The sequence below is a fragment of the Paracoccus ravus genome (assembly GCF_004522175.1).
Classification (GTDB): Bacteria; Pseudomonadota; Alphaproteobacteria; order Rhodobacterales; family Rhodobacteraceae; genus Paracoccus; species Paracoccus ravus.
Map to the genome: position 1 here is coordinate 1 of NZ_SDEB01000014.1, position 57,671 is coordinate 57,671.

Annotated in this window: 47 protein-coding genes, 2 pseudogenes and 1 other annotated feature (1 of these 50 running past the window's edge); of the genes and pseudogenes, 17 read left to right on the plus strand and 32 right to left on the minus strand. The window is 63.0% G+C overall.

From position 1 onward, the window contains the following. Positions 1-248: 248 nt before the first annotated feature. Positions 249-965 (plus strand): annotated as a pseudogene (locus ESZ60_RS12360) (OB-fold nucleic acid binding domain-containing protein); the annotation flags it as partial. A gap of 657 nt (positions 966-1,622) precedes the next feature. On the opposite strand, the gene ESZ60_RS12365 reads toward ESZ60_RS12360, so the two are convergent. After that, entirely contained in the window at positions 1,623-2,717 is a 1,095-nt protein-coding gene (locus ESZ60_RS12365; protein WP_134681023.1) for a ParB/RepB/Spo0J family partition protein, read from the minus strand. Next, entirely contained in the window at positions 2,710-4,110 is a 1,401-nt protein-coding gene (locus tag ESZ60_RS12370) for an AAA family ATPase (RefSeq protein ID WP_134681025.1), read from the minus strand. The genes ESZ60_RS12365 and ESZ60_RS12370 overlap by 8 nt, the downstream gene beginning before the upstream one ends. A 521-nt stretch (positions 4,111-4,631) precedes the next feature. Between ESZ60_RS12370 and ESZ60_RS12375 the strand changes: the two genes are divergently transcribed. Together ESZ60_RS12375 and ESZ60_RS12380 are read left to right on the plus strand one after the other, a co-directional pair. Then, on the plus strand, positions 4,632-5,816 hold the full coding sequence (locus ESZ60_RS12375; protein ID WP_134681027.1) for a replication initiation protein: 1,185 nt from the start codon (positions 4,632-4,634) through the stop codon (positions 5,814-5,816). Positions 5,817-6,067: 251 nt separating this feature from the next. Then, positions 6,068-9,331 carry a hypothetical protein gene (locus tag ESZ60_RS12380; protein ID WP_134681029.1) on the plus strand — a complete coding sequence of 1,088 codons (3,264 nt, stop codon included), beginning with the start codon at positions 6,068-6,070 and terminating at the stop codon, positions 9,329-9,331. 12 nt (positions 9,332-9,343) lie between these two features. Here the strand turns inward: ESZ60_RS12380 and ESZ60_RS12385 are convergent, their stop codons facing one another. Then, positions 9,344-11,302 carry a BTAD domain-containing putative transcriptional regulator gene (locus ESZ60_RS12385; RefSeq protein ID WP_134681031.1) on the minus strand — a complete coding sequence of 653 codons (1,959 nt, stop codon included), beginning with the start codon at positions 11,300-11,302 and terminating at the stop codon, positions 9,344-9,346. Between the two features lie 334 nt (positions 11,303-11,636). On the opposite strand from ESZ60_RS12385, the gene ESZ60_RS12390 reads away from it, so the two are divergent. Beyond that, a complete protein-coding gene (locus tag ESZ60_RS12390) occupies positions 11,637-12,956 on the plus strand; it encodes a tetratricopeptide repeat protein (protein WP_134681033.1) in 1,320 nt (439 codons plus the stop codon). Positions 12,957-13,437: 481 nt separating this feature from the next. Here the strand turns inward: ESZ60_RS12390 and ESZ60_RS12395 are convergent, their stop codons facing one another. Then, complete coding sequence (locus ESZ60_RS12395) at positions 13,438-13,797, minus strand: hypothetical protein (RefSeq protein WP_134681035.1); 360 nt, start codon at positions 13,795-13,797, stop codon at positions 13,438-13,440. Next, positions 13,470-13,525: a sequence feature (sul1 is cis-regulatory element that is thought to sense ions involved in sulfur or methionine metabolism; They are found in Alphaproteobacteria), on the plus strand. Its footprint overlaps the gene before it by 56 nt. Before the next feature lie 139 nt (positions 13,798-13,936). On the opposite strand from ESZ60_RS12395, the gene ESZ60_RS12400 reads away from it, so the two are divergent. After that, a complete protein-coding gene (locus ESZ60_RS12400; protein ID WP_134681037.1) occupies positions 13,937-15,349 on the plus strand; it encodes a SulP family inorganic anion transporter in 1,413 nt (470 codons plus the stop codon). Between the two features lie 43 nt (positions 15,350-15,392). Here the strand turns inward: ESZ60_RS12400 and ESZ60_RS12405 are convergent, their stop codons facing one another. The 7 genes from ESZ60_RS12405 to ESZ60_RS12435 all read right to left on the minus strand — a co-directional run bounded on the left by ESZ60_RS12405 (position 15,393) and on the right by ESZ60_RS12435 (position 23,597). Further along, entirely contained in the window at positions 15,393-16,430 is a 1,038-nt protein-coding gene (locus tag ESZ60_RS12405) for a quaternary amine ABC transporter ATP-binding protein (RefSeq protein WP_134681039.1), read from the minus strand. Further along, positions 16,427-17,308: an ABC transporter permease gene (locus tag ESZ60_RS12410; RefSeq protein ID WP_134681041.1), complete on the minus strand. Its 882-nt coding sequence runs from the start codon at positions 17,306-17,308 to the stop codon at positions 16,427-16,429. The genes ESZ60_RS12405 and ESZ60_RS12410 overlap by 4 nt, the downstream gene beginning before the upstream one ends. A 74-nt stretch (positions 17,309-17,382) precedes the next feature. Beyond that, positions 17,383-18,375 carry a glycine betaine ABC transporter substrate-binding protein gene (locus ESZ60_RS12415; protein ID WP_134681042.1) on the minus strand — a complete coding sequence of 331 codons (993 nt, stop codon included), beginning with the start codon at positions 18,373-18,375 and terminating at the stop codon, positions 17,383-17,385. Between the two features lie 444 nt (positions 18,376-18,819). Next, positions 18,820-20,622: a gamma-glutamyltransferase gene (gene ggt, locus ESZ60_RS12420; protein WP_134681044.1), complete on the minus strand. Its 1,803-nt coding sequence runs from the start codon at positions 20,620-20,622 to the stop codon at positions 18,820-18,822. Positions 20,623-20,691: 69 nt separating this feature from the next. Continuing rightward, a complete protein-coding gene (locus ESZ60_RS12425; RefSeq protein ID WP_209021295.1) occupies positions 20,692-21,600 on the minus strand; it encodes a dihydrodipicolinate synthase family protein in 909 nt (302 codons plus the stop codon). Next, complete coding sequence (locus ESZ60_RS12430) at positions 21,597-22,295, minus strand: GntR family transcriptional regulator (protein ID WP_134681046.1); 699 nt, start codon at positions 22,293-22,295, stop codon at positions 21,597-21,599. Before ESZ60_RS12430 ends, ESZ60_RS12425 begins: the two co-directional genes overlap by 4 nt. 42 nt (positions 22,296-22,337) lie before the next feature. Further along, a complete protein-coding gene (locus ESZ60_RS12435) occupies positions 22,338-23,597 on the minus strand; it encodes an amidohydrolase family protein (protein WP_134681048.1) in 1,260 nt (419 codons plus the stop codon). Positions 23,598-23,676: 79 nt separating this feature from the next. Here ESZ60_RS12435 and ESZ60_RS12440 point away from each other — a divergent pair, with 79 nt between their 5' ends. Further along, the gene (locus tag ESZ60_RS12440; RefSeq protein ID WP_134681049.1) at positions 23,677-24,078 is read left to right on the plus strand and encodes a nuclear transport factor 2-like protein; all 402 of its coding nucleotides are present in this window, start codon (positions 23,677-23,679) and stop codon (positions 24,076-24,078) included. Here the strand turns inward: ESZ60_RS12440 and ESZ60_RS12445 are convergent, their stop codons facing one another. Further along, a complete protein-coding gene (locus tag ESZ60_RS12445) occupies positions 24,079-24,783 on the minus strand; it encodes a GntR family transcriptional regulator (protein ID WP_134681051.1) in 705 nt (234 codons plus the stop codon). It lies immediately after the preceding gene. A 162-nt stretch (positions 24,784-24,945) separates the two neighbouring features. Between ESZ60_RS12445 and ESZ60_RS12450 the strand changes: the two genes are divergently transcribed. The 5 genes from ESZ60_RS12450 to ESZ60_RS12470 are packed head-to-tail and all read left to right on the plus strand — an operon-like array spanning position 24,946 to position 29,844. Further along, positions 24,946-25,782, plus strand: a complete 837-nt coding sequence (locus ESZ60_RS12450; RefSeq protein WP_134681053.1) for an ABC transporter ATP-binding protein — start codon at positions 24,946-24,948, stop codon at positions 25,780-25,782. Further along, on the plus strand, positions 25,779-26,552 hold the full coding sequence (locus ESZ60_RS12455) for an ABC transporter permease (RefSeq protein WP_134681055.1): 774 nt from the start codon (positions 25,779-25,781) through the stop codon (positions 26,550-26,552). Before ESZ60_RS12450 ends, ESZ60_RS12455 begins: the two co-directional genes overlap by 4 nt. Positions 26,553-26,569: 17 nt before the next feature. Further along, positions 26,570-27,598 carry an ABC transporter substrate-binding protein gene (locus ESZ60_RS12460; protein ID WP_134681057.1) on the plus strand — a complete coding sequence of 343 codons (1,029 nt, stop codon included), beginning with the start codon at positions 26,570-26,572 and terminating at the stop codon, positions 27,596-27,598. A 49-nt stretch (positions 27,599-27,647) separates the two neighbouring features. Continuing rightward, positions 27,648-29,192, plus strand: coding sequence for a gamma-glutamyltransferase family protein (locus ESZ60_RS12465; RefSeq protein ID WP_245155685.1), 1,545 nt, complete (start codon positions 27,648-27,650; stop codon positions 29,190-29,192). Positions 29,193-29,205: 13 nt separating this feature from the next. Further along, entirely contained in the window at positions 29,206-29,844 is a 639-nt protein-coding gene (locus ESZ60_RS12470) for an aspartate/glutamate racemase family protein (protein WP_134681059.1), read from the plus strand. A 5-nt stretch (positions 29,845-29,849) separates the two neighbouring features. On the opposite strand, the gene ESZ60_RS12475 is transcribed toward ESZ60_RS12470, so the two are convergent. From ESZ60_RS12475 to ESZ60_RS12505, 7 genes are all read right to left on the minus strand, one after another. Continuing rightward, positions 29,850-30,827, minus strand: coding sequence for an ABC transporter ATP-binding protein (locus ESZ60_RS12475; protein WP_134681061.1), 978 nt, complete (start codon positions 30,825-30,827; stop codon positions 29,850-29,852). Further along, positions 30,824-31,888 carry an ABC transporter ATP-binding protein gene (locus tag ESZ60_RS12480; protein ID WP_134681063.1) on the minus strand — a complete coding sequence of 355 codons (1,065 nt, stop codon included), beginning with the start codon at positions 31,886-31,888 and terminating at the stop codon, positions 30,824-30,826. Before ESZ60_RS12480 ends, ESZ60_RS12475 begins: the two co-directional genes overlap by 4 nt. 3 nt (positions 31,889-31,891) lie before the next feature. Beyond that, the gene (locus ESZ60_RS12485; RefSeq protein ID WP_134681065.1) at positions 31,892-32,770 is read right to left on the minus strand and encodes an ABC transporter permease; all 879 of its coding nucleotides are present in this window, start codon (positions 32,768-32,770) and stop codon (positions 31,892-31,894) included. 3 nt (positions 32,771-32,773) lie between these two features. Then, positions 32,774-33,727 carry an ABC transporter permease gene (locus ESZ60_RS12490; protein WP_134681067.1) on the minus strand — a complete coding sequence of 318 codons (954 nt, stop codon included), beginning with the start codon at positions 33,725-33,727 and terminating at the stop codon, positions 32,774-32,776. Between the two features lie 111 nt (positions 33,728-33,838). Beyond that, positions 33,839-35,440 carry an ABC transporter substrate-binding protein gene (locus ESZ60_RS12495; RefSeq protein ID WP_245155686.1) on the minus strand — a complete coding sequence of 534 codons (1,602 nt, stop codon included), beginning with the start codon at positions 35,438-35,440 and terminating at the stop codon, positions 33,839-33,841. Positions 35,441-35,750: 310 nt separating this feature from the next. Then, on the minus strand, positions 35,751-36,881 hold the full coding sequence (locus tag ESZ60_RS12500; protein ID WP_134681069.1) for a zinc-dependent alcohol dehydrogenase family protein: 1,131 nt from the start codon (positions 36,879-36,881) through the stop codon (positions 35,751-35,753). A gap of 73 nt (positions 36,882-36,954) precedes the next feature. Beyond that, on the minus strand, positions 36,955-37,872 hold the full coding sequence (locus ESZ60_RS12505) for a LysR family transcriptional regulator (protein WP_134681071.1): 918 nt from the start codon (positions 37,870-37,872) through the stop codon (positions 36,955-36,957). Positions 37,873-38,050: 178 nt separating this feature from the next. Between ESZ60_RS12505 and ESZ60_RS12510 the strand changes: the two genes are divergently transcribed. Genes ESZ60_RS12510 through ESZ60_RS12535 form a run of 6 tightly spaced genes read left to right on the plus strand, consistent with a single transcriptional unit; the run spans position 38,051 to position 44,240 of the window. Next, positions 38,051-39,250 (plus strand): ABC transporter substrate-binding protein, encoded by a 1,200-nt coding sequence (locus ESZ60_RS12510; protein WP_134681073.1) that lies wholly within the window; start codon positions 38,051-38,053, stop codon positions 39,248-39,250. Position 39,251: 1 nt separating this feature from the next. After that, entirely contained in the window at positions 39,252-40,031 is a 780-nt protein-coding gene (locus ESZ60_RS12515; protein WP_134681075.1) for an ABC transporter ATP-binding protein, read from the plus strand. After that, the gene (locus ESZ60_RS12520) at positions 40,028-40,732 is read left to right on the plus strand and encodes an ABC transporter ATP-binding protein (RefSeq protein WP_134681077.1); all 705 of its coding nucleotides are present in this window, start codon (positions 40,028-40,030) and stop codon (positions 40,730-40,732) included. The genes ESZ60_RS12515 and ESZ60_RS12520 overlap by 4 nt, the downstream gene beginning before the upstream one ends. A 1-nt stretch (position 40,733) precedes the next feature. Beyond that, positions 40,734-41,621 carry a branched-chain amino acid ABC transporter permease gene (locus ESZ60_RS12525; RefSeq protein ID WP_134681078.1) on the plus strand — a complete coding sequence of 296 codons (888 nt, stop codon included), beginning with the start codon at positions 40,734-40,736 and terminating at the stop codon, positions 41,619-41,621. 3 nt (positions 41,622-41,624) lie between these two features. Further along, complete coding sequence (locus tag ESZ60_RS12530; protein ID WP_134681079.1) at positions 41,625-42,623, plus strand: branched-chain amino acid ABC transporter permease; 999 nt, start codon at positions 41,625-41,627, stop codon at positions 42,621-42,623. A gap of 24 nt (positions 42,624-42,647) precedes the next feature. After that, positions 42,648-44,240 (plus strand): GMC family oxidoreductase, encoded by a 1,593-nt coding sequence (locus tag ESZ60_RS12535; protein ID WP_134681080.1) that lies wholly within the window; start codon positions 42,648-42,650, stop codon positions 44,238-44,240. 71 nt (positions 44,241-44,311) lie between these two features. Here the strand turns inward: ESZ60_RS12535 and xylA are convergent, their stop codons facing one another. From xylA to ESZ60_RS12595, 13 genes and pseudogenes are all read right to left on the minus strand, one after another. Beyond that, positions 44,312-45,622, minus strand: a complete 1,311-nt coding sequence (gene xylA / locus ESZ60_RS12540) for a xylose isomerase (protein ID WP_134681134.1) — start codon at positions 45,620-45,622, stop codon at positions 44,312-44,314. A 36-nt stretch (positions 45,623-45,658) separates the two neighbouring features. Further along, entirely contained in the window at positions 45,659-47,104 is a 1,446-nt protein-coding gene (gene xylB / locus ESZ60_RS12545) for a xylulokinase (RefSeq protein WP_134681081.1), read from the minus strand. Positions 47,105-47,195: 91 nt separating this feature from the next. After that, positions 47,196-47,849 carry a ThuA domain-containing protein gene (locus tag ESZ60_RS12550; RefSeq protein WP_134681082.1) on the minus strand — a complete coding sequence of 218 codons (654 nt, stop codon included), beginning with the start codon at positions 47,847-47,849 and terminating at the stop codon, positions 47,196-47,198. Further along, the gene (locus ESZ60_RS12555; RefSeq protein WP_134681083.1) at positions 47,846-48,958 is read right to left on the minus strand and encodes a Gfo/Idh/MocA family protein; all 1,113 of its coding nucleotides are present in this window, start codon (positions 48,956-48,958) and stop codon (positions 47,846-47,848) included. Before ESZ60_RS12555 ends, ESZ60_RS12550 begins: the two co-directional genes overlap by 4 nt. Beyond that, positions 48,955-49,452: an ABC transporter ATP-binding protein gene (locus tag ESZ60_RS21850; RefSeq protein ID WP_425331322.1), complete on the minus strand. Its 498-nt coding sequence runs from the start codon at positions 49,450-49,452 to the stop codon at positions 48,955-48,957. Before ESZ60_RS21850 ends, ESZ60_RS12555 begins: the two co-directional genes overlap by 4 nt. A 90-nt stretch (positions 49,453-49,542) precedes the next feature. Then, positions 49,543-49,881 (minus strand): annotated as a pseudogene (locus ESZ60_RS21855) (ABC transporter ATP-binding protein); the annotation flags it as partial. A gap of 96 nt (positions 49,882-49,977) precedes the next feature. Then, positions 49,978-51,588, minus strand: a complete 1,611-nt coding sequence (locus tag ESZ60_RS12565) for a glycoside hydrolase family 43 protein (protein ID WP_134681085.1) — start codon at positions 51,586-51,588, stop codon at positions 49,978-49,980. A gap of 6 nt (positions 51,589-51,594) precedes the next feature. Then, the gene (locus ESZ60_RS12570; RefSeq protein WP_134681086.1) at positions 51,595-52,425 is read right to left on the minus strand and encodes a carbohydrate ABC transporter permease; all 831 of its coding nucleotides are present in this window, start codon (positions 52,423-52,425) and stop codon (positions 51,595-51,597) included. After that, complete coding sequence (locus tag ESZ60_RS12575) at positions 52,422-53,348, minus strand: carbohydrate ABC transporter permease (protein ID WP_134681087.1); 927 nt, start codon at positions 53,346-53,348, stop codon at positions 52,422-52,424. The genes ESZ60_RS12570 and ESZ60_RS12575 overlap by 4 nt, the downstream gene beginning before the upstream one ends. 85 nt (positions 53,349-53,433) lie before the next feature. After that, positions 53,434-54,681 carry an ABC transporter substrate-binding protein gene (locus ESZ60_RS12580; protein WP_167620138.1) on the minus strand — a complete coding sequence of 416 codons (1,248 nt, stop codon included), beginning with the start codon at positions 54,679-54,681 and terminating at the stop codon, positions 53,434-53,436. A gap of 101 nt (positions 54,682-54,782) precedes the next feature. Further along, positions 54,783-55,808 (minus strand): LacI family DNA-binding transcriptional regulator, encoded by a 1,026-nt coding sequence (locus tag ESZ60_RS12585; protein WP_134681089.1) that lies wholly within the window; start codon positions 55,806-55,808, stop codon positions 54,783-54,785. Between the two features lie 210 nt (positions 55,809-56,018). Continuing rightward, positions 56,019-57,257, minus strand: a complete 1,239-nt coding sequence (locus ESZ60_RS12590; protein ID WP_134681090.1) for an RNA polymerase sigma factor — start codon at positions 57,255-57,257, stop codon at positions 56,019-56,021. 4 nt (positions 57,258-57,261) lie between these two features. After that, positions 57,262-57,671, minus strand: partial view of a YciI family protein gene (locus ESZ60_RS12595; RefSeq protein ID WP_134681091.1) — the 3' portion only. The gene runs 13 nt beyond the window's last position; the window shows 410 of its 423 coding nt (coding positions 14-423); its start codon lies beyond the right edge, outside the window; it ends in the stop codon at positions 57,262-57,264.

Genomic DNA, 57,671 nt, shown 5'->3' on the forward strand with positions numbered 1-57,671 from the left:
GCCTTCTCGGCCTTGAAGGAATTGCAGCGGCTGCGCGATGAGGCGGGGCAGGGGGCGCAGGTGCCTCTGCCCCGGCTGATCCCCGGTGCCCGTCTGGTGCTGAGTGACAGCCGCGTTGAATGGATCGCTTTGCCGACCGATCTGGCCGCCTGGTCGCGGCTGACCCGGCTTCTGTCTTTGGGCAAGCGGCGGGCCGGGAAGGGCAGCTGCCACATCGGCCTGACTGATCTTGAGGCATGGGGTAGGGGGATGTCGAGAGCGTCTGGCGCCGGGCGGGCCTGCGTCCCGATGCGCTGGACCGGCTGGCCGAGGCCGATGGCTTTGCAAGCCTTGGCTTGTCCCGCCGCGATGCGCTCTGGCAGGCCAAGGCGCTGAAGGCGCCAAAGCCGCTGCCGCTTTTCGGGATGGACGGGGAGGGAGAGCGCGAGCCGATGGTCGACCTGCCCCGGATGACCTTGGGCCAGGAGGTGATCGAGGATTACCTCGCTTTGCGCCTGTCCCTGCGCGCCCATCCGCTGGAGATCCTGCGGCCCAATCTGCCCGAAAGCCTGCCGCATGCCAAATTGGCCGAGGCCCGGGGTAGGGTGGTCATCACCGGCCTCGTCATCACCCGCCAGCGCCCCGGCACTGCTTCGGGCGTGATCTTCCTCACCCTCGAGGACGAGACCGGCACCGCCAATGTCGTGGTCTGGACGAAGGTCTACGAGACCTATCGCGCAGCCGTGGTCGCCGGCCGCTTGCTGCGCGTCACCGGCCGGATCGAACGCGACGGGCAGGTGACCCATGTGATCGCCGAGCATGTCGCGGATCTCTCGCATCGCCTCTCGGTCCTCGGGCATCCGTTGCGGATCGCAGCCGAGACCGAGCGGGCAGGCGAGACCCTCAGGCCGATCCGCACCGCCAGCCGCGCACGCCATCCCCGCGAGCAGGCCAGAAAGCTTTTCCCGAGCCGGGATTTCCACTGAGCGGCATATCATCGCTAAAAGGTCGCCTGCCGGCTTCCGTACATGGGCGCTCTGACCCAAGTGCCGAGAACGCAAACTCGGCTACGAAGTGGATTCAACGACGGCGGTATAAATCTGTGCTGGTTCCGACAGGTGGGTGCGACTGACAGACGAACTTCCCTTTGTCATGTTTGCTTGCTGACCCCTTTACGACTCCACTTCACAGATTGACGCCGTTGCTCGGCGTAACTTCTTGAGCGAAGCGTTCGGCAAGCCGGCAAGCCTGCATCACCCAGCTTGGGCCGGTTCCGGCCAGGATCGCCCCCCAGATCGGCGGCGCGTGGTTCAGCAGCTTCCGCACCAGCGGGTCGAAGTCGCGGCTGAACTTCCTGTCGCTTTTGCGAGCCGGCCACGAGGATCAAGTCATCCACCATGAAGCGCTGGATGACATGCGCCAGAGCAAGACGACGCCAGCGATCATCGCGAGGCAAGGAGGACCAACTTTTAATGCATCGCTCCTAACTTATCCGCTTTAAAATAACAATCTGCGGACTTCCTCGCATGGTGTCATCCGCGGTTCCGACAATCCTGTCGCAGCCGAGCGATCATAGCGAAGGGTGACGCGACGACCGTGAACGGCTGCGACGCGAAGAGGCGCAGGTTTCGCTACGAAACCCGCTAGAACTGAACCAATTCGGCCAACATTCTCTGTATCACATCCGCATTAAGACCTTCCCCGTCAAGACGAATGACATAGGATCCTCGATCCTCCGTCACGCGCAGCAAAATCCCACTCGTGGTATGCGCCGTCAGATCTGGCAACAGGCGCGCGGGTTTGGACTTGGGACGGCCGACCCGTCGCTCAGGTGACGGCCCCTCCTCGATGAGATGCAAGACCGGCTCGATAAGCGCCCATTCCTCTTCGGCATCCGCGCAAGCGCGAGTTGATAGCGCGTCGCGGATCTGGGATTCGCCTCCATTGCGCAGCGCGGCCGAGATGCGCAGTCCGCGCCTTTCGGTCAGCGCCTCGGGATAGGAAAGCATGTCGCCCAATTCCTCAAAGATCAGGGCAAAGGAACGCACCTTGGAGCGCTTGGCCTTTGAGGCGGTCGCAAACAGCTTGGCAACCGCGTCATCCGTATTGGCGAATGCACCCTGATTTGCCGCAATGACGGCGATCCTGCCCCGCTCGAAATGGCTGAGTTCCTGACGAACCTCGTTTTCCTCGACCATCGCGACGAAGGCTTCGTCGCTATCGGATCGCGGACGGATCAGTGCGGGAATGGTATTGTATTTCTCGGACTGCGAGAGGTCGCGAAGGGCCCGCATCGCCTCGAGGCGGCGAAATCCCGACAAAAGGCCGAAACGCGCTTTCTGGCCGTCCAAGCTGTCGATCTCGAAAACCTCGATCGGAAGGCGCAGACCGTGAGCCGCGATCGACAAACGCAACTCCTGCATCTCTTCTTCGCCCACGACCATGCGGTCGCGAACCATGGCCGCCTCATCGATCTGATCGAGGGGAATCTCGGAAATCAAAAGCCCCCGCTCTTCCGCCAGTTTCAATCGCGCTGCATCCGCATCGGCTTTTGCGCGGGCAGTGCGGGTTTCGGCGCTTTCGGCGGTCATTAGGGACGCGCTTTCGGCTACGACCTGCGCAATGGGGGCAATCCCTCGACCGATAGCTGGCCGCTCAAAGGTTTCGCTGCGAAACTCTTGCTCGATCCGGTTGATATCTGCGGTGCTGGGCGTTTCCAGCCGCCGACGCTTAGCCATGTTCCTGCCCCCTCATCCGGCTTTCCTTTTCAAGTTGAAGATCGCGCCACCACGTCCCCAGGATCAGCTCCTTGACCTCGGCCCAGGTGCGATCGAAAGTTTCGCGGCCGCGAACATAGGTTTCGCGATTGAACTCGCGGTAGTCGGCTTCATAGATGCCGTTCACCTGCTCACCGGCCTGGCCGACCATCGCCGTCATTTCCTGACGATAGGTTGTCATGAAATCCCCGAAATAGGCTTGGATGACATTCGCCAGATCGGTTTGCTGCGCGGCATCGAAACGCGTGACGATGGCACGAACCGCGTCCCATTCAAAGCACATCTCGGGCAGGCCGTCGCGACGTCGCGCCGCGTTTTCGCCCTCTTCGATACTGGCGAAGGTCGAATAGAGCATGTCGAAAAATCGGCCTGTCGAGTCGAATTCAAGAAAGGACGCGCCCAAGGGCACCAGAAGAATATCTGCGGCCGCCAGCGCATTGATCGTCAGGTACCCAAGTGCAGGAGGCGTATCCAGAATCACGAGATCGTATTTTTCAAGAATGCCGTCATTCACCAGAGCGTTTCCAAGCGCATCCCAAAGCGGCCAGCTGCGCAGGCCCATGCGCCAGACCGGCACCTGGAACTCGGCCCAATAGAGGTTCAGCTGGGCGCCGAGAAGGTCGATATTCGGCCAATGCGTCTCTTGGATCAGATCCGAGGCGGATAGCTTCAAAGCCTCGGTCAGAGTTTCGTCGAAGGGCAGGGGAGGCTGTCCCGCCGCCTGACGGACCTGATTTTCCTCTTGCAGCGCCAGAGCGTAGTCCCTCGCCAGCAAGGGGAATGCCGTCGACCATTCATCGGCGACATTCCCCCCCATGATCGACGTCATGCTGCCTTGGCTGTCGAGATCCACGACCAGAACACGATACCCGTCAAGCGCCGCGGACATTGCCAGATGCGCAGCGGTCGAGGTCTTGCCCACCCCGCCCTTGAAATTCGCGACGGCGATGGTCTTCGCGGGCAGCCCTTCGGGACGCCAGGGGCGATATTCGCGGCTCGCCGCCCCTTCGGCTGCGAAATGATCTCGCAGACGGAGCACGTCTTCCAGGCTGAACCATTTGGAATTCCCTTCGCCGGTCCCTTGCGGCAGGTCGGGGTTTTTCAAGAGCACGCGTCTGAAATGCGCCGGGGCGACCGGAATAAGATAGCGGCAGACCTCCCAGGTCGAGAACCGCCGCAGGCGCTTGCGCCCATCCGGCGCGTAGCCCCGTTCCGCAAGATCTTGCCGACCACGGGCCGCGAAGGCCGCCGCTTTTGCGAATCGGGCAGTATCGATCGGGTCGGACAGACGCTGAGCCGCTCTCGCGGGGTCTATGTTGAAATAAGGAGGGACGGGGTCCTTGCCAGAAGACATCTCATGTCCTTTGCGATGTGCTGCTCAATAAATGGTTTTGGGCAAACTATTACACGTCACTCTGCCAATCGGAAAGAGTCCGTGAGGTTTCGCAGCGAAATCCTTGGAAAAATTGAAAGACTGACCCACAACATAGTTTGATTGCTTTACATGAATTTAGAATCTTTGGGGTAAGGTTTTTTGTGAACCTACAAGAGGTTGCAGCATGTCGGGCACCTCTCTGCGGGATGTCGGGAACCCAAAAACGGGATGAAGGGTGCCCGGATGCGGGACAATACGGACCGATTCGCGGGAAGAGGGGGATCCACCTGCAGGAGATGGCGTCCAAGTGCCGAACATGGACGAATTGGGCCAATTTGTCGGCCTTGGCGTCCCGGAAAAGGGTTCCTTTGCGACGCTGATTTGGTTTGGGAACCCATTCACGGGACGGCGCGCGCCAATCTTGCGGGACCCAATGAATCATTGTTCCAAGGTGCCTTTTCCTGCATACTCATCTGAAAAAATACAATGAGGGCAGGGCGATGGATGATATTCCGCGCGATCAATTGACAGGGGCGCTGCGGCGCGGGGCCGTCAAGAAGCATGTCGCTGCGATTCACGTGTCGGGAAAGCTGACGCTGTTGCAGCGCAAGCTTTCGAATGTCTTGTTGCTGAACGCATATGACACGCTGACGAGCCGGCCCCGCCACCAGATCGACGCCCGCACGCTCTGTCTGATGATCGGCTATAATTCCAACGACATGGACACGCTGAAGCAATCCCTGCGCGGTCTGGCCGAGACGATCGCCGAATGGGACATGCTGGACGAAAAGGGACAGCAGGAATGGGGCGTGTCGAGCCTGCTCAGCTATGCCAAGCTCAAGGGAGGTGTTTGCGAATACGCATATTCTCCGGCATTGGCCGAGAAGCTGCACGACCCCAAGGTCTTTGCGTTGATCAATCTCAACATTCAGCGCCGCTTTACCTCGGGGCACGCGTTGGCGCTCTACGAGAACTGCTACCGCTTCGTCCGGACCGGATCGACCGGTTGGTGGCCGCTTGATCTCTTTCGTCGGCTCATGGGAGTTGAGGGCTCGGCCTATTACGAGATCTTCAAACATCTCAACGCCAAGATCATCAAGCCTGCCGTTGCCGAGGTGAACCGAAGCAGCAATATCCTCGTGACCCCGGAAACCCGCAAGCAGGGCAGAGTCGTCACGGAAATTCGATTCCGTATCAAGGAAAATCCGCAACTCGCCATTCTCGATATAGACGATGGCGAGGGCGCGCGTCACGGCCCGGTCTATGGCAGGCTGCGTGCTTTGGGTGTCAGCGACAGGCTGGCGCGGCAATGGCTCGCCTCGCATGGCGAAGAGCAGGTCGAGGCAAAGCTGGACTATGTCGAAAGCCGCAAGAACGTCAAAAGCAAGCTTGGCTATCTCACGGCTGCTCTGGACGGGAATTTCGGAACGGTCGAGGTTGAACCGGCCGGACAGCCCCAACCGAATGCCCGCGCAGAGCGCCTGCGTCGCGTCCTTGAGGCCGTCAAGGCCCGCACCCCGACCCAGCGCGATGCCGACAAGCGTCTTTTCCAGAGCCAACTCACCGATCCGACCATGCGCGATGATTTCGACAAGCACGGCTGGATGTCGCCGCTTTGCATGGCGCGCATCGCTGTCTTCTGGGAAACTCTGTCGCCCGGCTTGCTCGACGGGACCGAGGATTGACCCTCAGACCTTGCCGCATGGTTAACACGTCGGCGTTTTTGTGATATGGTGATTCCTTATTTACGGAGGCTCACCATGAGAATCCTTGTCATCTGTATTGCGCTTATTCTTGCGACGGGCAACGCCACGATTTCGCCGGTCCATGCTGGACCTTGCGATCCAAATCTGCAGCGCTGCTGAATAACGGCAGGACGGACGAGGCCGCAAAGGCCGGAGCTGTTCTGCCGACCTGACAGCTTTTCGGAGGCCTGATGGAAAACCCATGGCCTGCCGGGGTTCCGACTTCGCTCTGGACGTATAACCAACTCCGCGCCGAGGAGTTGGTGCAGGTTCCGATGATGGGGATTCGGTTCGCCCCCGGCTTCCTGTATACGTTTGTGTTTGGCTGCATTTTCATCGCGCTTTTCGCGTGGAAGCGGTTTTCCGTGCGCTCCGAAGTGCATTCGGTCTCGCGGGCGCTGAGCGATCTCAGCCCGAGCGAGATGGGCGGGCAGGGCGCGCTCTTGCGGGCCTATTTCATCTATGCGGGCTCGATCCTGCTGCTTTACGTCTCGCTGACATTCTTTGGTCGGCTCATTCTGCAATCGGCGCAGATGCTGCCGGTCGCGGGTATTCAGGTCAATCTGAACAAGCTGCAATTCGACAGCATGCAATGGCCCTTGATGCTGGCCTTTGCGTTTGCCGGCCTGGCCGAGATGTTGCCTCCGGTCAAGATGACCGAAGGCTGGCTGCGCAACCGCGCCTATCGGGCCGTCGGTATTCCGGTTCGGCTTGAGCAGACGATGCGCAGCCTGATCGTGGCCCTGGATCGGGCCTGCGCCGCGGGACCGGAAATAGAGCCCAATCCCTTATCCGCGGCGCTTGCCTCATACCGAGAGCGATGGACCGATACGATCGCCAGGCATGCCTGGGCTGCCGAACTCGGCACGCTCAGACGTTCCCGGCAGGACGAGGCGGTGTCGCTCTTGTCCCAGTTGGAAATGCTGGTCTTTTGGGCCAAGGCGGCGCGGGGCAGTTGGCCGGGCCACGAGGTCTCGCAATCGGTCCGGCAAATGGAGCGGAAATTCGTCGACGAGTCGGTGACGCTGCTTGATGAGATACACCATCGCATGCTGGAACTTCCGACCGAAGGTGCAGATGCGGGAACGGTCGCACATAAGACCCGCTTTTCGGAATATCTGGGCGATGCGATCGACCGGGCGGAAAAGCTGCGTTTCGATCTGGTCGGTATTCTTGCGATTTTTCTTGAGCGTGATCTGGACGTTCCGATGGCCGAGCCGGCGGGCGAGACCCGGGAAAAGCAGATCGAGGCCCGGCAGGCCGCCAAGGTGGATCAGCCCGAGCCGATGGAGCCCGCGCTGAACCAGCTTCTGATCATGACCGAGCGTCCCGACACTGCCGGCACCGGCCCAGAGGCAGGGCTCTTTTTGGCCCTGATCGCCGTTTTCCTTTTCTACGCGGCGGCCGCCTGGCGCGGGGTGCAAGAGCCGATCGGTCAGTTTATCGAAAGAACCAATCTCTACGGCGTCTTGGTCACCGCGCTGGTCGAGACGCTGCGCATCGCGGCCCTGACCTGGCTGCCGATCCTCGCGGCCTTTTCGCTGCGGCAATATCTTTGGGACAATGGCGACTGGGCGCGCGCGACCAGGACGCATCGGCGCAGCGGCTATGCGATGCAGATCTTTGGCTGCCTCTGCCTGGGGGCAGCGGTCTCGATGATCGCGCTGGCCGGGGTGGCCGCGTTGCGGGCCTTTTTCGTCGCACCCGACGCCGATTATTTCTTCAGCCTCTATTTCGGCGGCGTGGCCTTTGTCCTTTACTATCCGACGCAGGCCATCATCCTTGTGGCGCTGATCCCGATTGCGCTGCGCTCTGCGGATCTGCGCCAGAATTCCGCGACGCGGATGTGGCTCGGCATGCTTTGCGCCCTTTGCGTCGGGTTTCTTTCCATCCAGCATCAGAATTACTGGAACCCCACATTGGCCCGTGACTGCCCGGGGCTCGTGGTGATCTCGTCACTGGATTGCGCGCGCCGCTTTGATCTTGTCGGGCATGTCATTCTTGCGTTGCTGGCCTTCCTCGCGGCCGGAGTCTTTGGGGAATTGCCGGAACGCATTCGGCGGACCAAGCCGCGTTGGGCCACGCAAACGACCCCGGTGGCACTGCTCCTGCTGGCCACCCTCCAGTCCCATCCGGCCGCAGCACAGGTTGCGACCGCGCCAAGGGAAGTCTATGTCGGCTTTCGCACCGACACGCCGCCGTTTTCTTCGGGCGTCGCTGCGACGGACAACAGCGCGGACCGCCCTTACGAGGGCTATCTTGCCGATATCTGCTTCGACCTCTTCGCCGGCTATCCGCAATATCGGATCATTCCTGTCCCGATCAGCGCCCAGGATCGTTTCATCCGCATTCGGAGCGACGGAGCTGCATCCGGGCGGGGCGATCTCGACATGCTCTGCGATGCGGTGACGATGCGCTTTTCCGATCCCGAACGCGCCAGCGCCAGCATCTTTTCGCCGGTCGTCTTTGCCTCGGGGGTCTCGTTTCTCGACCGGACGCGCTCGGGCGGCACGCTGATCGTGGGATATGTCGAAAACAGCACCGCCCGGGATGTCGCCCGCAAGGTCTGCGAGGTTGATTACTTCAAGGGTCTCTTGCCCAGCCAACGCAGTTCGCTCTACCAGCGCTGCAAATTGCGCTGGAGCGCGGCATTGGTGGTAGAGCTGCTGCAACGGAAGCAGCAAAGGCCGGTTCGGGCGAGCCCTGCGCATTACCCCGTACCGGGCGATCCCCTCTGGACGCGCCTTGGCGAAAGCTGGAGCGAACTTCTGGATGCGGGCCGCCGTTTGAAACAGAGCGGAATTGATCCTGATCGGCTGGACCCGGAAAGTCGCGATCTGCTCAACAAGGTGACGAAGCATCCGACCCAGCCGGTTCAGGCCGAGCCGCTCAAGTCCGCCTGCCTGAGCGATGGCGATGATCGAGCCTGTCTGCAAGCGCTCGACCTTTTGTCGGACCCGCTATGCCAAGCCAACGCCACGACACCCCCTCGGGGGAATACGCCGATCGAGAAAGCACCCTGGCCCGATTATCACTTCTGCCCGATGGCGACGCATGACCAGTTGATCGAGTGGTTTTGCACCACGCCGCCGGGACAGCGGCGCATCTATATGGGCGATCGTGAACTGATCCTGGGCAAGATGCAGGGCTGGACGCGGGTCAACGGGCCTTGCGACGTCGAGCGGCCGGACGGCGCGGAATATCTGTCATATGAGCCTTACGCCTTTCCCATATCGCTAGCAGATCCGGTGCTGGTCCAGTTCGTGCAGCGCCGGGTCTATGAGCTTTTCTCGCATCGGGCCGAGATGACGGGGCGCTTTCAGGCCAGCTTTCAGGGACGCGGCATGTCTCCGGCGCTGGCCTATCTGTTCCTGCTCAATGCCGTCGAGAACGAAGAGATGCTGGGTCCGCGCCCGCCGATCCCCGAGACGCCCGAAGCCGAGACCGCGAAATGACCGCTCTGCGCGTCAGTCCAGCCCCGCCTTGCACAAAAGCCCAAGCACCCTGTCGCGAAACTCCGGCGAAACGCTTGCGCTGATAGGGCGGATGCCCTCAAGCGAGACGCCGGAAAGTTCACGCTTTGCGGTCGCAAGGACCTGCCTTGCCTCATCCGGCCTGCCTTGTTCCGACAGCGCGCAAGTCAGGGCGAGACGGGACCAGATTTCGCCCGGCAGCATTGCGACCGCGCGATGGGCCATGGATTGAGCCTGATCGGGCCTGCCGAGCAAGATCAGCGCGAAGGACTGGACCGTGATGAACATGGCGGCAAGCGGATCGCGGGGGCTGAAGCGCAGCGCCTGCTCGGCATTGTCCAGCGCGGCTTGCGCCTGGTTCGACCACAGATGTGCGGTGGCGAGCCCGTAATAGGTCGAGGCATAGCTGGGATTCAGATCCCGCGCCAGGCGCAGGTGATCAAAGGCGGCGGGCAGGTCTCCGGCATAGGTCAGAAGCCGCCCCAGCACGACCTGGGAAAAAGGCGCGGTCGGATCTTTCACCACGGCAAGCCGACCCTGCGCGATGGCTTCGATCAGCGTGGCCTGCGGGTCCGCGGCCATGCGCCAAGTGACGCCGACCAGGCCGATATAGGCCAGACCGGCCAGTGGAAGCGCGAAATCCGGCGCGAGTTCGGCCGCGCGGGCAAAGATTGCCCTGGCGCGCGCCGCTTCTTCCGGCTGAAACCGATAGGCGTGCCAAAGGCCGCGATGGAACAATTCCCACGCATCCAGATCCGAGGGCTGGCGGCGCACTGCGCGTTCGCGCTCGGACTGACGGATCTCGGCATCGACCCCGGCAAGGATCTGGCTGACGACGGCCTCTTGCACCTCGAAAAGATCGGCCAGCGGGCGCTCGTACCGCTCGGCCCAGAGATTGCGACCAGAGGTGGCATCAAGAAGCCGGACCGACAGGCTGACGCGATCGGCGCGGCGGCGGACTGCGCCGGTCAGGACATAGCGCGCACCAAGGTCCTGGGCGGCCTCGCCGGCGTGAGCAGGGTGAAATTGGAAACTGGACAGACGCGAGATGACCAGGATGTCGCGATGCCGGGTCAGCTCGGTCGTGATGTCATCGGCCAAACCCTCGGCCAGAAATCGGCCATCGGGATCGCCATCCGCATCGGCAAAGGGCAGCACCGCGACCGACAGGCTGAAATCCCTTTGCCCGGCTCTATGGATTGGTGCCTCGCGGGGTTCATCCGTCAGTTCATTGGCCAGCATCTGGGTCTGGACGGATGGGGCGATGCCAAGCTCCCTGCGCAAAAGATCGCGGCAGGCGTGAAACTGGGCAAGCGCCATGGCCCGGTCGCCCGAATCCGCCAGAAGACGGATCAGCCGGCGCTGACTGGCCTCGCGAAAAGGATCAAGCGCGACGAGATTTCGGGCCAGTTCGATCGCCATCATATACGCGCCCGCCTGCGCGCATTCGTCCAAGGTGATCTCGATGAGCTTTTGCGACAGGCTGCGACAGCGGCTGCGCTCGAACTCCAGCCATTCGCCCAGCAGGGCGCCTTCGGCCTCGATGCCGTCCAGAAAGTTCTGGGTCAGGGCCGGGACCTCGCGCGGATCGGCCGCCCCGGTTTCGGCCAGCGTCTCAAGCCGCGCAAGGTCGCTTTCAACGCGCCGGGCTTGCAGGCCGACAGCCTCGCGATTGCCGATGACTGCCCCTTCGCCAAGAGCGGCGCGGAGATGGGACAAGGCATTGCGCAGGCTTCCCCTTGCCTGCTCTTCGGCCCTGTCCTCCCAGAACAGGCCGCAAAGCCGGCCGCGCGGATGCAGCCGCCCCGGCGCACTGGCCAGATAGGCAAGAAGCATACGGGACTTGACGGTGGGAAGTGCGATTTCCCGGTCACCCAGACGCGCCGAAAAGCCGCCGAGCATGCGCAGGCTCAGCGTTCCGGCAGAGGCAAGAGGAATGGCGGGGCCGGGCATGACGCTTTCCCGCAAGCGAAGGTCTTGGAATTATGGCGCGGAACCCTGCGGCTTGCCAATGCGGCTCAGCACGGGATTTCCGGCGATTTAGCGTTTTTTTCACGTTTGCACGACGCCGCTTTACCGCTGCGATCACGCGGACCTGCGAAAAGGACCGACGAAACGCCCTCGACCGAAAGGCCCAAGAGATGAAGACCAGTCTGCAAATCGCCTGCCCTGCGCCGCTGTCTCGGCGGCCTGTCCGGCGATCCGATTTTCCCATGCTGTTCCGTGCCGGGCTGTCCAGACCCGGTCTGGCCCAGCATCACCACTTCCATCCCGCAGGAGAATGAAGATGACCGTCCATGACATGCACGGACTTACTCTGACCGGTGCCAGCGCAACAAGCCTTGCCGCATACGAGCAGGCGCTGGCCGAGCTGCAATGCTATCGCGCCGATCCCGTGGCCTCCATTGACCGGGCCATTGCGGACGATCCCGGATTTGCCATGGGACACGCGATGCGCGCCTGGCTGCATCTGCTTGGAACCGAACCGGCGGGCTATGCCATCGCCGAGGCAAGCCATCGCGAGGCCATGACCCATGCCGCGACCCGACGCGAAAAGGGCCATGCCGCGGCGATTGCCGCGCTGCTCGGTGGCGGCTGGCACGAGGCGGGCCGGATCCTCGAGGATATCGCGCTCGAGCATCCGCATGACGGGCTGGCCCTGATCGCCGGTCACCAGATCGACTTTTTCCGCGGCGATGCCCGCATGTTGCGCGACCGCATCGCGCGAGCCATGCCGCATTGGGATGCGGGGCGTCCGGGCTATCACTCGGTCCTCGGCATGTATGCATTCGGGCTTGAGGAAACCGGGCATTTTCCCCAGGCCGAGCGGATCGGGCGACAAGGCGTCGAGATCGAGCCACGCGACGGCTGGTCCCAACATGCCGTGGCGCATGTGCTGGAAATGCAGAACCGCTCGGTCGAGGGCATCGCCTGGATGACGCAAAGCGAGGCTTGGGCGCAGGACAGTTTCTTTGCGGTCCATAATTGGTGGCATCTGGCGCTCTACCATCTCGAACTCGGGCAGTTCGATGCGGTTTTCGACTTGCTCGATCAGCGCATTCTGGGCTCGGGCCTGGTCACGGTGATCGATCTGATCGATGCCTCGGCCATGCTGTGGAGGCTCGCGCTGCGCGGCGTCGATGCAGCCGAACGCTGGCAGGGTGTCGCCGATCGCTGGCAGCAATCGGGGCAGCCGGGCCTCTATGCCTTCAACGACGTTCACATGATCATGGCCCTGATTGGCGCTGGTCGAACACAGGCCGCCAAGGAGGTTCTGGCGGCGCTGGCCGAGGCTGCCCATGGCGGCGGCGACAATGCCCGCTTCAGCGCCGAGATAGGTTTGCCCGTGGGCCAGGCTCTCTGGGATTTCGGGCGCGGGGATTACGCAAGCTGCGCCCGCCGCCTGCGCGCGATCCGCGGCATGTCACGCCGTTTCGGGGGCAGCGATGCCCAACGGGATGTGCTGGATCTGACGCTGATCGAGGCGGCGCTGCGCGCGGGCGATGGCGCACTTGCCCGCGGTCTCGCGGCCGAACGCGATGCCATGCGCCATGAAAGCCCGCTGACCCAGCTTTTCCTGCGCCGTGCCCAAGCGCTCGCGTCTTGAGGGGCGGCAACGCAAATCCGGAATCCCGCCGCCATTGGTTGCGGCGGGATTTCATGTGTCGCGCGAAGCCAAGCCGCTGAATGCGGATTGCGATGAAGCACCCATCCTCTGGTCTTGCCTCATGGTCAGGACTGTTATCGGTCGTGGCGGGTCGCCAAGCGGCGCCAGTGCATCGGACGGCCCGAAAAGATATGGAGAGTGTTGCGCCATTCATAGCGCCGCTTATCGAGTTTGCGCCGCGACTTCCGTGCAGGGATGCAGGGCTTTAGCCCTTTGTCTTTCAACGCATATCTGAACCGGTCGCCATCATAGAATTAGACCATAGCAACGAGATCAATGGGTCCTGAGCCAAGGCCCCGAAAAACAAGCTGCGCCTGCTTTCGAAAGATGGCGGCGGCTTGATCGCGGGGATGTGGTCGGCTGCCCGGACGGATGAGCCTTGAGGCCCGCGATTGGCCCTGACCACAGATCTCTTGCCTTTTCACGGGACGATCCCTATCAGATCCCATATCGCATGGACCCGGTGAAAATCCGGGTGGCTATTCCGGCCGCTGATCCGCCGGACAACCTTCCTCTTATCGCCCAGCTCGGTTCCGTGGAGATTCAGGATTTCCACGCCGCCCGATTTGTGAGGCAAGCTCACCAATCGGGGCCCGTTGCGCAAAGGGGGATTCCGGCTCAGGCCATCGGGCGCGAGCGGAAGATTGACCGGCACGATGGTGGCGTTGCCGATGCGTTTGGAAACATGTTCGATATGGTCCTTCTGCTGGGTCGGTCCCATGATTTGAATGAAAGGCGTCGCCTGCGAGACTTTTGCAGACAGACATACAAACGGCGTCATCCTGGTCTCGAACTACTTCGCGAAGATGAAGGAGTTCAGATCTATAGCGCGCGCCACAAGAAAACCGCTTGTCGCCAAGCCGCAATCTTGCATTTCGGCTGACCATTCTCGTAACACAATGAATATCCACGGGCCCTAGATGAACAGAACACGGCACTATCTGCGCCAGTGGCAGGAGAACCCTGTCTCGGAATTGCTCGCCGGCGCGGTTGCAACATTTGCGCTGATCCCCGAGGTCATCGCCTTTTCCTTTACTGCCGGGGTGGACCCGCAGGTCGGCCTTTTTGCCTCCTTCGTGATCAGCATCGTGATCGCGTTATTCGGGGGAAGACCGGCGATGATCTCGGCGGCGGCGGGCTCCGTCGCTCTGGTCGCCGCGCCGCTGGTCCGGGATCATGGCATCGAGTATCTGCTTGCCGCCGGGCTGCTTGCGGGCTTGATGCAGATGGGTTTTGGTCTGGCCCGGCTCAGCACGCTGATGCGCTATGTCTCGAGCTCGGTCCGGACCGGCTTTGTGAACGCGCTGGCGATCCTGATCTTTGCGGCCCAGCTGCCCCATATCATCGGGGCGGGCCCGGCGGGCTATGCCGTCCTGGCTGCGGGGCTTGCGATCATTTATCTGGCCCCGCGCCTCACGACGCGTGTTCCTGCCCCGCTGATCTGTGTCCTGGTCCTGACCGCGCTTTGCTCGGGGCTTGGGATCGAGGTGCCGCGGGTCGCCGATCTTGGCCATCTTCCCGATGGGTTGCCGGTCTTTGCCCTGCCGGATGTTCCCGTCAATCTCGACATGCTGGCGATCGTGTTCCTGCCCGCGCTTGCGATTGCGACGGTCGGGCTGCTCGAATCCCTGATGACCGCGAGCGTGGTGGATGATCTGACCGCAACCCCTTCGGACAAGAATGCCGAGGCCCGAGGGCTGGGGCTTGCCAATGTCGCGGCCAGCCTCTTCGGAGGCATCGCGGGCTGCGGCATGATCGGCCAGACGGTTTCGAACGTGAAATATGGCGGGCGCGGTCGGCTTTCGACCATGGCAGCCGGGGGCATCCTGCTGCTCTTGATGGTCGCGCTGAAGGATGTCGTTTCCCAGGTGCCGGTGGCCGCGCTGGTCGCGATCATGGTCATGGTCTCGATCGACACGATGGACTGGCAATCCCTGCGTCGCCTGCGCGCCAATCCCGGCATGTCCAGCATCGTGATGTTTGCGACCGTCGCCGTGACGGTCGTGAGCCACAATCTCTCGCTGGGCGTCCTGGTCGGCATTCTTCTGAGCGGCGTCTTCTTTGCCGCCAAGGTTGCGGGGATGCAGCAGGTCATCCGCGACGGAGACAGCTACAAGGTCGAGGGCCAACTCTTCTTTGCCTCGGCCGATGCCTTTCTCGACGCCTTCGATCCGTTGGAACATGACGGTCCGGTCAGGATAGACCTTACCGGAGCCAAGGTCTGGGACATCACCGCCGTGGCGGCGATCGACAAGGTCAGGGAGCGTTTCGCGCGGCACGGTCTTGCTGTCACCGTGATCGGGCAGGGGCCGATCCCGCGCCGCGGGACCTGAGGCAAGGATCGATACAGGGCGGCCTTGTGGCCGCCCTTACCTGTCACGCCGGTTCCGCATCCGCCGGATTGACCATCGCCTCGAGGATTGCGGGCAGGTCGATCACGCCAAGATGGGTGCCGGCACGGTCCTGCACCTGCGCAAAGGCAGCCCCTTGGCGCGTCATGCGCCGCGCGACCTGATCCAGAGGCATATGGGCCGGAACCACCATCGCAGGCAGCGCTCCGCCGCCCTCGGTGGGCTGGGCAATGGTCCGCGCCTGCAGGATGCGGCCGCGGTTCACCTCGCGTACGAAATCCGCGATATAGGGCGTGGCGGGCCGAAGCACGATCTCTTGGCCGGAGCCGACCTGCTGGATCGCGCCGTCGCGCAGAACCGCGATCTTGTCGCCCAGACGCAAGGCCTCGTCGAGATCATGGGTGATGAAGATGATGGTCTTTTCCAGCTCTTTTTGCAGTTCCAGCAGGATGGACTGCATATCCACTCGGATCAGCGGGTCCAGCGCCGAGAAGGCCTCGTCCATCAGCAGGATTTCGGCATCATTGCTGAGCGCACGGGCCAGCCCGACACGCTGCTGCATGCCACCGGAAAGCTGGCGCGGGTAATAATCCTCATAGCCCGAAAGCCCGACGCGCTCGATCCAGTGTCGCGCGCGGCGCTCTGCCTCTGCGCGCGGAAGGCCGCGGATGTCCAGACCATAGACCGTGTTCTGCAGCACGGTGCGATGCGGCAACAGCGCGAATTTCTGGAACACCATCGCGGTCTTTTCGCGGCGAAAGGCCCGCAATTCGGGCGGGGACATGGTGACGACATCGCGCCCGTCATAGAGAACCTCGCCCGAGGTCGGGCGGATCAGCCCGTTGATATGCCGGATCAGCGTCGATTTTCCCGAACCCGACAGCCCCATCACCACGGTGATCTTGCCCTGGGGAATGGTCAGGTTGATGTCATGCAGGCCCAGAACGTGGTTGTGGCGGTCGTTCAGCTCTGCCTTTGTCAGCCCGGCCTTGACCGCCGCGATATGGCGGTCGGCCTCGGGGCCGAAGATCTTGTAGACATTTCGGATCTCGATATCGCTCATTTTCCGGCCTCGGCATGTTTTTGCAGCCGCTTGCCATAGGCCTGCGTGGTGCGGTCGAGAATGATGGCAATGGCGACGATCGCCAGCCCGTTCATGATGCCCATGGTGAAATATTGCTGGTTGATCGCCTGCAGCACCGGCTGGCCCAGCCCGCGCACCCCGATCATCGAGGCGATGACGACCATGGCCAGACTCATCATGATGGTCTGGTTCACGCCGGCCATGATGCTGGGCAGGGCCAGCGGCAATTGCACATCGCGCAACTTCTGCCAATGCGACGCGCCAAAGGCCTCGGCCGCTTCAAGGACGTCGGCGCTGACATGGCGGATGCCCAGATTGGTCAGCCGAATGACGGGCGGAATTGCATAGATGACGACCGCGATCACACCGGGAACCTTGCCCAGGCCGAAGATCATCACCACCGGGATCAGATAGACAAAGCTCGGCATGGTCTGCATCATGTCCAGAAGCGGGGTCACGACCATGCTGGTTCGGTTCGATTGCGCCATGAGAATGCCGATGGGCAGGCCGATCACCACCGCCATGACGGTGCAGACCGCGACCATGGCGATGGTGCGCATGGTGTCCTCCCACATGCCCAGATAGCCCACGAGGAGCAGCGCGATGACAGATCCCAAGGTAATGCGGGTGCTGCGGCTAACCAGCCCGATGGCTGCGGCGATCCCGGCCAGAACGAGGATCCAGGGTGAATGGATCAGCAGGTTTTCGATGAAGGTCAAAAGGCTTTGCAGGGGCGAGAACAGGGTTTCGAGCGTTTCGCCCCATGCGCGGGTAAAGTCGCGAAAGGCGCCATCGACAGTCTGACGCAGCGCGCGCAGGCTGGATCGGCTCATTTCCGGAAACTGAATAAGGTCCATTGGTTCTTTCACTGAGACAGTAAGGGGCGAGGCCAGTTATCTGGCCCCGCCCTTTCAGATCGGATCGATGCGGATCAGAGCGCCGCCTTGATCTTTTCCGAGATCTCGGCCGGGACCCAGGCGGCCCAGATCTCGGGATAGGTCTCGAGGAAATGATATGCGCCATCCTCGTTGCTGGCCTGGTTCTCGACCATCCAGGACAGCATCGTGTTCACCGTCTCATTGGACCAGCTTCGCGCCTCGACATAGGACATCGCGGGTCCGGCCTTGGCCGCGAATTCGCTGGTGACGGCAGTGAAGACGTCCGAGACCGGCCATTCCATCACCTCGGGTTCGGCGCAATCGGACTTGACCATGCAGCTGTCCCATTTCTCGCGGTCCAACTCGGCGTCAAGGGCCAGCCGGGTCATGTCATACTGTCCCAGGATCGCGGTCGGGGCCCAGTAATAGCCCAGCCAGCCTTCTTCGCGGTTGAAGGCGCGCGCGATCGAGCCGTCCAGCGCCGCGGCTGAACCCGAGTCGATCAGGTCGAAGCCCTTTTCCTCGGCCCCCGCACCCATATATTGGTTGCGGTTGATGGCCTGACAGGCCCAACCCGGCGGGCAGCCGAACCAGGCTCCCTTGTCGCCATCCTCGGCTCCGGGAAAGAGTTCGGGATGGGCGAGGGCCTGCTTGAGCGTCTTGATGTCATGCTTTTCGGCGAACCAGGTCGGCACCCAGATCCCTTCGACCCCGCCATCGGACAGGATCTTGCTGGGCAGTTCGATCCGCCCTTCGGCGACGGCCTTGTCGAGCGGCTCCTTGACGGCATTGACCCAAAGCTCGGGGGCCATGTCGGGCTCGGCCTTTTCATTCATCGAGGTAAAGGTGGGCATCGTGTCGCCGGCAATCAGCGCGACATCGCAATCGTAACCCTCTTCCAGAATGATCTTGTCGACCCAGGCCGCGAGCCCTGCCGAAGCCCAGTTCATCTCGGCGACGCTGATATTGCCGCATTCCTCGGCGGCAAAAGCCGGAGCGGTCAGTCCCAATAGGGCAAAGCTGGTCGATGCAAGAATCTTGCGCATTAAGGAAATTCTCCAGTTTTCTGGCCCCGATGGGGCGGGCGGACAAGAACGCGAAACATGCCGCAGATCGGTCCGCGGGCCGTGGCTGGCCCTGTTGACTTGGAGGGCATTTGGCCCATGCGAGTGCGTGAAACATACAGAACTAATCGTGAAATTAAACCCTTTCCTTGCCTTGCGCGAAATGTCGTCCTTTTTGCCAGCCTTTGACGGCAGGTCTTGCGCCGCGAAACGCAGTGGAGCAGGGCATGCAGCGGGGGCATGGCGATGTCGCGGCAAGCAGGGTCAATCACCCTCTCGCGACCGGCTTTAGGAAGCCGGCGGATGCCGTCGCCATCACGGGCGACGTGGCTTGCTTTGCCGATAGGTGGGATGCGCTGGGGTCAGGGTGGATCCCGCCTGACCGGAACGGGGTCCGACGCGTCGCGAATGTCGCGCGCGGCGGGGTCAGCCGCCGATGGCAATGCCCTCGCGGCGTGGATCGGCCCCGCCCTCCAGCCCCTGCGGTGTGACCGCAATCGCCTGCAAGCCAGAGTTCAACTCGGTTTCGTTGATCTCGAAACCCATCTCTGCCAGCGGCGCGGCCAATGCGCCCGCGCCCGTCCCCGTCTCGATATCGACAGGACCAAAGCGTGACAGGACATGCGGTGCCGCGACCGCCCGCTGCACGTCCAGCCCCCAGTCCAGATGGGCAATGATGGCTCGGGCGACATAGCCGATGATGCGGCTGCCGCCCGGAGATCCGATCACCAGAACGGGTTTTCCGTCACGCAGGACGATGGTCGGCGCCATGGAGGAGCGCGGCCGCTTGCCCGGCGCAAGGGCATTGGCAACCGCAGCGCCGGACTCATCCCGGGTCGCAAAGCTGAAATCGGTCAACTCGTTGTTGAGCAGGAAGCCACGAACGAACAGCCGCGCGCCGAAGCCGTTCTCGATGGTCGTGGTCATCGACAGTGCATTGCCCTCGGCATCCACGATCGAGATATGCGTCGTCGAGGGCAGCTCCAGCGAATTGTCCCGGCCCCATAGCCCCGCATGGGTCCAGCCCGGCGATCCCGCGCTGACTTCGGGCAGGCTGTCGTCCCCGGCCAGAAGCTTGGCGCGTTCGGCCAGATAGGCTTTGTCGATCAGTCCCTTGACGGGAACCGGCACGAAATCGGCATCTGCCATGAAGCGTTCGCGATCGGCAAAGGCCAGACGCGAGGCATCGGCGATCAGCCGCCAGCTTTCCGGGTTTTCGGCCCCAAGCTGAGCCAGATCAAATCCCTCCAGCATCCCGAGGATCTGTCCCACGGTCAGCCCCCCGGACGAAGGCGGCCCCATCCCGCAGATGTCATGGGCACGATAGGCGACGCAGACCGGGGGCCGTTCGATCACGCGATAGGCCGCGAGGTCGGACATGGCCAGCATTCCCGGATTGCCGGTGGCTTTGCGCACCGTCGCGACGATATCCTGCGCGACCGGGCCGGAATAGAAGCCCGCCGCGCCTTCGCGCTGAAGGATTCGCAGCGTCTCAGCATAGGCGGGATTGGCGAGGCGGTTGCCCGCGGCCACCGGCTTGCCGTCAGGAAAGAAATAATTGGCCGTGTCGGGATAACGCTGCAAAGCCTCCCCCTCGGCCGCGACCAGTTCCGCGAGGCGCGGCGAGACGGCAAAGCCGTCTTCCGCCAGTCGGATCGCATCCTCGAACAGGCTGGCCCAGTTCGCCTTTCCCCATCTGCGATGCGCGGCTTCAAGCAGGGCAGGCGTCCCCGGTGTTCCGACGGAACGGCCGCCGACGACCGCATCCATGAATTTCAGCGGCTTTCCGGCCTCATCCTGAAACAGCACCGGACGCGCCGCCATGGGGGCGGTTTCACGCGCATCGAGCGTCGTCATTCCCCCCGTCGCGGCGTCGAACCAAATGAGGAATGCGCCCCCGCCCAGCCCCGAGCTTTGCGGCTCAACCAGACCCAGGACGCTCTGCACCGCCACCATTGCATCGATGGCGCTACCGCCCTGCTCAAGGATCCGGGCGCCAGCTTCGACCGCCAGCGGATTGGCGGCGCTGACCATCCAGTCCTTGCCCCTGACCGGCTGGCCCGCGCCCTTTGCCCTAAGCGCTTCGGTCGCCTGCACGCCCAGACCGGCCCAGACCTCGGCTTCCGCTGGGGCGGTGGCGGCTTCGGGTGCAAGCACATCCGCCGCCTGCTGGGCTGTGGCGGGCCCGGCCATTCCAATTGCCAGAAGCATGAATGCGTGTCGAAACATGGCGCTGCCCTTTCCCACGATAATTCAAGCATGGCGCAGGCGAAGGGGTGAGGCAAGCCGCGCCCGCGGCTAGGCGGCCTTTTGCGCGGCGATGATCGCCTCGAGTTCGCCGCGCTCGGCAGAAGTCAGGCGCGGCACGCCGGGCAGGCGGACCGCGCCGACCTCATAGCCTAGGATGGCAAGCGCCTCCTTGACCACCGTGACATTCGAGCCGTTGCGATTACGGGTGCGGAGTTCCTCGAAGCCGGCGAAGCGGTCGATCAATTCGCGGGCCTGCGCAAAATCGCCCCGGACCAATGCCCGATGGACCGAGAGCGAAATCTCGGGAAAGACATTCACGAAACCCGATGTGAAACCCTGCGCGCCGATCGCGTAAAAGGCCGGGGCCCACGCCTCGGCCAGACCGCAGACCCAGATCGTCGGCAGATCCTTGGTCGCGCGGATGACATCGGCCAGCAGCATCAGATTGGGCGAGGCGAATTTCACCCCGGCAATATTCTCATGCGCGCCAAGGCGGCGGAATTGCGCGACCGGGAAAGTGTCGGTGCGCACATAGGCGATGACCGGAACGGTCGAGGCCTCGGCAAGTGCAAGGAAATAGTCGACCTGCGCCTCGGGGCCGGCAAAGGGGTCCATCGGGTGGTGGCTCATGATCGCACCGCATCCGGCCGAGATTGCGTCCCGGGCCAGCGCCTTTGCCTCGGTCAGCGAGCGGCCGACCGCCGCGCTGACCAGCGTCTTGCCAGCCGCAGCCTCGGCGGTGACGGCATGGACGCGGCGGATCTCGTCCAAGGAAAGCGAGAAGAATTCGCCAGTATTGCCCGCCGCCATCAGATTGTGGATCCCGGCCTGGGCAAGGCGCGCAATCAGACTCGCCAGCAGCGCCTCGTCGATCTTGCCGGTCGTGTCATAGGGGGTGACCGGAACGCCGGATATGCCGGCCAGTATCTGGCGGATCGAATTCATGTCCTTGGTCACGAGCTAGGCCCTTCTTTATTGCGGAAAACGAGATCGAGATATGTTTCGCCGGCGCGCAGGACATGGGCCTTCATCGCGGCTTCGGCGGCCTCGGCATCCCCTGCGATCACCGCCCGTCCGATGGCGTCATGCTCGGCCAGGGCGCGGGCACGCTCGGCGGGATCGGAATGAATGACCCTGCGGGCATCGGAATCGTAAAGATCCTGCCTGTCGTTCAGACGGCCCAGATAGTTCGCCCGCGCCAGTGATCGGATCTGGCGGTGAAAGACCTCGTTCAGGCGCATGAGATCCTCTGCACTGCTCTCAGACGTGGCGCGGCGCATCTCGACGAGGATCGCTTCCAGAACCGGCGTGTCGGCTGTGCTCACCCGCTGCGCGGCCAGCCGCGCGATGGTCGATTCTATGGCGGCCCGGGCCAGGATCATCTCTTCGGCCCATGCCATGTCGAAATTCACGATCACGCCGCTGCGCGGCTTGCTGCACACAAGACCGTCGGCTTCCAGAAGGCGCAGGGCCTCTTTCACGGGCGTCGTGCTGACGCCAAGCTGCTCGGCAATGGCGCGTTCATTCAGACGCGCGCCCGGCGCATATTCGCCCGACAGGATGACCTGTCGCAAAGCGCGATGCACATGTTCCCGCAGCCCCGCGAAAGCCTGCGGCTCAAGAGGCGTAAGCGTCGCATGGTCGCGCGACATGGCTCCTCCGGTGCGATGATCTCAAACTTGAAATCTGATATATCAAATATCAGAGGGCTGTAAAGATGAAAATCCCGGGTGGCAGATCCTTGCGCTTGGGCGCTGAAAGCTTAGGACGCCCGATTTGAAACCCATTGCCGGAGGGACGATCCCGGCGAATGCCTCGCCGACCGAAACGGCGTCCAATACGACAAGATCCGCCCGGTCGCCGATCCGCAGACCGTAATCCCGCAAGCGAAGGATGCGGGCGGCACCCGAGCCGATCATCTCCATGCAGGGCGCGAATCCGTCCGGCCCGATCCGCATGGCATTGGCGTAGAGATTGGCGATCCGCAGTAGCGAGCAGTCGCCATAGGGGGTAAACGGGTTCATCACATTATTCGTCGCGACCGATACCGTGACCCCTCTCTCGGCAAGCAGGTGGACCGGCGCGATTCCGCGGGCCGACCGAAAGGCCTGAGCGCCGCCATTGAGATAAAGATCGGTCGAGGGCAATGCCGTCACCGACACCCCGGCCGAGGCAAGCAGGTCGGCGTAGCGTGTGATCGCCGCATCACCCATGGCGGCAAGCTTGGTGACATGGCCGATATTGACACGTCCCTGCCAGCCATGACGGATCGTCGCCTCGCAGATCGCATCCATATGGCTCCAATTTGGGTCCAGGTCGAAATCTAGATGGAAATCCAGATCGACATCATGCGCGGCCGCCATGTCGAACAGCCGGACAATCTGGGTTTCGGGTTCGGCATCGGTATAGGGGCAACCGCCCAGAAGATCCGCGCCGCGGGTCAGGGCCTGATGCAGCAATTCCTCGGTGCCGGGATCATTGGTCAGCCCTTCCTGCGCAAAAGCGCAGATCGAGAGATCCAGCGCGAACCGGTATTCCTCGCGCAGACGCAGGACCGCCTCAAGGCTGCGAAGCCCCGCCCGGGGATCGACCTCGACATGGCTGCGCATGTGCATCGTGCCCTGCAGGATCGCCGCCTCGATGACTTTTGCCGCACGTGCGTGGACATCCTCGGGGGTGAAGTGCCGCTTCATGGCCGAGACCTCGGCCACGGCCTGCGCGAGGGTCGTTCCTTGGCCGCAGGCGCAGGTCAGCCGAGCCTTGTCCAGATGGATATGGGTCTCGACAAAGCCGGGCAGAACCAGCTTCCCCTCCAGATCGATCCGCTGCAGGACATGCCTGCAATCCGTCGGCAGCGGAACGAACCGTCCCTCCCGTATCGCCAGATCGCGCAGATCCGGACCATCGTCCAGACGCGCATTGGCAAGCAGCAGGTCAATCTTGTCATCTGGCATCCGGATCTCGCCTTCACGTTATCTTGCGATAAAACTGTATGCAGTTATTGTACATCATTGCAATGAATGGAGCATGGGAATGACGCAGAAAGCAGAAACTGACCTGCAAGCGGTCAAGGATTACCTGGATGCCTCGATGGCTCCGGATCCGAAGCGCGCGGCGCGCTATGTCTCGCCGGAATTTCGGTGCCGCTTCACGGGCAATCGCGAATTCGACACCCCCTCGGGGCCAACCACGTTCAATGCGGCGCGGTATAAATGGGTCAAGAAGCGGATCGAACGCTACGACGTCGTGCCCGGTGAGCAAGAAACCATCGTCTATAGTCTTGGCTATCTCTACGGCGAATGGCCCGATGGCACGCCGTTTGACCATAACCGCTATGTGGATCGCTTTGTCGTGCGCGATGGGCTGATCCTGAACACGGATGTATGGAACGACAGCGCGGAGTGGATCCTGGACCCAAGCTGCGCGCGGCGCTGATCAGTCCTCGGCATAGGGTTGCAGGATGCTGACGAGGTCGCGCGCCTGTCGCCCTTCGCCGCCGAGAAGCGCCCGCGACGCCACGGCCTCGAGATGCTCTGCCATCATCTGGCTCGCCTTGTCTGACGGGCCGGTGCGGATCACCTCGATCAGCGCAAGATGTTCATTTATAGCGCATTCCGACGAGTGAGGCCGCCCCAGAGATGACAGAGACAACCCGGCGCGGTAACAGATTTCCGTGACATAGCGGATCAGGATCGGCTTGCGCGTCAGCTCTGCTAAGCGGATGTGGAATTCGGTCGCAAGCCGGATCGAGGCCCCGTCAGGGCCATGCCGCGCCGCATGCTCCGCCTCGACAATGGCCTTGAGTTCGGCCACCTGCGGATCGGTCAGAGTGCCCGCGAGATGCTGAACCACCTGCCGCTCCAAGGCCACGCGGATATCGAAAATATCGCGTGCGTCCGAAGGCGTCGGGGCCGAGACCGTGGCGATGCGGTTGCGGCGCAATTCCACCAGACCCTCGGCGGCCAGTTGTCCCAGCGCGTGCCGCGCGATGGTACGGCTGACGCCAAAGCTTTCGCCCAGCGAATCTTCGGGCAGTCGGTCGCCGGGCATCAGCGCCGCTTCAAGGATCGCGCGGCGGATGCCTTGGCAGATTTTCCCGAAACGGTCGCCATCGCCGCTGCGGGCCTTGCTTGCGGTCATTGTCTTCCTCGGTCGCCGTCCTGCCCAAATCGCATGCAGTTGCGCGCCAAATTTCGGCAGCGCGCGAATTGCCTGAAGGGGAAAGTAATCCCTTATTGCCGGAATGCGAAGCCTCAATTTAAGCATGCGATAAGTGCATGCACTTTGCCGAAAGGGAGGCTGATGGATATTGCCGAAAGCAGCATACGCCCGCGTGACGCGGTCGAACTCTCCCGCGCTTCGGTCGCCTTTGGACGGGGCGAGGCTAAGGTTCATGCGTTGCAGCCGACCGACCTGCGTCTTGCCGAGGGCGAGTTTCTCGCGCTGGTCGGTCCTTCGGGTTGCGGCAAATCCACCATCCTCAAGCTTGCGAGCGGACTTTTGCGGCCGAGCAGCGGGAATGTCATCGTCGGCGGGCGCGAAGTCGCCGCCAGGGCGCTGCGGGTCGGCATGGCATTTCAGAACCCGACCTTGCTGCCCTGGCTCACGATCGAACGGAATGTGATGCTGCCCTTGAAGATCGTGCGCCCCTTTCGCAACGAATACCGCCTGAAGCGCAAGACCGAGTTCCGCGACAGGGTACATGCGTTGCTGGACGATGTCGGGCTGTCGAAATTCACCAATCATTATCCCTGGCAGCTTTCGGGAGGGATGTTGCAACGGGCGAACCTTTGCCGAGCGCTCATCCATGAGCCAAGCCTTCTGTTGCTTGATGAACCCTTCGGGGCGCTGGATCAGTTCACCCGCGAAGAGCTATGGGGCACGATGCAGGCGCTCTGGATGAAACGCCGCCCCACGGTCATGCTCGTGACCCATGATCTGAAGGAGGCGGGCTTTCTTGCCACCCGCATCTGCGTGATGAGCGCGCGTCCAGGCCGCATCATCGACGACAGGCCTGTCGAGTTCCCTCGTCCTCGCACGGTCGAAATGACCTTCATGCCTGATTTCGTCGCCCTGAACCAACGCTTGCGCGAACGCATCATTGATGCCCGCTCGACGCAGATCGCAGAGGTCGGATGAGTTACCCGCTTCGTCGTCGTCTTTGGGCCGCCGCGCTCATCCTGGGGTTCTTTGTTCTGTGGGAGGTGCTCTGCCTTGCGCTGCAAGTCTCGGACCTGATCCTGCCGCGGCCCAGTCAGATCCTTGCCACCTTGTTTTCGCGGATGGATGTGCTGTGGCCGCATATCCTGCAAACGCTGTGGACAACCATGATCGGGTTTGCCTTGGGCGTAATCGTCGGTGTCGTGATCGGTGCGCTGATCGGAACATCTCGCATCGCCTATGACACGGCTTATCCCTTGCTGATCGGCTTTTCCTCGATCCCTAAGGTGGCCGTCGTCCCGGTGCTGGTGCTGTGGTTCGGGGCGGGACCGCTGCCCGCTGTCCTGACGGCGCTGGCCATGTGCTTTTTCCCCATCGTCGTGAATATCGCGACCGGACTTGCCTCGACCGAACCCGAGCTCGAGGATGTTCTGAAATCGCTCGGCGCCAGCAAGATGGATCTGCTCCTGAATGTCGGCCTGCCGCGGACCATGCCGTTCTTTTTCGCCTCGCTCAAGATCGCCGCGACCTTTGCCTTTGTCGGCACGGTACTGGCCGAGACGGTCGCCTCGAACAAGGGGATCGGGAACGTCATGATGTCGGCCTCGTCGAATTTCGACGTACCGCTGGTCTTTGCCGGGCTCTTCATCCTCGCCTTTCTTGGCGTCGCCCTCTACGTCGTCTTTTCGCTGATCGAGACGCGCTTCGTGGGCTGGGCCAATCGCAAATCGGACTTTGCTTCAACCTGATCCAGAGGAATCTGCCCATGCTGCACAGAATGATCACCGCCTTTGCCGTCAGCCTTGGGCTGGGCGCCCCCGCGCTGGCCGAGACGGATATCCGGTTTACCCTGGGCTGGAAGACCCAAGGCTCGGACGCGCCCTTTCTGCTGGCGCTCGACAAGGGCTATTTCAAGGAAGAGGGGCTGAATGTCACCATCGACCAGGGTGAAGGCTCGGCCGCGACGGTGACCCGCATCATGTCGGGGGCCTATGATGCGGGTTTTGGCGATATCAATGCGATCATCCAGAATGCAGCGACCCGTCCGGAAGAAACGCCGGTCATGGTCTATCAGCTTTGGAACAAGCCACCGTTCACGATCGTCAGCAAGAAGCAGAGCGGCATCGAAAAGCCCGCGGATCTGGAAGGCAAGAAGCTTGGCGGTGCGCAGGGGACGCCGACGACTCGCCTGTTGCCCGTTCTGGGCCGCGTGAATGAACTCGACATGGGCAAGGTCGCGGTCGACAACATGGCCCCGAACCTGCAGGAGCCGATGCTGATCAAGGGCGATATCGACGGCGCGCTCGTCTTCAACATCACCAGTTGGTTTAACCTCGTGAACAATCGCCAGGACCCGGCCAAGGATTACAACTGGCTGAATTTCGGCGATTTCGGTCTGGATCTCTATTCGAACGGAATGATGGTCTCGAAAAAGCTGATGGCCGAGAACCCCGAGGCGGTGAAGGGCCTCGTGCGCGCCGTCAACCGCGCCGCGATCGAGATCGGCCGCGATCCAGAGGCCGGAGTCGCCGCGGTCACCGCCTATGACAACCTGGCCAAGCCGGATCTGGAAAAGGCGCGGATGCTGTTTTCCTATGACAATCTGATTATCTCGGACGAGGTTGCGCGTCTCGGCCTTGGCGATCTGGACGATGCCCGGCTGGAACGCTCGATCGAGATCGTGGCCGAAGGTTACGGGCTTGAAAACAAACCCGCCGCCGCCGCCGTATTCACCCGCGATTTCCTGCCTGCGCGGGACGAGCGCAGCCTTGACTACACGCCCGCGAGCGAATGAAACATCGTGACCGGACGCGGGCTTTCCAGGCCCTGAGGCAGGATATGGAATGAAAAGACCCGTTTGCGAACCCATGGTCGCCAGTCCCCACCCGCTGGCGACAATGGCGGGGTGCGAGGTGCTGCGCCGGGGCGGCAATGCCGCCGAGGCAGCCCTGGCGGTGGGGGCCGCGCTTGCGGTCGTCATGCCGCATTTCTGCGGCCTTGGCGGCGACGGGGTCTTTCTGCTGTCGGATCGCAGCGGGTTGCATCGCGCCATGCTTGCCATCGGTCAGGCGCCGCAGGTCTTGCCGGAACTGCCCGATGAATTGCCGCTGCGCGGGCCGGGGTCGATGCTGACGACGGCCTGCGTCGTCGATGGTTGGGACAGGCTGCTCGCGCATGGGCGCAGCCATTGGGAGGGCCGCGCCACATTCGACCAGCTTGTCGCGCCGGCTCTTGCGCTGGCGCAGGACGGTTTCACGCCTTCGGCATCGCAGCGCTTCTGGTTGGACTACCGGGCGTTGGAATCGGCCGCTTGGCCCGGCTTTGGCACGGCCTTTGGCGATGCGACGGGACATTTCCGGCAGCCCGGACTGGCGGGGCTCCTGCGTCTCATGGCGGCGGACGGCCCGCGCAGCTTTTATGACGGCGAAGCCGCGCGGCTGATCGCTGAGGGCCTCTCGGATGTGGGCTCCTGCCTGACCGCGCAGGATTTGGCCGCCACCCGAACCCGCGAGGTCGAACCGCTGGCACTGGACTATCGCGGCCTGACCCTGCTTGCGCCGCCGCCGCCGACGCAGGGGCTGACGACGCTGCAGATCATGGGCATCCTCGGCCAGTTCGACCTTTCGGGGGACGAGGCCGCGCGGATGCATCTGCTGGTCGAGGCGGTGAAACAGGCCTTTCTGGACCGCGCCGAAATCGCCGAGGGGATGGCCGAGGGCGATATCGCGCGGCTCTTGTCTTCGGACCATCTGGCACTGCGCGCGGCCAAGATAGATGCGGAACGGGCAATGCCCTGGCCACGGCCCTGCCAGCATGGCGACACGGTCTTTTTTGCGGTCACTGACGGATCGGGCAACGCGGTCAGCGCGCTGCAAAGCACATATTTCGACTGGGGCAGCGGTGTCGTTCTTGGCGATACAGGCGTCCTCTGGCAGAACCGAGGATCGGCCTTCGCGACAGCTGCGGGTCATCCCAACCGGATCGAACCGGGCAAGCGGCCCTTCTACACGCTCAATCCGGGTATCGCATTGCGGGACGGGATGCCGCATCTGCTTTACGGCACGCAGGGCGCGGACGGCCAACCCCAGACGCTGGCCGTGCTGCTCTCGGCGCTGATTGATGCGGGTCTTCCGCCCGACGAGGCATTGGCCATGCCGCGCTTTCTTTTGGGGCGAAGCTTTTCGGACAGTCGCGACAGCCTGAAGCTGGAAGCCTCGCTTTCTGCGCAGACCTTCTCGACCCTCTCCGCGCTTGGCCATGAGACCACCACCCTGCCGGCGCTCTCGCCGATCTTCGGCTGTGCGGGCGCGATACAGATCATGCCCGAGGGCAGAACCCTTGGCGCCCATGACCCGCGGGGGCAGGGCAATGCATGTGCCGTGACGTGATGGGCGAAAAGACATGATCGCGCTCCTCAATCCCAATCGCTCGGCGCAGGTCACCGCCGCCATGGTGGGCATCGCGCAGGAAACCTGCCCCGACATCGCCGTCACTGGCCTGACCGCCGATTTCGGGGCGGCGCTCATCACCGACCCCAAGGCCCTGGCGACCGGGGCAAAAGCCGCTTTGCAAATGGCGCGTGCCTTGCCATTCGCGGCACGCGGGATCATCGTTGCCGCCTTTGGCGATCCGGGTCTCGATGACATACGCGGAGGTCTCGATCTGCCGGTGACCGGCATTGGCGAGGCCAGCTTTCTCGAAGCATCGGCCGGGGGCCGGCGCTATGCGATTGCGACCACAACGCCGCTGCTTGATGCGGCGATCCGCGCCCGGGTAGAGGCCAGCGGAACCGGGTCAGCGTTCATGGGCTGTTTTTATACGCAGGGCGATCCCGCGGAACTGACCTCTCGCCCCGAGCGTCTGAGCGAGGCCTTGGCCGAGACGATACACATGGCGATCGAGAATGGCGCCGAGGCCGTGATCGTCGGCGGCGGCCCCTTGGCCTTGGCGGCACGGGCGCTGGCCCCGGACTTCAATGTCCCGATCATCGAACCGGTCCCCGCGGCGATGCGGCGCATGCGGCTGCTCTTGGGGCTCTGAAACGGCTATTGCGCCGCGATATCCTGTTGCGCCAGCAGGCACGAGACATGGCGGCGCGGTCCAAGGCTCACGACCGGCGGCAGATCCGCCCGGCAACCCGGTTGTGCATGGGGACAGCGCGGCGAGAAGGAGCAGGCGACAGGCTTGGCGTCGAGGGCCGGCGGCACGCCCGGGATCGCCTCGAGCCTTTCTCCGGGCGCGGCATCGTGCAGATTTGCGGCCAGCAAGCCCTGCGTATAGGGATGACGCGGATCCCTGATGATCTCATGCGTGCTGCCCTCTTCGATGATCTGACCCGCATACATCACCGCGATCCGGTCCGATATTTCGACGGCCACCCCGATATCATGCGTCACGAAGATCACCCCCATGCCGAATTCCTTCTGCAATTCGCGCAGCAGCAGCAGGATCTGGATCTGCACCGTGGCGTCCAGCGCCGTCGTCGGCTCGTCGGCCAGCAAGAGACGCGGTCGGCAGGCAAGCGCAAGCGCGATCATGGCCCGCTGACGCATCCCGCCCGACAGTTCATGCGGGAAATTCGACATTCTCCGCTCGGGCGAGGGGATGCGCACGCGGCGCAGCATGTCCAGCGCGGTGGCCCGCGCCTCGGCCCGGCTGACGCCTTTCTTGCGGCGCACGGCCTCTGCGATCTGGTCGCCGATGCGATAGACCGGATCCAGCGCCAATGCCGGTTCCTGAAAGACCATCGACACTTCGCCGCCGCGATATTCTTGCAGTTTCCGCCCCGAGAGGGCCAGGATATCGGCGCCATTAACCGTAATGCCGCCCTGCACTCGGCTGCGGGCGGGTGGCAGCAGGCGCAGCAGGGTCTTGAGCGTGACCGATTTGCCCGAGCCGGATTCACCCAGCAGCACCAGCATTTCGCCTTGTTCCAGACGCAGGCTGAGGTCATTGATCGCATGGATCGTCTGCTCGCCATGGAAGGTGACATTCAACCGGTCGAGTTCGAGAAGCGCAGTCATCGTGGCAATCCCTGGGGCATGAAATCCTTGCCGGACAGGCTGTGGCCCGAGGCCGGATCGTGGATATGGCATGCCGCGCAATGCGCGCGGCTCTCGCCAAAGCTGCGCAAGACCGGCTTTGTCGTGGCGCAGATCGGCTCTCCATAGCGGCAGCGTGTGTGAAAGCGGCAGCCTGCAGGCGGGTCGATCGGGTTCGGCGGATCGCCCGAAAGCGGCGGAACCAGCGTCCGCCGGTCCGGATCCATCGAGGGCATCGCCGCAAAGAGCGAGGCCGTATAGGGATGGGCCTGGGCGGCATAGACCTCGTCCACGGGGCCGATCTCGACCACCTCGCCCAGATACATGACCAGCACCCGATCCGAGATATAGCGAACCACGTTCAGGTCGTGGCTGATAAAGACATAGGTCAGCCCAAGATCGCGGCGCAGCTCGTTGAGAAGGTTCAGGACCTGCGCCTCGACCGACTTGTCCAGCGCCGAGACCGCCTCGTCCAGCACGACCAGACGCGGCGACATCGCGAGCGCGCGGGCGATATTGACCCTCTGTCGCTGGCCGCCCGACATTTCATGGGGATAGCGTCCGGCAAAGCGCGCAGGCTCGAGCCCGACGCGCGCCATCATGTCTCGCGCGCGCTCGACCGGTCTGTCGAGACCGTTGATGCGCGGCCCGAAGGCGATGGAATCCTCGACCGTCAGGCGCGGATTGAGCGAGGCGTAACTGTCTTGGAACACCATCTGGATGCCGCGCCGCAATTCGCGCAGGGAAAGCTCTTCGCCCAATTGTCGGCCGTCAAAGATGATCTCGCCCTGATCCGGCGGGATCAGCCCGATCAGCAGGCGGGCGGTCGTGGATTTGCCGCAGCCGGATTCGCCCACAATGCCAAGCGTCTCGCCCTTGCGCACCTCGAATGAGACACCGTCGACGGCATGGACCGTGGCGACCTGACGGCCCAGGATGCCGCCCTTGACCGGGAAATGCTTGCGCAGGTCACGGCAGGTGACAAGCGGCTGCGCCGGACCGCCGATATCGGGCAATGTGTCGGGAAGGGGCTCGGGGGTCATGGCTCACTCCTTGACGTTCATCGCGCTGCGCAGCCCGTCGCTCAGCAGGTTCAGGCAAAGCGACGTGACAAAGATCATCAGCCCGGGCAGGGCCGCGACCATCGGGTTCATGTAGATGGCGGTGCGCAGCGTGTTCAGCATCAGGCCCCATTCCGGTTCGGGCGGCTTCACACCCACGCCCAGAAAGGACAGCCCCGCGGCGAGGATCATGCAGACCGAGGTCAGGGACGAGGCATAGACAAAGATCGGCCCCAGCACGTTCCCCAGGACATGGACGCGCATGATGGTCAGGGCATTCCCCCCCGACGCCCGCGCTGCCTCGATGTAATCCGCCGATCTTACCGCCGAGGTCACGCTTTCGGCGACCCGTGTGATAGGGGGGACGAAAACGACGCTGAGCGAGACGAGGCTGTTCAGGATCCCCGCTCCGAGTGCCCCGGAAATGGCGATGGCGAGCAGCACCGAGGGAAATGCAAAGAACACGTCGATGCTGCGCATGATGAGCGTATTGACCCGCCCACCGATATATCCCGCCACGATGCCCAGGGTGGAACCGATGAAAAAGGCGATTGCGACCGGCATCAGGCCGATCATCAGGGTCAGCCTGCCGCCATAGATCAGCCGCGCCAGCATGTCGCGGCCCTGCTCGTCGGTTCCAAGCGGATGCCCGGCGGTGCCGATCGGCTTCAGCCGGGCGACCATCGAGGCCTGATAGGGGTCCTGGATGGGAAGCAGCGGCGCGAATATCGCAGAAAGCACCAGGGCCGCCAGGATGGCAAGGCAGAGGATCGCGACCCGGTCCCGCATCAGGCGTCGCGCCACGCCAGCCCAGTAGCCGCGTCGCTTGAAAGCCGGGGCGCGTTCGATTTCGGCAACGGCCATGGCTCAGCTCCTCTGGATGCGGGGGTCGATCGCCGCTTGCAGGATGTCCACGACGAGGTTGGCTGCGACGAAAAACATCGCGAGCGTCAGGATCGTGCCCTGCAACAGCGGCAGGTCGCGCTGGAAGATCGCATTCGACAAGAGCATTCCCGAACCGGGCCAGTTGAATACCGTCTCGATCAGGATCGAGCCGCCCAGCAGCGCGCCAAGCTGCAATCCCATGACCGACAGCGCCGTCGCAGCGGCATTGCGGATGACATGGATCAGCACATCCAGATTGGACAGGCCCTTGGCGTAGAGCGCCTGAACGAAATCCATCCGGTAGATGTCTCCGACCAAGGCGCGCACCGTGCGGGACACGATGCCGATCGGGACCACGGACAAGGTGAAAGAGGGCAGAAGCAAGTGCCGGACATGCCCCCAGTCCCAGGCCCAGCCATCGCTGCCCGCAGGTCCCGCACCCATCGCCGGCAGCCAGCCCAGCTTGACGGAGAAGATGATGACCAGCACCATTCCCAGCCAGTAGTTCGGCAGGCTCACCCCAGCGATGGCGGCCGAGGTCACCGTCTTGTCGATCCAGCTGTCGCGGAAATATCCCGCGATAAAGCCCAGCAGCAGACCGACGGGAAAGGCGATGGCCGAGGCCGTGGCAGCCAGAAGCAACGAGTTCTGGACCGCGCGCCAGACCTCGGCAGCGACCGGCCGTCCGGTCGCGATCGACCGACCGAGGTCGCCCTGAACAAGATTGCCCAACCACAGCAGGAACTGGACCGGCAAGGCGCGATCCAGCCCATAGGCGGCGCGCATTGCGGCCTGCTCCTCGGCCGTCGCATCAACGGCCATGATCGCGGTCAGGGGGTCGCCGGGCGCGATATGGACGAGCAGAAAGCAGATCACACTGACCCCGAACGCGACAGGCAGGACGAGGATCAGGCGGCGGATCATATAGGCAAGCATCAATCTGGTCCGTCTGGCTGGGTGCGGCGGTCGCAGAGGCGGAAATGACAGATCCGCCTTGCGCCATTCCCTTGCGGAAGGGCCGGACGCAGGGCCCGGCCATCCGGTGTCCTATTCCATCGTGATGGTCGAGAATTCCTGGTTCCAGCTTTGCGCCTGGCTGAACCCCTTGACCTTGGGGCTCATCGCGCGAGGCGCCACGTCATGCGCGACCATCAGGAAAAGTGCGTCATCAACGAATTTCTCATGCACCTTCTTCAGGACGGCGCTCTGGGCCTCGGGATCGAACGTGTCGCGGATCTCGGTGAACAGGGCCTCCATTTCGGGGTCGCAGTAGTGCCCCCAATTCGTGCCGTTCGGCGCGACCAGGCTGCATTGCAGATGCCGGATGAAGCCCACGAACGGGTCCTGGATCGAATAGGTGAAGTTGATCGACTGTGCCCCTTCGACCGAAGGATCCGTCGTGCCCGCGCGCCACAGGTTGATCATCTGGTTCCACTCGACCACCATGAACTCGACGTCGATGCCGACCGCGGCAAGGTTCTGCTGGATATATTCGTTCATCGGCAAGGGCAGCATCTGGCCCGAGCCCGAAGGCGAGATCAGCGCCTTGACCTTGAGCCGGTTCTCGGGGCCGTATCCGGCCTCTTTCAGCAGCGCCATGGCCGCCTCGGGATCATATTTGACCTCGAATTCAGGTGTGCCGAACCAGGGCGAGGATGGAGGCATGAAGCCCTTGGCCGGGATCATCAACCCACCCAGCAGCACGCTCAGCCCGTCGCGGTCGACGGCAAGGTTCGCGGCCTTGCGGATGCGGATGTCCTTCCAGGGAGAGCCGTCCTCCATCGAGAGGTGCCAGGTCCAGTTATGGGGATATTCGTTCTGGGTGATGGTGAAGCCCTGACCCTGCATCATCGGGACCATGTCGGGGGTCGGAGCCTCGATCCAGTCAACCTGCCCTGAAAGCAGCGCATTGGCCCTTGCATTGGGCTCGGCCAGCGGGATCAGGACCAGCTTGTCCAATTTGGGTACGCGGGCCTGATCCCAATAATCCGTGTTCGGGACCATCTCGGCCTTTTCGCGCGGCACAAAGCCGGTCAGTTTCCAGGGTCCGGTGCCCGAGGGCTTGGCGGCGACGGCCTCCCAGCTCTTGCCTTGGGCCTCCCAATTCGCAGGGGATGAGATCATGAACCACGCCAACTGGTAAGGCAGCGTGGCATCGGGTGATTTCGTCACGATCTCAAGCGTATGCGCGTCAATGGCGCGGTAGCTCGCGACGGCGGGAATGCGCGACTTGCCCTGCGCGGCCTGACGCGGATCGTATTGTGGCGACTGGTCATTCAGGAGCTTGTCGAAATTCCACACGATATCCTCGGCCTTGAGGGTCGCGCCGTCATGGAATGTCACGTTCTCGCGGATCTTGAAGATCCATTTCGTCTTGTCCTGGGCATCCACCGCCCATTCGGTCGCCAGTCCCGGCACCAGTCCCGAGGCGTGATCGGTCGCCGAGAGGTCCCAGTTGATCAGCGCGTCATAGACCGTATAGCCCATGAACCGCATCCCCTCGCCGCCCTGGTCGGTCTGTCCGGTGGTGAGCGGTATGTCCGAGGCGGTCATGCCGATGCGCAGCGTGCCTGCGGCCATGGCCCCTCCGGCCGCCACAAGGGACAGCGCGGTTGCGAATGCGAGACGTCTTGCGATTCCGATCATCATCTTTCCCTGTCCTTCTGCTTATGGGCGCAGTCTCGCGGCCGGATGCTGCGACGTCACAGTTCGGAACGGGCCGAGAGGGCAGGATGCAGGCTTTGCCGCCTTTTCTTGCAGCAGTGACAAGCGGTTGCTATAGGCCTTTGCTGCGAAAGGCTCTGTCGGCCGGAATAAGCCCGTTGAGCCGTGCCGACGATTCGCCCGCCATCATCCAGTCGAGAACCAGCCAGGGCATGTCCTCGCCAAAGGCAGGTCTTGGCTAAAATCGCGGGATGGGGGCTGACCCCTTGCGGCGGATGATTGTGGCTCTGGGCCGCTAGCCGGGGAATTCGATGACTTGCCGCACGGCTTCGCCAAGATGCAGGCGGTCAAAGCCCTCGTTGATTTCGTCGAGGCGGATGCGGTGGGTCATCAACTTCTCGACGGGCAGTTTTCCCCGCTCGAACAGGCGCAGAAACCGCGGGATGTCGCGTGCCGGAACGCCTGATCCGAGGTAGCTGCCGCGCAGCGAGCGCTCTTCGGCCACGAGGGTCAGCGGCGAGATGTTCAGGACCGCGCTCGGATTCGTCAGCCCCGCCGAGATTGTCGTGCCCCCACGTCGGGTCAGGGCGAAAGCGGATTCCAGCGCGCGGGCCGAGCCGGCGAATTCCAGCGCGGCATCGACCCCGCCCTGCGTGGCCTCCCGCACCTTTTCGATCAGGTCGGGGTCTTTGGCGTCAAAGCAATGGGTTGCGCCAAATTCCTTTGCCACGGCCAGCTTGGCGTCTAGCGTATCCACCGCCACGATGGTTTCCGCGCCCGCGGCGACCGCGCCCAGAATGGCGGCGAGCCCGACCCCGCCCAGACCAATGACGGCGGTTCGGTTCCCCGGATGGACCGCTCCCATGTTGAAGACCGCGCCAGCCCCGGTCAGGACTGCGCAGCCCATCAGCGCCGCAATATGCAATGGCACATCCGAGTCGATCCGCACCAGACTGCGGCGCGAGATCACCGCATGGGTCGCATAGCTCGCCACTCCGGTCATGTGATGCACGGGCTGCCCGTCGCGCGACAGCCGGGTCCCGCCGCCCAGCAATTCGCCCTTGCCATTGGCTGCCGCAGCCGGCTCGCAGAGCGCCGGACGTCCGGATTGGCAGGGCGCGCAATGCCCGCAGGACGGGACGAAGACGAAGACCACGCGATCCCCGGGGGAGAGGTCGGAAACGCCATCTCCCAAAGCTTCGACGATGCCGGCCCCCTCATGGCCCAGAACCATCGGCACCGGGCGCGGGCGATCGCCATTGATGACCGAAAGATCGGAATGGCACAGCCCTGCCGCGGCGATCCGGACAAGCACCTCGCCCTGACGCGGAGGGGCCAGGTCCAGTTCGGAAATGGTCAGCGGCCGGGTCTGGGCATAGGGGCCGGGTCCTCCGATTTCCTCGAGAACGGCGGCGGTGATCTTCATCCATCCCTCCTGAAAAGAGGCACGCCTCCCGCGCCCGATCTGGCCAGAGTGATGGCATCCCGGTCATGGCCGGTCAATCATGCATGCCCTGCGGCTCGGCAAGGATGAGATCCTTTGCCCGCGCCGCCATGCCTGTGCCGAGAAACTCGATCACCGCCCCGGCCCATCCCATGACCCGCACGTCACGGTGACAGGTCAGCCAATAGGTCCGGGTCAGGCGCACCTTCTCTGGCAGGACGATCTGAAGCCCCGGATATTTCGCGGCGATGAAATGCGGCAATACGCCAATGCCCAAACCATTGCGCACCGCGGCCAACTGATTGAAAACGCTAGAACTTTTTACCGTTGCCCGCAGCGAGGGATGGATCTCGCCCAGATAGTCAAGGCCGGGGGCAAAGATCATTTCCTCGATATAGCCGATGATCCGATGCGAAAGCAGGTCGGCGGGGGTTTCGAGCCGCGGCATCGACCGCAGATAGTCAGGCGTCGCGTAAAGATGCAGCGTGTAATCGGCCAATGGCTGCGAGCGATAGGGGCCGCTCGTCACCGGGTCAAGCGTGACCCAGATATCCGCCTCGCGCCGCGACAGGGACAGCACCTGCGGCATGGTGATGATCTCGGGTGAAAGCTGCGGAAAGCGCGCAAGGAAATCGGGCAGAAGCTGGGTCGAGAACAGGCTGGCGAAGCCCTCGGGCATGGCCAGCCGCAAGGAGCGGGCCTGACCAGAGCTTGCGCTGCGGTCGATCGGCAATTGCCGCGCGACTTCCTCCATGCGCTCGGCGGTTTCAATGAGGCGCTGGCTGGCAGGTGTCGGCTCGTAGCCATGCGGATTACGCTCGAACAGACGTGTATTCAGCGCCTGTTCAAGCCGGTCGATGCGCCGCGAGACGGTGACATGCGAAGTGCCCAAGACCCGCGCCGCCCGCGAAAGCTGTTTTTCGCGGATGACGGCCAGAAAGAATTGCAGATCGTCCCAAATCAGGTGTGACATGTGTTCATAAATGTACAGGCGATGTATGAAAATTAACCCTTCTGAACACTTGTGTCAAAGCAGCTTTGCTTGCATCGTTGATGATATGGGGCGCTAGGGAGAAGGGCCTCTGATCAAAAAATGCCTCGGGCCGATGGGCAATGCGCCGACGGGACAAGAGGCGACCTTGGGAGGAAATATGCGACACTTTCTGCTGACCACCGCTGCGGTGGGTCTTGCTGCCACGCCTGCTTTGGCCGATCTTTCGGATGGCAAGGTCAAGATCGGCATCCTGAACGACCAATCGGGCGTCTATGCCGATTTCGGCGGAAAATACTCCTATGAGGCCGCCAAGATGGCGGTCGAGGATTTCGGCGGCAAGGTGCTGGATGCCCCCATCGAGGTCGTCACCGCCGACCACCAGAACAAGGCCGACATCGCCTCGAATATCGCGCGGCAATGGTATGACACCGAGCAGGTGGACAGTATCATGGAGCTGACCTCTTCCTCGGTCGGGCTGGCGGTGCAGGCGCTGTCCAAGGAAAAGAAAAAGATCACCATCAATACCGGCGCCGCCACGACCGAACTGACCGGGGCGCAATGCTCGCCCTATGGTTTCCATTGGGCCTATGACACCCATGCGCTGGCCGTGGGCACCGGGGGCGCGCTGGTCAAGGAAGGCGGCGATAGCTGGTTCTTCCTGACCGCCGATTATGCCTTTGGCTATTCGCTGGAAGAAAACACCGGAAATTTCGTGAAATCGCAGGGCGGAACGGTGGTGGGCGCAGTGCGTCACCCGCTGGCCTCGACGGATTTCTCGTCCTTCCTGCTGCAAGCGCAAAGCTCGGGGGCCAAGGTCATCGGCCTTGCCAATGCGGGCATGGACACCCAGAACACCATCAAGCAAGCGGCTGAATTCGGGATCACGCAAGGCGGCCAGAAGCTCGCCGCGCTGCTGTTCACGCTGGCCGAGGTCCACGGGCTTGGCCTTGAGGCCGCCCAAGGCTTGAACCTGACCGAAAGCTTCTATTGGAACCGCACCCCCGCGACCGCCGAATTCGGCAAGCGGTTCAAGGAACGCACCGGCGCCATGCCGAATATGGTCCATGCCGGAACCTATTCGGCGGTGACGCAATATCTTAAGGCCATTCAGGCGGCGGGCTCGGACGACCCGGATGCCGTTTCGGCCAAGCTGCATGAGCTGCCGGTGAATGATGTCTTTGCCGAGAATGGCAAGGTCGCGGCCAATGGCCGGATGATCTCGGATGTCTATCTGATGGAGGTCAAGAAACCGGCCGACGTGACCGAGGACTGGGATTATTACAAGGTTCTGGCCACCATTCCCGGCGATCAGGCCTATATCGACCCCGCCCAAAGCGGCTGCCCGCTGGTCAAGTAAGATGAATGCAATTTCTGCCGCGACGCAGGACCAGCCACGGGTGGTGTTATCCGCCCGTGGCCTTGGCAAGGATTTTGGCGGGTTCACCGCCGTCAACGATGTTGATCTGGATGTCGAACATGCCCGCATTCACGCGCTGATCGGGCCGAACGGGGCGGGAAAGACCACCGTCTTCAACCTGCTGACCAAATTTCTGCAACCGACACGGGGCAGGATCACGCTGCTTGGAACCGACATTACCCGCACGGCCCCCGATAAGGTGGCGCGCATGGGGCTGGTGCGGTCGTTCCAGATCTCGGCGGTGTTTCCGCATCTGACCGTGCGCGAGAACGTCAAGGTCGCGCTGCAGCGTCCGAATGGCCTTGCGACGCAATTCTGGCTGCCGCTTTCCGCGCTGGACCGGCTGAACGCCCGCGCCGATGATCTGATCGAGCGTCTGGGGCTGGCCCCCTATCGCGACCACCGCGCCGCCGATCTGTCCTATGGCCGCAAGCGCGTGCTCGAGATCGCGACCACCTTGGCCTTGGACCCCGAAGTTCTGCTGCTCGACGAGCCGATGGCGGGGATGGGCCAAGAGGATGTGCAGATGGTCGCCCGCATCATTCGCGATGTCGCGACCGAACGCGCCGTGCTGATGGTCGAGCATAACCTGAACGTCGTCGCCGATATCTGCGATCATGTCACCGTGCTGCAAAGGGGCGAGATCATCGCCCAAGGCGATTACGCGACGGTTTCGTCCGATCCTCGCGTCCGCACCGCCTATATGGGGACTGACGCATGAACGCGCCGCTTCTGAATGTATCCGGCCTGCAGGCTTGGTATGGCGAAAGCCATGTCCTGCATGGCGTCGACCTGCATGTCGCCGAAGGCGAGATGATCTGCATTCTCGGCCGCAATGGCATGGGCAAGACCACGACCCTGCGCGCGATCATGGGCATCCTGCGCAAGCGCAGTGGCCAGATAGCTTTTGCCGGGCAGGACATGATGTCGGTGCCGCTGCATCGCAGTGCCCGTGCCGGTCTGGGCTTCATCCCCGAGGAACGCGGCATCTTCGCGACGCTGACGGTCGAGGAAAACCTGATGCTGCCCCCAAAAGTGGCCGAGGGCGGCATGTCGGTCGAAGAAATCTACGATCTTTTCCCCAACCTCAAGGAACGCCGCAACAGCCCCGGCACCAAGCTGTCGGGGGGCGAACAGCAGATGCTGGCCTTGGCCCGCATCCTGCGCACCGGCGCGCGCTGCCTGCTGCTGGATGAACCGACCGAGGGGCTTGCCCCCGTCATCATTCAGGCCATTGGCGAGGTGCTGGTGAAACTGAAACAGCGCGGCATGACCGTGGTGCTGGTCGAGCAGAATTTCCGCTTTGCCGCCAAGGTCGCCGACCGCTTCTACCTGATGGATCACGGACGCATGATTGCCGATTTCCCGGTCGCCGAGCTGCCGCAGCAAATGGACATGCTGCACCGAGAATTGGGGGTCTGAGATGACAATGATCTTTGGCATCCCGCTGCAGGCGCTGATGGGACAGCTTCTGGTGGGCCTGATCAACGGCTCATTCTATGCGCTGCTGTCCTTGGGCCTTGCGGTGATTTTCGGCCTGCTGCGCGTCATCAACTTTGCTCACGGCGCGCAATATATGCTGGGCGCCTTCACCGCGCTGCTTTTGCTGACGGTGGGCGGCATCAATTACTGGCTCGCGCTGATCCTTGCGCCCTTGATCGTGGGGCTCTTTGCGGCACTGGTCGAACGCTCGATGCTGTCGCGACTTTACAAGCTTGATCCGCTTTACGGGCTTTTGTTCACCTTTGGCCTCGCGCTCGCGATCGAGGGAACCTTCCGCTATTTCTACGGCGCCTCGGGCAAACCCTATGCCGCGCCGCCGCAATTGTCGGGCGCGGTCAATCTGGGCTTCATGTTCCTGCCGATCTATCGCGGCTGGGTCGTGATCGCTTCGCTTGCGGTCTGCATCGCGGTCTGGCTCTTGATTGAAAAAACCAAGCTGGGGGCCTATCTGCGCGCCGCCACAGAAAATCCGGTTCTGGTGCAGGCTTTCGGCGTCAACGTGCCCCTGCTTTTGACGCTGACCTATGCGCTGGGGGCCGGGCTTGCGGGTTTTGCCGGAGTGCTGGCCGCGCCGATCTATCAGGTCAGTCCGCTGATGGGCTCGAACCTGATCATCATCGTATTCGCGGTCGTCGTGGTGGGAGGGATGGGGTCGATCCTTGGCGCCATCGTCACCGGCTACCTTCTGGGCGTCGTCGAAGGGCTGACCAAAGTCTTTTACCCGGAAGCCTCGAATATTGTCATCTTCGTCATCATGGCGATCGTCTTGATCCTGCGGCCTGCGGGCCTATTCGGAAAGGAGGCCTGACAGATGGCCGGAAAATCCGAACCCATCGCTGGCGAACATGTCGCGATCCATCCCAAAGCTGGCCAGATCCAGCTTGCGCTGGTGGCCGTGGCGCTGGTGCTGGCCGTGCTCGCACCACAGTTCCTGTATCCGATCTTCCTGATGAAGCTCTTGGCATTCGGGCTGTTTGCCTCGGCCTTCAATTTGCTTCTGGGCTATACCGGCCTGCTCAGCTTCGGCCATGCCGCTTTCTTCGGAGGCGCGGCCTATTTCACCGCCCATGCCGTCAAGGTCTGGGGCTGGTCGCCCGAGGCCGGGCTGCTGCTTGGCGTCCTTGGCGCGGCGGCTTTGGGGCTGGTCATGGGAGCCATCGCCATCAGGCGTCAGGGCATCTATTTCGCGATGATCACGCTGGCTCTGTCGCAGATGTTCTTCTTTTTCTGCCTGCAAGCCCGCTTCACCCACGGCGAGGACGGCATCCAATCCGTGCCGCGCGGTCATCTGTTCGGGCTGATCGACCTCAATGACTCGATGAACATGTATTATTTCGTGCTGGCGGTCTTTGCGTTTGGGCTGATCGTGATCTGGCGCTTCGTCAATTCGCCCTTTGGCATGATCCTGAAATCCATCCGCGAGAACGAACAGCGGGCGGTGTCGCTCGGCTATTCGGTGGCGCGCTACAAGCTGGCGGCTTTTGTCATGTCGGCGGCTCTGGCGGGGCTGGCGGGTGGCCTCAAGGCGCTGATCTTCCAATTCGCGACCCTGACCGATGTGGCATGGCAAATGTCGGGCGAGGTGATCTTGATGACGCTTCTGGGCGGCATCGGCACGCTGGCGGGGCCGATCTTTGGCGCGGGGCTGGTCGTGACCTTGCAGAACTATCTCGCGACCTCGGATTTCCCGGTCACGATCATCACCGGCGTCGTCTTCATGGTCTGCGTGCTGCTGTTCCGCCGTGGGCTGGTGGGCGAGTTCTTTGCCTCGAAGCTGGGGCGCAGGCTGGGTTTCCGCGCGCAGTCCTGAACTGCGCGCGACTTGGAGTAAACAATGGAAAGCTACGATTTTATCGTCATTGGCGCGGGCAGCGCCGGATGCGTGCTGGCCAATCGCCTGAGCGCCAATCCCAAGAACCGTGTGCTGCTGCTGGAGGCGGGCGGGCGCGACAATTATCATTGGGTCCATATCCCGGTCGGCTATCTTTACTGCATTGGCAATCCGCGCACCGATTGGGGTTTCAAAACCGAGGCCGAGGCGGGTCTGAACGGCCGCTCGCTGCTTTATCCACGCGGGCGGATTCTGGGTGGCTGCTCGTCGATCAACGGCATGATCTATATGCGCGGACAGGCTGCGGATTACGATCATTGGCGGCAGATGGGCTGCGCCGGCTGGGGATGGGACGACGTGCTGCCGCTGTTTCGCGCGCAAGAGGACCATTATCGCGGCGCGGATGACGCGCATGGCGCGGGCGGCGAATTGCGGGTCGAAACCGCGCGCGTGCGTTGGGCGGTGCTAGACGCCTTCATGGCGGCCGCCGAACAGGCCGGTATCCCCCGCACGAATGATTTCAACCGCGGCGACAATGAAGGCGGCGGCTATTTCGACGTGACCCAGCGCAAGGGCTGGCGCTGGAGCGCGGCCAAGGCTTTCCTGCATCCGGTCATGTCGCGCCCGAACTTGCGCGTGTTGACCGGGGCCGAAGTCGAGCGGCTGGTGATTGAGGCGGGCGAAGTGCGCGGCGTCATCTATCATCAAAACGGCCAGCGCATCGAAGTCGGGGCATCGCGCGAGACGATCTTGGCCGCCGGTTCGATCGGCTCGGTCCAGATCCTAGAGCATTCCGGCATCGGGCGGGGCGACGTTTTGCAAGCGGCAGGGATCACGCCGCTGGTCGATGTTCCCGCGATTGGCGAGAACCTGCAGGACCATTTGCAATTGCGGCTGGTTTATAAGGTCAAGGGCGTGCCGACGCTGAACGAAAAAGCCTCGCGCCTGATGGGCAAGGCGTCGATCGGCCTCGAATACCTGCTCAAGCGTTCCGGGCCAATGTCGATGGCACCAAGCCAGCTTGGCATTTTCACGCGCTCGGGGCCGGAAAAGGAAACCCCCGATCTGGAGTTTCACGTCCAGCCGGTCAGCCTCGACAAGTTCGGCGAGCCGGTCCATCCCTTCCCGGCCATGACAGCTAGCGTCTGCAACCTGCGTCCTGAAAGCCGTGGCTCGGTGCATGTCAGTGGACCCGATTTCCGCGCCCATCCCGCGATCCGCCCGAATTACCTTTCGACTGCTGCGGATCGGCAAGTTGCGGCGCGCGCAATCCGACTGACCCGGAAAATCGCCGCGCAGCCCGCCTTCAACCGCTTCGATCCCGAGGAGCATCTTCCCGGCATCGCCTTCCAGACCGAGGATGACCTGATCAAGGCCGCAGGTGCTGTCGGCACCACGATCTTTCACCCGGTCGGCACCTGCCGCATGGGCGCGGATCAGGCATCGGTCGTCGACCCGCAATTGCGGATGCGCGCGCTTGGCCGTTTGCGGATCGCGGATGCCTCGGTCATGCCGACCATCACCAGCGGTAACACGAATGCGCCGACGATGATGATCGCGGAAAAAGCCGCGAAGATGATCTTGGCGGGCGGATAGGCCGGGCGGGCGCATCCGAATGCGACGTCCCCGCCGCTGCTGTTTCAAGCGACGGGGTGTGGTTTCGGGCGTCAGACGTAGCGGTTGACGATGTTTTCCAGATATTCCTGACGACCCGAGACCGGCTGCGGATTGATCGCATCCTTCTCGACGAGGTCATGGATATCCGCAAGCGAGGTTTCCTGATCGAGGATCTTGCGGCCCAGAGATCCGTCCCAGCGCGCGTAGCGATCGACGAGCGGCTGTTCAAGCGCGCGGTCTTCCAGCATCCGCGCCGCCGCCTTGAGGCCGCGCGCACAACAATCCATGCCGCCGATATGGGCGATCAGAAGGTCCTGCGGGTCGATCGACTGACGGCGCAATTTTGCGTCGAAATTGGTGCCTCCGCTGGTGAAACCGCCGGCCTTCAGGATCTGGTAATAAGCCAGCGCCATTTCCGGCACATTATTCGGGAACTGGTCCGTGTCCCAACCCGACTGGTAGTCGTTTCGGTTCATGTCGATCGAGCCAAAAATTCCCAGCGCTCCGGCCAGCGCGATCTCATGTTCGAAGGAATGCCCGGCAAGGATGGCGTGACCTTGCTCGATATTGACCTTGACCTCGTTCTCAAGGCCGTAGCGCTTGAGAAAGCCGTAAACGGTCGCGACGTCGTAATCGTATTGATGCTTGGTCGGCTCCTGCGGTTTCGGCTCGATCAGGATCGCGCCCTTGAAGCCGATCTTGTGCTTGTAATCGACCACCAGATGCAGCATCCGCGCAAGTTGATCCAACTCCTTGCCCAGATCGGTGTTCAGAAGCGTCTCATAGCCTTCGCGGCCGCCCCAGAGGACATAGTTTTCGCCGCCCAGACGCAGGGTGGCGTCCATGCAGGTCTTGATCGTCGCGGCCGAGAAGGCGAAGACCTCGGGATCCGGATTGGTCGCGGCCCCGGCCATGTAGCGGCGGTTCGAGAACAGGTTTGCCGTGCCCCAGAGCAGCTTGCGCCCGGTTTCCGCCTGCTTGCGCTCAAAGATGTCGACGATTTCGTTCAGACGACTGGTGTTTTCCGCGAAATCCTTGCCTTCCGGGCGGATATCGGCGTCGTGGAAGCAGTAATAGGGCGTGCCGAGCAGGCTGAACATCTCGAAGGCGACATCGGCCTTGAGCTTTGCCTTTTCCATGCCACCGTCATACCAGGGCCGGTCAAAGGTGCGCCCGCCGAACGGGTCGCCGCCCTGCCAGTCGAAGCTGTGCCAATAGGCGACGGCAAAGCGCAGATGGTCCTCCATCCGCTTGCCTGCGACCACCTCGTCGGGATTGTAATGGCGGAAGGCAAGCGGGTTGTCGCTTTCGGGTCCTTCGTAGCGGACCGGTTCGATATCGCCGAAAAAGCCGGTGCTCATGATCGTGTCGTTCTCCATCTGAAAATTCGTTCGCGGCTACTGGCGCAGCGCGGGATAAAGGGCGCGGTAGCGGGCATAGGCCGCTTCGAAAGCCTCGCGATGCTTGGTGTCGGGGGCGATGATGCGGGCGGTCGCGGGCGGAACCAGAACCTCCTGCGGACCGGCCCCGGTTGCGGCCACAAGCCCCAGACGCGCCGCTCCAAAGGCCGCCCCGTAATCGCCATCGGCGGGGATCTCGACCGGCAGGCCAAGAACGGTCGCGATGACCGTCAGCCAGTAATCCGAGCGCGCCCCGCCGCCGACGGCCGTGACCGCGGCCAGTTCGGTGCCCGCGGCGCGCAGCGCCTCCATGCTGTCGCGGATGGCGAATGCGACCCCTTCAAGGACCGCCCGTGTCATCGCCGCGCGGTCCGTGGCATGGTCAAGGCCGATGAAAGCGCCACGGATCCGGGCATCGTTATGCGGGGTCCGCTCGCCCGAGAGATAGGGCAGAAAGGTCACGCCGGGGGCACGCAACGTCTCGCCCAACTCATCGACAAGCGCGGCCGGGGTGGCATTGCTGACACGCGCATGCCAGTTCAGCGCATCCGTCGCCGAAAGGATGACGCCCATCTGGTGCCATGTGTCGGGCAAGGCGTGGCAAAAGGCATGGACCGCGCTGTCCGGCGCGGGGCTGTAGCGATCATTCGCGGCAAAAAGCACGCCCGAGGTGCCCAGCGAGACAAAGGCGCGCCCTGCGGCGACCGTGCCCATGCCGCAGGCGGCGGCGGCATTGTCCCCGGCGCCTCCGGCGACAGGGACCGGCCCGCGCAGCCCCCATTCCTCAAGCAATTCGCGGCGAAGATGACCCGAGACCTCGGTGCCTTCGACAAGCCCCGGCATCTGGTCGCGCCGCATCCCCGAGGCCTCGAGCAGCGCGTCCGACCAGTCGCGTCTGCCAGTGTCGAGCCAGCTTGTCCCCGCCGAATCCGACATTTCGGAGACATGCTCTCCGGTCAGCCAAAGGCGCAGGTAATCCTTGGGCAGCAGGACCTTGGCGACGCGGTCGAAAAGCTGGGCCTCATGGCGGCGCATCCAGACCAGCTTGGGCGCGGTGAAACCCGGAAAAACGATATTGCCCGAAATTGCCCGGAATTGCGGATCCGCGTCGAGCGCGGCGGCCTCGGCATGGCTGCGCGTATCGTTCCACAGGATGCAGGGGCGCAGCACCTGATCGTCCGCACCCAGAACCGTCGCACCATGCATGTGCCCGGAAAGGCCGATGCCGCTGATCGCTGCGAATTCCTGCGGATGCGCGGCGCGCAGGGCCTGCGCGCCCTGCCGCGTGGCAGCGATCCAATCCGCGGGGTTCTGTTCGCTGTAACCGCTGGCAGGGCGGGAGAGCTCCAGCGCGACGCTCGCCGATCCGATGACGCGCTGTTCGTCGTCGATCAGCAGAAGTTTGACGCTGGATGTGCCGAGATCGATACCAAGATAGCTCATGTCATGCCTGAATTCTGTTGCGGTCGCGCCGCGTGTCAAATGCGGGGCCAGGACGCCCGTCGAGAATGCTCTGGCCGCCGCAATGCGCGTGTCACGAGGATGCGCGCGCCGCCCAGAGCAGACCGCGACGAAGGATCTCTTTCATCTGCGGATGCTCGAATTCGGCGGCCTTGTGCCCCAGCGCGGAGTAAAAGACCCGGCCTTCGCCATAGCTGTGCTTCCAGACCACGGGCATATGCGTGCCCTTGACCCAGGGCGCATGATCGCCGGAAAAGGTCGTGCTGGCCAGCACCTCGATACGCGGATCGACATGCATATAATATTGCTCGGAGTGGTAGTCGAAATCCCCGATCCCTTGCAGCAGGTCGTCGGTGCCGGACGCGATCTTCACGCGGTAGTCGATGATATTGCCGGGATGGGCGACGAACTGGCCGCCGACCATGAACTGATATTCGGTATTGCGCCGGAACGTGTCACCCATGCCGCCGTGAAACCCGCCAAGACCGGTTCCGCCGCGAATGGCGGCGGTGAGAGCCTTGATCTCGTCCGGTTCGATCTCGGCCATCGTCATCACCGGAACGATCAGATCGAAACCGGTCAGATCCGCGGAAGCAAGGATCGCGGTGCCTTCGATGCGGGCGACCTCGAACTCTTCGGCGGTCAGGATCGCCGCGACCACTTCGGAAGAGGGACCGGGCTCATGCCCCTCCCACCCGCCGTAAAAGACCAGTGCCTTGCGCGTCATGGCGTCACCTCAATTGCAGCGAGAATGCCCGCATCCACATCCATCGGCAGAGCGGCGGGGCGATCGCAGGTGGTTGTCAGGGTCTCGGCCTGTCCGGTCGCCGCGGCGCGCAGAAGGCTTTCGATGACGTCCAGCGCATGGAGCGCCAGCGCGCCAGAGGCGCGGTGGTCGCGCCCCTTCGTGATCGCCTCGGCCATGTCGGCCAGACCAAGCCCGCGATAATTCGCGTCGCCATGGGCGTGGCGCATGGGCTGGGCCTCCCATTCGGCATGGTGCAGCATCACCTCACCGTCGAAGCGGTTCGGGTCCGGGATGAGCATGGCACCGTCTGTGCCGTAAAGCTCCAGCGGGCTGTGGCGATGCGCCTTGACGTCAAAGCTGGTGACGATCTGGACCAGCGCCCCCGACGCGAATTCCAGCACACCGGCGACATGGGTCGCGACTTCGACCGGGATTTCCTGTCCGGCACGGGGGCCGGTCGCGATGATGCGTCGATCCCGGCCGCGCCCCGCCAATCCGACCACCCGAGAAACCGGCCCCAGCAGGTTCACGAGCGCCGTGATGTAATAGGGGCCCATATCCATCAGCGGGCCTGCGCCCTCTCCGGCATAGTAGAAATCCGGATTGGGGTGCCAGCGCTCATGGCCCGCGACCATCATCACCGCGGTGCCCGAGGTCGGGCGACCGATGCGGCCGCTGTCCAGAAGTGCCCTTGCGGTCTGATGCGATCCGCCCAGGAAGGTGTCCGGAGCGGAACCGACGCGCAATCCCCTTGCCGAGGCGGCCTGCAAAAGCCGCCGCCCATCGGCGACGGAACCCGCAAGGGGCTTTTCCGCGTAGAGATGCTTGCCTGCGTCAAGCGCGCGAAGACCGACCTCGACATGCGCCTTGGGGATGGTCAGGTTCAGGATGATGTCGATGTCGTCGCGCGTCAGGATCTCATCCACGGTCAGGGCCGGGACGCCGTATTCCGCGCCCTTTGCCGCCGCGGCCTCGGGGCGCAGGTCGGCCACGGCCCGCAGCGCGATTTGCGGAAAGAGCGCGCAGTTCTTCATGTAGATGTCGCTGATGACGCCGCAGCCGATGACGCCGATGCCCAAGGGTGTCATGCGCGCGCCTCGATGCGCTGGCCGCGCTCGTCAAAGAGATGCAGGTTCGCGGGTTCCGGCGTCAGGAACAGCTTGTCGCCGACCTTGAGCCGCATGTGACCCGGCAGGCGCACGGTGACGCTGTCGATGCCCTCGGCGCTCATATAGGCAATGGTGTCTGCGCCGAGCGTCTCCACGACTTCGGTGCGGGCGTGCCATTGGCCGGAACTGCCATCGACGCGGATATGTTCGGGGCGGATGCCCGCGGTCCGCACGTCCTGCCGTCCGATCGAGCGACCCGGAAGCAGGTTCATCTTGGGCGAGCCGATGAAGGCCGCGACGAATTCGCTTGCCGGGCGGTCGTAAAGCTCCATCGGGGGGCCGATCTGCTCGATCCGGCCGCCATTCATCACGACGATCTGATCGGCCAGGGTCATCGCCTCGACCTGGTCATGGGTGACATAGATCATGGTCGATCCCAGCGAGCGGTGCAGCTGCGCCAATTCGATCCGCATCTGGCCCCGAAGCGCCGCGTCCAGGTTCGAGAGCGGCTCGTCCAGCAGGAAAACCTTGGGGTTTCGCACGATCGAGCGACCGATGGCGACCCGCTGCCTCTGCCCGCCGGACAATTGCGAGGGCTTGCGGTCCAGGTAGGTTTCCAGCGCGAGGATCTTTGCCGCATGGGCCACGCGCGCTTCGCGCTCGGCCTTGGGCATCTTTTGCAAGCGCAGGCCGAAATCGATGTTCTGCGCCACCGTCATATGCGGGAACAGCGCATAGGACTGGAACACCATCGAGATCTCGCGCTGCGATGGCTCGGCCTCGGTGACGTTGCGCCCGCCGATCAGCACATTGCCGGCAGTGGGGGTTTCAAGCCCCGCGATCAGGCGCAGCAAGGTGGACTTGCCGCAGCCCGAGGGGCCGACCAGCACCGTGAACGAGCCATCCGGGACAAGCAGGTTCAGCTGGGGGATGATCGTCACGCCGCCGAAGGATTTGGTGATATTGTCGAGTCTGACCTCAGCCATTCTGTCCTCCTGTCAGGCCTTGCGCGGCGCGTAGCGGAAATGGGAAAAATCTGCGGGGGTCGCGGTTCCCGCAATGTCATGCGCGCACATGCCGACAAAGGCGCCGGTATGGCTGCCGCAGGCATTGCCCGCGGCCTCGTCGGAAAGCAGCGAGGCATCGAGAACCAGCGGCAGGTCCTGCCACTCGCCGCCCGGCAAGGCGTAGCGGAAGCGGAGCGCCTCACGATCGACCGAAACGCCCAGCCGGATCGCGCCTTCGGCCGGCAGGGGGATGGGCTGGGACAAGGGATATTCGACCGTGCCATGCGGATAGTCGCCCTTGACCGACATCACGATCAATTCGCGCGTGCCGTCCTCTGTCGCGGTGACCGCCAGATAGTGGAACAGGAAGGCGTTGTAATAGCACAGCAACCCGGCCATTTGCAGATAGCCCTGCGGCGCGAACTCGACCTCTGTCTCGGCGTCATAGGCCCATTCGGTCTGGCGATGCATCACCACGGCATGTTCCCAGCGGTTGCCGGGGGATTCACGGCCAAAGATGCGCAGCCAGCCGGGACGATCCTCAAGCGAGAAGATGCGGTCCGCCTCGGGCGTGCGCAGCCATTGCAGCGGCTGGGGCAGCGGGCCGGGGGCAAAGTCGAATTCACGCTGCGGCTCGTCCCAGACCTGCAGGGGCAGGTCTGGGGCCGGAACCTCAAGGGCGGGCACATTGCCGCCATGGGCAAGACGCGGAAACTCGCCCGGTTCCCAGATCAGCTTCTGGATCGCGGTCTCGCGACCGCAGACCGAGCGCTTCAGCCCCGGCAGAGGACGCGAGCACAGATGGACCATGTAGAATTCGCCATTCTGCGTCTCGACGATATCGGCATGGCCCGCGCGCTGCAGGGCCGCGTCCGGCGCATCCTTCGAGGTCAGCATGTGCTTTTTCGGGTCGGTCTCATAGGGGCCGAGCAGGTCGCGCGACCGGGCGATCGTGACGGCGTGGTTATATTCCGTCCCGCCTTCTGCGGTCAGCAGCCAGTACCACCCGTCGCGCTTGTAGAGATGCGGGCCTTCGGTCAGTTTGAGGTCGGTGCCGCGATAGATATTCGTGACCGGCCCCACCAGACGTTGTTCCTCGACCGAATATTCCTGCAAGAGGATGCCGCCGAACTTGCCGCCCTTTTCGGTGTTGCGGTGGTTCCAGACCATGTTCAGCAGGTATTTGCGTCCGTCATCGTCATGGAACAGCGAAGGGTCGAAGCCCGACGAGTTCAGGTAGATCGGCTCGGACCAGGGGCCCTCGATATTCTCGGCGGTCACAAGATAGTTGCGGCTGTCCTTGAAGCCGCCGGTGCGGCGCTTGAGATTCGAGAAGATCAGCCAGAACTTGCCATCGGCATGGGTCAGGCAGGGGGCCCAGACACCGCCGGATTCCTCGGCGCCGCGCATGTCGAGCAGCGATTCCCGGTTCAACGGGCGGGTGACGAGGCGCCAGTTCTGCAGGTCGCGGGAATGGTGGATCTGGACGCCCGGAAACCATTCAAAGGTCGAGGTGGCGATATAGTAGTCATCGCCCACCCGGATGATCGAAGGATCGGGGTTGAAGCCGCGCAGGATCGGGTTCTGGATGATTGCATTCATGACGGATCAGCCTTTGACTGCGCCACCGGTCAGACCGGCGACAATGTATTTCTGCGCGGCGACGAAAAAGACGACGGCCGGCAGGATGGTGAGGGTGACGAAAGCGAGCGTGCGGTTCCATTCGACCGAGAACTCGCCGCGATACTGCATCATGCCCAGAGGCCAGGTGAACGCCTCGCGAGAGTTCAGCACCACGAGCGGCAGCAGGAAATTGTTCCAGCTCTGGACAAAGACGAAGACCCCGACAGTGGCCAGAATGGGCGTCGAAAGCGGCAGGGTGAATTGCCAGAAGAAACGGATATAGCTGCAGCCCTCGACATAGGCCGCCTCGAACAGTTCCTTGGGCAATTCGCTAAAGAAGGTCCGGAACAGCAGGATCGCCAGCGACAGGCCAAAAGCGGTCTGGGGCAGGATCACCGCCCAATAGGTGTCGAGCAGCCCCAGATCGCGGACCTGCACGAAAAGCGGCAGGATCGCGGTGGCAAAGGGAAACATCAGCCCCAGAGAAAGATATGAGAACAGCATCTTCGACCCGAAGAAGCGGACCTGCGCAAAGACATAGGCCGCGGCCGATCCGACCAGCAGTGTCAGCACCACCGTCGCCACCGAGATGATGAGCGAATTGCCCAGATAGCGCCAGAAGCCCGGGTCCGACAGGATGTCGGCATAGATGTCGAAGCGCCAGATTTCGGGCAGGCTCAGCGCGCTGGTCTGGATCTCGGTATTGGACTTGAACCCGCCCAGAACCGTGGCCGCCAGCGGTCCCAGCACGAAGCTTGCGACGATGCAGAGAAAGCCGACGCGGATAATCTCGCGAAGAATGTTTGAGCGGGTCATGCGGGCTTCCTCATGAACAGGCGCTGATAAAAGACCGCGACCAGCACGGCGGCGATGAACAGCACCACGCCAATGGCCGAGCCGTAGCCGATCTTCAGTCGTGCAAGGCCGAAAGTGTAAAGATAGGTGACGATGGTATGGCTGGAATTGGCCGGGCCGCCATTGGTCAGCGGGATGACCACGTCAAAGACCTGCAGTGCGCCGATCACCGAGAAAAACACCGAGACGATGATCGCGGGCTTGATCATCGGGATCTGGACATGGCGGATCACGCCAAGACGGCTTGCGCCCTCGATCCGGGCGGCCTCGATCATGTCCTTGGGCACACCTTGAAGTGCCGCGATATAGATCATCATGTGAAAGCCGAAATATTTCCACACGATCACGACCAGAACGGCGGTAAAGGCCCAGCTGCGGTCCGAGGTGATGAAATAGGGGTCAACGCCAAGGGCGCGGGTAATGTCAGCGACGACGCCGAAATTCCCGTCCATGATGAAGCTCCAGATCAGGCCGGCGGCGATCTCGGCAAGGATATAGGGCAGGAAGAAGATCAGCCGGAACGCCGTGTTTTCCGGCGTCCTGCGATAGATCAGCAGCGCCAACAGCAGGGCCAGCGGCAGCTGCACGATCAGCGAGACCGCGATGACCTGCAGCGAGTTCACGACCGATTGCTGGAAGGCGGAATGCCCCATCATGCGCTCGAAATTCTCGAAGCCCACGAAATCCGTCGGCGTGCCGTAGCCGTTCCAGTCGTAAAAGGCATAGAGGCCGGAACCGGCCAGCGGATAGATCACGAAAAGCGTGAAAAGCACCAGGGCCGGGGGCAGCAGGATCAAAGCGGCGCCCAACGGCCCGCTCAAGATCTTGCGGCGCGGCGTTGCGATGGCGGAATCTGCCTCCGCATGGGTGTTTACGGCAGCCATGGCGGCACTTGCCTCTTGTCTGGAAAGGTCAGGTCAGGCCGCGCCACGGAAAGGCGCAGCCTCGTTGTGTCGGGCGGGGGCGCGACTAGCGGAAGTCCCACGCCTCCTGAATGCGCTCGGCGGCGTCTTCCGGCGTCACGTCACCCGAAACCAGATCCGAGGAAATGTCATTGATCGTTCCTCCAACCGACGCACCAAGGAACTGGTCGAGGAAGATCTGGTGGCTCGGAGCGGCTTCGAGCATCGCGTTGACCTCTTTGGTGAACGGCACTTCGATGGCGTCGCCCGCGCCCTGCATGACAGGGACGTAAAGCGCGCGGCGCGCACCTTCACGCTGATGCTCGGCGTTGATGGCGAATTTCAGGAAGTCGATCGCCTCGGGCGGCGCGCCGGTCGTAACGGCAAAGCCATTGACCCCGCCAAGCGTCGCGGCGGGATCCCCCTTGCCCTCACCCAGCGACGGGAAGGGCATGATCCGGAGGCTGCCGTCCAGCAGCTTGCCCTGTTCGACGCCGATCGTCTGGGAATAGGCCCAGTCGCCCATCAGCATGAACGCGGCCTTGTTGTCGGCGAACATGGTATTGCTTTGCTCTTGCGCGGTGCTCAGCACGCCGGGCTGGAAGGGGTCCATGTCGATGAGCTGCTTGAAGCGCTCGCCCGCGCTGATGAAGGGCGCCGAGCGGAAGCCGTCGCCGCCATCCTCCATCGCCGCAGCGATCCCCTCGGGTCCGCCTTCGCGCAGGGCAAGATAGCTGTAATAGAAATGCAGCGGCCATTTGTCCTTGCCGCCGGCGACCAGCGGCGTGATCCCCGCTTCCTTGAGCTTGCCGACCGCAGCGAGGAAATCGTCCCAGGTCTTGATCGCGGCCAGATCGACCCCGGCCTTGTCGGTCAGGGACTGGTTGGCGAAGAAGACGACGACACGAGCCTCCATGGGCAGACCATAGATCGCGCTGTCCTTGGAAAAGGCGGCCAGCGCACTGGGAGAGAAGCTGTCGAGATATTCCTTGTCGAGCGCGCCCGAGATGTCCTGAACCAGCCCGGCCTCGGCCTGATCGGCAAGGGTCAAGCCGGCCCAGCTATAGATCAGGTCCGGCCGCGCATCGGATTGCAGCATGGTGGGCAGCTTGGTCTTATAGGCTTCCGAGGCAAAATATTCGATCTCGACATCGACCTCGGGGTTTGCAGCCTCATATTCGGCGATGACGTCGGTCCAGAATTGCTTCAGGCCGGGGCTGTTCGATTCCGGGCGCAGGATCTTTACCGAGGTTTCGGCATGCGCGCCCAATGCGGCAAAAGCGCAAAGCGCCGCCGCTCCTAGAAGAACTTTCATCTTCTCTCCTCCCATCAAGCTCGTGGCTTCGAGCTTGCTCACAGTTGATTAACGTACATCAGAAACGCTGATTGGCAACCCTCAAATTTGGGCAAAAACCCTCATGGAAGATTGTCGCGCATGAAAATGTCGATGCTGATCTTTTCCTGCGCCTCAAGAGTGGGGCGGCCATCGACCAGCGAGGTGAGGATGCGGACCGCGCTGCGCACCTCGTGCCCGGCATCCTGATTGATCACCGCGTCGAAGGTGCCGTCGATCAGCGCGGCCCGGGCCGAGGGCGTCAATTCATGGACCACCACGGAAATCCGCTCGCGCGACTCTCTGGTCTTGAGCGCCTGGACAATCCCGCGATTGCCTGCCCCGATGCTGTAGATACCCGTGATCCGGTGATCTGCTGCGAGCTGCGCGGAAAGAACCTGCGCGACGGTTTCGGAATCGTCGCGTCCCTCGATCGGCGGCAGGCAGGTCAGATGCGGATATTCGCGCGCCATGACGGTTTCAAAGCCCAGCCTGCGCTCGACATGGTCGCGCAGCAGGGACGAGCCCATCACGATGGCAATATGCCCCGGCCGCGCACAGCATCGCCCCAGCAATCCGGCAGCGGTCCGGCCGGCGACCACATTGTCGATTCCTACGAATTTCGCGCGCTTTGACGTGGGCGTATCCGAGACCAGCGTCACGACATGAATGCCCCGCGCGACCAGCCGCGAGATCGCGTCCCGCACTTCCGGCGAATCCGTGGCCACGATGGCCACGCCGTCGATCTCGGCGGGGTCGAGCCCGTCCAGGACGGTGGCGAGGGCCCGACCTTCGAATGGCGGCACCAGCATGGTCTCGATCTCGATCCGGTCCATGCTGGTAAAGGTGGCGGTGCCAGCGACGGCATCGCGCAGCATATGCATGAAACTGTTCGTCCCTGCTGCCAGAATGAAGATCAGGCGGTAATGTCGTCGCTTGGACAGGTTCGCTGCCGCCATGTCGCGCTGATATCCAAGTCGCGCCATCGCATCGCCCACGCGTGCGGCAGTGGCTTTGCGCACGCCGGGGCGCTGGTTCAGGACGCGATCGACGGTGGCCAGACTGACGCCAGCCTCGCGCGCCACGTCATGGACCGTGGGCCGTTTCATGCGGCCTTGCTCCGACACGCTGTCAGCTTTGTCTTGAGTCACGATAGATCCTCCCGCTCCGGGTGATTATCGTACCTCATAAATGTGCAGGAACAAGTGCAAGGCCGTCATTATCTTAATCCTTGAATGCGACCTTGAGGCGCGCCCTCTCTGCGCTGCGACAGCCTGTGGGCGAGAGATGGTTCGACCCTGCCGCCCGTTGATGACGGCTCAGCGGTCCTCTGCTTGCGCCAGCAGGAACCGCTTCACGGCCTGGTTTCCGGCCAGTTCCGCGGCGCGGCGGTATCTTGCTGCGGCCAGCGCGTGCTGACCGCAACGCCGCAGGCAATCCGCGATGGCCGCATGAAGTGCCGCGCTGTCTCGCAAATGGCCGCCCGCCTCGATATCCGCAAGATGGATCAGGCCCTCTTCGGGACCTTCGGCCATGGACCAAGCGACGGCGCGGTTCAGGGCGACCACGGAACTGGGGCAGATCGCGAACAGCCGGTCGTAGAGGCGAGCGATGCGCGGCCAGTCGATCTGGCCGGGGCAGGCATGACAGACGGCGATCATCGCCTCAAGCAGATAGGGGGCGTCGCCCATCGCCAGCGCATCGGCTTTGGCCAGCGCTATGGTCCCGCGCAGAATCGCATGGTGGTCCCATAGCCCACGATCCTGAGCCGTCAGCGGAACGGCGATGCCATCCGCGTCGCTTCTTGCGCGCAGACGCGAGGATTGCAACTCCATCAGCGCGAGCAGCGCCCAGGCTTCGGACCGGTCGGGCATCTTGCGCAGCAAGATCCGCGTGAGCCGGACTGCCTCGGCACAGAGATCGGGACGAACCGGGTCACACCCGCGGCTTGCGGCATAGCCTTCGGCAAAGATCAGATACAGGGTTTCAAGCACCGCAGCCACGCGCGGGTCGAACGCGGCGGCGCAGGGTATCTCGAAGGGTCGGGCCGTCATGCGCAGCGTCGCCTTGGCCCGGCTGATCCGTCGGGTCACGGCCTCTTCGCTGGTCAGGTAGGCGTGTGCGATCTCTTCGGCAGTCAGCCCCGCCAACAGCCGCAGCGCAAGGGCTGCGGCCGAGCGATTGTCCAGCACGGGGTGGCAGGTCGCAAAGATCAGGGCCAGCAGGCTGTCGGGGTCATCGCTGTCGGAAAGCGGGCGTTCCGTATCCTGCTGCGGTTCCGCGTCCTCGGCCGCGATCAGGCCGTGTTTTCGCTCTTGCATCCGGCGGCGGCGCCATTCGTCCACCGCCTTGCGCCCCGCGACGGTGCGCAGCCAGGCGCCGGGATTGTCGGGCACGCCCGCGCGGGTCCAGACCTCAAGCGCGGTGACAAGCGCATCCTGCGCAAGATCCTCGGCCAAGGCCAGGTCGCCATGCAGATTGCGGGCAAGGCTGGCGATCAGCCGCGCCCGCTCGATCCGGAAAATGGCGTCGATGCGCGCAGCATCGGCAACCGGCACCGCTTTATCGCTTCATGCGTTGGGTCAGATCATCCCAGCGCTCGGACTGCCCTGGCTGGGCGGTGTCGGCGAAGTCCTCGGCTTCGTAAAGCGGCCTGATTTCCAGCACGCCCTCGCGTGGCATCGGCGGCGGGCAGCGGCGTGCCCATTCCACCGCCTCGTCCATGTCGCGGACCTGCCAGAGCCAAAATCCCGCCACCAGTTCATGGGTTTCGGCAAAGGGACCGTCGACCACCCGCCGCTCGTCTTTGCCGCGGATATGGACCCGCTTGGCCTTGGAACTGGGCTTGAGCCCATCCCCCGCCAGCAAGATCCCCGCATCGGCGAGTTGCTCGTTGAATTCGAGCATTTGTCCCAGCATCTCGGCCGAGGGCATCTCGCCTGCTTCGCTTTCTTCGGTCGCCTTGACCAGAA

Excerpts from the sequence above, each read along its gene's own strand:
- ESZ60_RS12585 (WP_134681089.1), bottom strand. The coding sequence starts at position 55,808 with ATGAAACGGCCCACGGTCCATGACGTGGCGCGCGAGGCTGGCGTCAGT.
- ESZ60_RS12375 (WP_134681027.1), top strand. The coding sequence starts at position 4,632 with ATGGATGATATTCCGCGCGATCAATTGACAGGGGCGCTGCGGCGCGGG.
- ESZ60_RS12395 (WP_134681035.1), bottom strand. The coding sequence starts at position 13,797 with ATGACGCCGTTTGTATGTCTGTCTGCAAAAGTCTCGCAGGCGACGCCT.
- ESZ60_RS12535 (WP_134681080.1), top strand. The coding sequence starts at position 42,648 with ATGGAAAGCTACGATTTTATCGTCATTGGCGCGGGCAGCGCCGGATGC.
- ESZ60_RS12495 (WP_245155686.1), bottom strand. The coding sequence starts at position 35,440 with ATGATGATCGGAATCGCAAGACGTCTCGCATTCGCAACCGCGCTGTCC.
- ESZ60_RS12440 (WP_134681049.1), top strand. The coding sequence starts at position 23,677 with ATGACGCAGAAAGCAGAAACTGACCTGCAAGCGGTCAAGGATTACCTG.
- ESZ60_RS12465 (WP_245155685.1), top strand. The coding sequence starts at position 27,648 with ATGAAAAGACCCGTTTGCGAACCCATGGTCGCCAGTCCCCACCCGCTG.
- ESZ60_RS12430 (WP_134681046.1), bottom strand. The coding sequence starts at position 22,295 with ATGTCGCGCGACCATGCGACGCTTACGCCTCTTGAGCCGCAGGCTTTC.
- ESZ60_RS12390 (WP_134681033.1), top strand. The coding sequence starts at position 11,637 with ATGACCGTCCATGACATGCACGGACTTACTCTGACCGGTGCCAGCGCA.
- ESZ60_RS12580 (WP_167620138.1), bottom strand. The coding sequence starts at position 54,681 with ATGAAAGTTCTTCTAGGAGCGGCGGCGCTTTGCGCTTTTGCCGCATTG.
- ESZ60_RS12415 (WP_134681042.1), bottom strand. The coding sequence starts at position 18,375 with ATGCGCAAGATTCTTGCATCGACCAGCTTTGCCCTATTGGGACTGACC.
- ESZ60_RS12490 (WP_134681067.1), bottom strand. The coding sequence starts at position 33,727 with ATGCTTGCCTATATGATCCGCCGCCTGATCCTCGTCCTGCCTGTCGCG.
- ESZ60_RS12510 (WP_134681073.1), top strand. The coding sequence starts at position 38,051 with ATGCGACACTTTCTGCTGACCACCGCTGCGGTGGGTCTTGCTGCCACG.
- ESZ60_RS12380 (WP_134681029.1), top strand. The coding sequence starts at position 6,068 with ATGGAAAACCCATGGCCTGCCGGGGTTCCGACTTCGCTCTGGACGTAT.
- xylA (WP_134681134.1), bottom strand. The coding sequence starts at position 45,622 with ATGAGCACCGGCTTTTTCGGCGATATCGAACCGGTCCGCTACGAAGGA.
- ESZ60_RS12570 (WP_134681086.1), bottom strand. The coding sequence starts at position 52,425 with ATGACCCGCTCAAACATTCTTCGCGAGATTATCCGCGTCGGCTTTCTC.
- ESZ60_RS12365 (WP_134681023.1), bottom strand. The coding sequence starts at position 2,717 with ATGGCTAAGCGTCGGCGGCTGGAAACGCCCAGCACCGCAGATATCAAC.
- ESZ60_RS12445 (WP_134681051.1), bottom strand. The coding sequence starts at position 24,783 with ATGACCGCAAGCAAGGCCCGCAGCGGCGATGGCGACCGTTTCGGGAAA.
- ESZ60_RS12530 (WP_134681079.1), top strand. The coding sequence starts at position 41,625 with ATGGCCGGAAAATCCGAACCCATCGCTGGCGAACATGTCGCGATCCAT.
- ESZ60_RS12500 (WP_134681069.1), bottom strand. The coding sequence starts at position 36,881 with ATGAAGATCACCGCCGCCGTTCTCGAGGAAATCGGAGGACCCGGCCCC.
- ESZ60_RS21850 (WP_425331322.1), bottom strand. The coding sequence starts at position 49,452 with ATGCGGATCGAATTGGCGCAGCTGCACCGCTCGCTGGGATCGACCATG.
- ESZ60_RS12450 (WP_134681053.1), top strand. The coding sequence starts at position 24,946 with ATGGATATTGCCGAAAGCAGCATACGCCCGCGTGACGCGGTCGAACTC.
- ESZ60_RS12505 (WP_134681071.1), bottom strand. The coding sequence starts at position 37,872 with ATGTCACACCTGATTTGGGACGATCTGCAATTCTTTCTGGCCGTCATC.
- ESZ60_RS12565 (WP_134681085.1), bottom strand. The coding sequence starts at position 51,588 with ATGAATGCAATCATCCAGAACCCGATCCTGCGCGGCTTCAACCCCGAT.
- ESZ60_RS12485 (WP_134681065.1), bottom strand. The coding sequence starts at position 32,770 with ATGGCCGTTGCCGAAATCGAACGCGCCCCGGCTTTCAAGCGACGCGGC.
- ggt (WP_134681044.1), bottom strand. The coding sequence starts at position 20,622 with ATGTTTCGACACGCATTCATGCTTCTGGCAATTGGAATGGCCGGGCCC.
- ESZ60_RS12460 (WP_134681057.1), top strand. The coding sequence starts at position 26,570 with ATGCTGCACAGAATGATCACCGCCTTTGCCGTCAGCCTTGGGCTGGGC.
- ESZ60_RS12370 (WP_134681025.1), bottom strand. The coding sequence starts at position 4,110 with ATGTCTTCTGGCAAGGACCCCGTCCCTCCTTATTTCAACATAGACCCC.
- ESZ60_RS12400 (WP_134681037.1), top strand. The coding sequence starts at position 13,937 with ATGAACAGAACACGGCACTATCTGCGCCAGTGGCAGGAGAACCCTGTC.
- ESZ60_RS12550 (WP_134681082.1), bottom strand. The coding sequence starts at position 47,849 with ATGACGCGCAAGGCACTGGTCTTTTACGGCGGGTGGGAGGGGCATGAG.
- xylB (WP_134681081.1), bottom strand. The coding sequence starts at position 47,104 with ATGAGCTATCTTGGTATCGATCTCGGCACATCCAGCGTCAAACTTCTG.
- ESZ60_RS12435 (WP_134681048.1), bottom strand. The coding sequence starts at position 23,597 with ATGCCAGATGACAAGATTGACCTGCTGCTTGCCAATGCGCGTCTGGAC.
- ESZ60_RS12410 (WP_134681041.1), bottom strand. The coding sequence starts at position 17,308 with ATGGACCTTATTCAGTTTCCGGAAATGAGCCGATCCAGCCTGCGCGCG.
- ESZ60_RS12385 (WP_134681031.1), bottom strand. The coding sequence starts at position 11,302 with ATGCCCGGCCCCGCCATTCCTCTTGCCTCTGCCGGAACGCTGAGCCTG.
- ESZ60_RS12455 (WP_134681055.1), top strand. The coding sequence starts at position 25,779 with ATGAGTTACCCGCTTCGTCGTCGTCTTTGGGCCGCCGCGCTCATCCTG.
- ESZ60_RS12520 (WP_134681077.1), top strand. The coding sequence starts at position 40,028 with ATGAACGCGCCGCTTCTGAATGTATCCGGCCTGCAGGCTTGGTATGGC.
- ESZ60_RS12480 (WP_134681063.1), bottom strand. The coding sequence starts at position 31,888 with ATGACCCCCGAGCCCCTTCCCGACACATTGCCCGATATCGGCGGTCCG.
- ESZ60_RS12405 (WP_134681039.1), bottom strand. The coding sequence starts at position 16,430 with ATGAGCGATATCGAGATCCGAAATGTCTACAAGATCTTCGGCCCCGAG.
- ESZ60_RS12555 (WP_134681083.1), bottom strand. The coding sequence starts at position 48,958 with ATGACACCCTTGGGCATCGGCGTCATCGGCTGCGGCGTCATCAGCGAC.
- ESZ60_RS12575 (WP_134681087.1), bottom strand. The coding sequence starts at position 53,348 with ATGGCTGCCGTAAACACCCATGCGGAGGCAGATTCCGCCATCGCAACG.
- ESZ60_RS12470 (WP_134681059.1), top strand. The coding sequence starts at position 29,206 with ATGATCGCGCTCCTCAATCCCAATCGCTCGGCGCAGGTCACCGCCGCC.
- ESZ60_RS12525 (WP_134681078.1), top strand. The coding sequence starts at position 40,734 with ATGACAATGATCTTTGGCATCCCGCTGCAGGCGCTGATGGGACAGCTT.
- ESZ60_RS12475 (WP_134681061.1), bottom strand. The coding sequence starts at position 30,827 with ATGACTGCGCTTCTCGAACTCGACCGGTTGAATGTCACCTTCCATGGC.
- ESZ60_RS12515 (WP_134681075.1), top strand. The coding sequence starts at position 39,252 with ATGAATGCAATTTCTGCCGCGACGCAGGACCAGCCACGGGTGGTGTTA.